The organism is Pseudarthrobacter sp. TE9888, from assembly GCF_056279345.1.
In genome coordinates this window covers 3,628,504-3,685,857 of record NZ_JBWBRD010000002.1, presented here as the reverse complement: position 1 = coordinate 3,685,857, position 57,354 = coordinate 3,628,504, and the positions used below count along the sequence as shown (strand labels likewise).

Sequence of the window (57,354 nt, the reverse complement as noted above, 5' to 3'; positions counted from 1 at the left end):
GCGTTCGCCATGGGTGACGTGGTAGCCCGCTACCTGCGGCAGAAGGGCTTCGACGTCCTGCATCCCATCGGCTGGGACTCCTTTGGCCTGCCTGCGGAGAACGCCGCCATCAAGCGCAACGCCCACCCCAGCGAGTGGACGTACGCCAACATCGACACCCAGGCCGCTTCCTTCAAGCGCTACGCCATCTCCGCCGACTGGTCGCGCCGCCTGCACACTTCCGATCCCGAGTACTACCGCTGGACGCAGTGGCTGTTCAAGCGCTTCTACGAGCGTGGCCTGGCATACCGGAAGAACTCCCCGGTCAACTGGTGCCCCAAGGACCAGACCGTCCTGGCCAACGAGCAGGTGGTCAACGGCGCCTGCGAGCGCTGCGGCACCACCGTCACCAAGAAGTCCCTGAACCAGTGGTACTTCAAGATCACCGACTACGCGGACCGCCTGCTGGATGACATGGACGAGCTCCGCGGCCACTGGCCCGAACGCGTCCTGGCCATGCAGAAGAACTGGATCGGCCGGTCCGAGGGTGCGCACGTAAACTTCGTGATCGAGGCCGACGGCGGCAGGCCCGCCAAGGACGTCACGGTCTTCACCACCCGCCCGGACACCCTGTACGGGGCAACTTTCTTCGTGGTCGCCGCGGACGCGCCGCTCGCCGTCGAACTTGTCACGGACGAACACGCCGCGGCCCTGGACGAATACCGCGAACGGGTCAAGGCACTCTCGGAAATCGAGCGCCAGTCCACGGAGCGCGAGAAGACCGGCGTCTTCACCGGCCGCTACGCCATCAACCCGCTGAACGGGGAGAAGCTGCCCGTGTGGGCAGCCGACTATGTCCTGGCGGATTACGGAACCGGCGCCATCATGGCCGTGCCGGCCCACGACCAGCGCGACCTGGACTTTGCCAAGGCCTTCGACCTGCCGGTCCGCGCGGTCCTGGACACCGGCGAGGAGGACCCGGCCGTAACCGGCACCGCCACGGCGGGGGAGGGGACGCTGATCAATTCCGGCGGACTGGACGGCCTGCCCAAGGGTGAGGCCATCCCCGCCGCCATTGCCATGCTCGAGCAGCAGGGGACCGGCGAGAAGTTCGTGAACTTCCGGCTCCGGGACTGGCTGCTGAGCCGCCAGCGGTTCTGGGGCACACCCATCCCCATCATCCACTGCCCGTCCTGCGGCGAAGTTCCCGTCCCGGATGAGCAGCTGCCGGTAACCCTGCCCGCGGACCTCCGCGGTGAGGACCTGGCCCCCAAGGGCACCTCCCCGCTGGCAGCAGCCGAGTCCTGGGTCAACGTGGAATGCCCCACCTGCAACGGGCCGGCCAAACGGGACACCGACACCATGGACACGTTCGTTGACTCGTCGTGGTACTTCCTGCGCTTCGTTTCGCCGCACTACACCGACGGTCCCTTCGATCCGCAGAAGATCAATGACTGGATGCCGGTGGGCCAGTACGTGGGCGGCGTGGAGCACGCCATCCTCCACCTGCTGTACGCCCGCTTCTTCACCAAGGTCATCCACGACCTCGGCATGATCGATGCCGACGAACCCTTCAGTGCACTGCTGAACCAGGGCCAGGTCCTCAACGGCGGCAAGGCCATGAGCAAATCCCTGGGCAACGGCGTTGACCTCGGCGAACAGCTGGACAAGTTCGGCGTGGACGCTGTCCGCCTGACCATGGTGTTCGCCTCCCCGCCCGAGGACGACGTGGATTGGGCCGACGTGTCGCCGTCGGGCTCAGCCAAGTTCCTGGCCCGGGCCTGGCGCCTGGCGCAGGACGTGGACAGTGCCCCCGGTGCGGACGCGGCCGGAGGCGACCGCGCGCTGCGGTCGGTCACCCACCGCACCATTGCCGATGCCGCCGAGCTGCTGGACGCCAACAAGTTCAACGTGGTGGTGGCCAAGCTCATGGAGCTGGTCAACGCCACCCGCAAGGCGATCGACTCCGGTGCGGGTGCCGCGGACCCTGCAGTCCGGGAAGCCGCGGAAGCGGTGGCCGTGATCCTCAGCCTGTTTGCGCCGTACACGGCCGAGGACATGTGGAACCTGCTGGGGCACCCTGCATCGGTTGCCAACGCGGGCTGGCCCGCCCACGATCCCGCCCTCCTGGTCCAGGACACGGTGACCGCCGTCGTCCAGGTGCAGGGCAAGGTCCGTGACCGGCTGGAAGTGTCCCCGGACGTCTCGGAGGACCAGCTGCGCGAGCTGGCCCTGGCGTCGGAGAACGTCCAGCGGGCCATGGACGGCCGGGGCATCCGGACCGTGATCGTCCGTGCCCCTAAGCTGGTGAACATCGTTCCGGCCTAGTTGCTGTACCCGCAGTAATTTACCGGCCGTCGGAAGCTTTCCGGCGGCCGGTGCCGTTTGAGCCGGACGCCGATTCCAGGAGGCACCTTGCCCGACAGTAATGCCGCAGCCTGGCCGTGGGTCCGTGCTCGGCTGTCGGGCCTGCGTCCGGCCGTCCGGCCCGGGTCCAGGCGGCCCGGCGCAGGCGCTGTGGTGCGCACCGCCGTCGTCACCGACTCAGCCGCTGCCCTTCCGGCGGCCTATGTCCGCGGACTTCCCCTGGACGGGATCCTGACCGTGACTCCGATGCCCGTCATGGTGGGCGCCGAAATCTACGGCGAGGGCGAAGACGACATCCTCGAGACCATTGCCGTGGCGCTGGCTGCCGGGACTTCGGTCAAGACGTCACGGCCTTCGCCGGGACAGTTCGAGCATGCCTACCGGGCCGCTGAACTCCGGAGCTTCGATGGAATTGTCTCGGTCCACATCTCGGGCGAACTCTCCGGCACAGCCGACGCGGCGCGGCTGGCCGCCGGCAGGGTGGGGATTCCCGTGGACGTCGTGGACACGCGCACCGTTGGCATGGCGCAGGGAATGGCGGTGCAGGCAGCGGTGGAAGCAGCGTCAGCCGGCGGCGACCGGTCCGCGGTGGCCGCTGCGGCGGCGGCGCAGGCAGCACGTACCAAGGTCTTCTTCTATGTGCCCACCCTTGAGCAGTTGCGCCGCGGCGGACGGATCGGGGCGGCGGCCTCGCTCCTGGGCACCATGCTCGCCATCAAGCCAATCCTGGCGGTCGACGGCGGCAGGATCGTTCCGCTGGAAAAGGTGCGCTCGGGTGCCAGGGCCGTGGCCAGGCTCGAGGAAATCGTCGTGGCGGAGGCGGAGGCGCATCCCGGAGATTCCGTTGTCCTGGCCGTCCACCACTTCGGCAATCCCGAGGAAGCGGAGAGCCTGGCGGTGCGGCTGGAGGCGGCCCTTCCACAGTGCCCTCCGGCGCAGATCAGTTCGCTTCCTGCCGTCCTGGCAGCGCACGCAGGCCTGGGGGTCCTTGCGGTGATCGTCGGCAGGTCTGCCACGGTTCACGGTGGTCCGCGCCCCAGCTGAGCGGGTTCTCCGGGCTGGCCGCTGCCGGACCAGCTGCAGGTCCTTGGCCTCTGGCGGCTGTTCGCGGGATTCCGTAGCGTCGCCCCATCAGGGACGTCCCAGTCCGGGACGGCAGTCAGAGGCTGGAGGAACTCATGCGTGCTCACGGAGCCCGCGCTCCCTGGACACGGCAAGTGGTCTTGGCCGCACTGGTATTTGGCCTGGCCGGATGCGCACAGGGCGGCAGCCCGTCGTCCCCCAGCCAGTCCAAACCAGCAGGATCAGGAAACCCGGCCTGCGACCTGATCACTCCTGCCATCGCTGCCAAGGTCGATCCCGGGCTGGTCCAAATGGGACAAAACGGAAAGCCGGCGGGAAGTCCGGCCTATCTGTGCAGCTATATGAGCAAGTACCAGCAGGTCCTCACGCTCTCGGTGGCGCTCATTTCGCCCGCATCGGCCGCTGAAATCGCCGAAACGAAAAAAGCACCCGACTGCTCCGTCGTGGATGGCATCGGGGACTTCGCCTGCCTGCAGTGGACGGGGTGGTTCCGCGGCGAGCCCGGCGGGGCATCTGCAAACACCGTACTCAAGGCCGTCAAGGGCAACGAATCCCTTACCCTCAACATGGTGGAATTGCCGCCGATCGCGGCAGGTACCCCCGTGCCGGATGGCAACGCTTCCGCGCACGCCCTCGCCCAGGCAGCCATCGACGGCGGGTGGGGGAACGGGGGCGCGCTGCGTGTTCCCGCCGCGCCGCCCGTGGGCCAACAGACAACATCCAACAACCCGGTCTGTGCCCTGGTCAGCCCGGACGCAGTCAGGAACGCATTCGGTGCCACCACCCAGGCGCAGATACTCCCCGGTGAGGGCAGCTGCCGCTATCTGTTTGGAACGCCGAGTACGCCCGGGCCGGATTCGCTCATGTTCTCCATCGAGCTCCATGAGGGCGGTGCTTCGCTTCTTTCCGGTGTTGCGCCGCCGGACGGCCAAAAAATCCAAGGCGTCGGCGATAGCGCCATCCTTGTTGTCCGGTCCGAACCCGGCGGCGCGAAGGCCCTCAGGCCGGAAAGCAATACCCCGGTCACCTATATGTCGTTGATGGTGGCCCGTGGCCCGAACATGGCCTTCTTCACCGCGCAGATCCTGATTTCCCCCGATGGGCCCAACGAAGCACAGACGCAGGAACAATTCATCACCCTCGTCAAGGGGATCGATTTCTGAACCGGCAAGTCCCACGCGTTGATAATGCATACCTTTCCACATAGCGGCCTTGGCCGGTGCGGCGTGCCGCTGGAGGTTCCTAGGGTGGAACCATGTCACGCCGGGACGCTGGAGCAGCACGTCAGCAGGCAAGGCATGCGAGGGACCGGTTGCATGCGGCACTTGGAGAGGCCGCGCCCGGGCTCCTGGAGGATGGAGACGGCCCCGGTGGTTTCGAGTACCGCGGGGCCGCCGGCGCAGCCGAAGCCGGGAGCGTTACCCAGGGCGGCACGGGCGAAGTGCCGCCGCTCCGGTGGCGGATGGGACTGCGGGTTGCCCTGTTGCTGGGTACCTTGGCCGTGGCGGCCGGAGTTTGGTTTTGGTGGCAGGCAGGTTTGGCATCCCCGGTAGTCCTTCCACTCAGCGGCGCCAGTTCCGCTGGCAGAACCGCGGGGCCGGCTGGCGCCGACCCCGGCAGCAGGCCACCAACGGATCCTGCCGGCGGCCTTGTGGTGGTGCATGTTGCGGGGTCCGTGGCCACGCCCGGCGTCATCAGGCTCCAGCAGGGCAGCCGGGTTAATGACGCCATTGCTGCCGCAGGTGGGGCGGCCCCGGACGCCGACGTGAACCGGCTCAACCTTGCCCTGGTGCTGGCGGACGGGCAGAAGATCTACGTGCCGCGGAGCGGGGAGCTACTGCCGGCCGAACCGGACGCAGCAGGTGCGGAAGATCCTGGTCCAGGCACCACCGGTGCTGCCGGCGGGCAACCCGGGGCACACGGCGGAAAGGTCAACCTCAACACAGCCGACGCTGCGGAGCTGGACACGCTGCCAAAAGTCGGGCCGGTGCTCGCCCAGCGGATCGTGGACTGGCGAAAGGACCATGGACCTTTCAAGAGCGCCGAAGAACTGGATGCGGTGGACGGCGTCGGGCCGAAGATGCTTGAAGCCCTGTTGCCCCTGGTGACGGTCTAGGGCATTCCATGGCTGCGACTACAGGCAGGAGGGAAGGGACCGGGCAAACGAGGCGGGGCGGGTCCACCCGCGGAGAAGGAGCCGGGAGTCCTTGGCGCCGGTTCGTCGAATCCGCCGTTCAAGGCACCGGGCCGGAACAGGAGGGTGGGACCCCCACAGGTACCGTGCAGGCTGCCAAACCAAAGTACCGTTCCGGGGGAGTGCTGCCCCCACCAACCCGGGCACGCCTGAAATCACGGCGCCTGCCCGGACGGCGCCCCCACGTACTGCCAAGGCTCCTGGTAAACGGCACGGCCCGCGTCCGCAAGCTGATGGCGGACCGCAGTGGGGCCGCGGCGGAAAAGGAAGCCGGTTCCGGGCAACCCCTCCGCCGTGTCGACCTCCGGCTCGCACTCCCTGCGGCCTTGGTGTGGGCAGCGTCGCTGGCAGGGCTCTGGCTCCCGCCCGTCGGGCTCGCCACGATGTGCTGCACCCTGGCTGCTGTCGGTGGCCTCGTGCTTGCCCGGGTGGCCACGGGCGGCCGGGCGGGGCGGAACTCCAACATCGCCGGTCGTACCGGAAATCACACGCCCCGGTCGCGGGTTCGGAGCTTCCCGGCCGCTGCGGGCGTCGCCCTGCTGCTGGCCGGCACGGCCGCAGCCCACTCTGCAACATCGTCCAGCCAACGGTTCACCGGACCACTTGCCGAGGCGGTCGCAGCCGGCAAGTCCGCCGTCACCGTCGTCGAGGTAGCAGGAACTCCCCGCCCTGTGGCGGGTCCCGGCGGGTCGGACGGACGTTGGTCAGTGCCGGTATGGACACAGGAAGTGACCACGGGAGGGATCCTGGTGCGGACCCGTGCCCGGCTGGTGGTGATGGGCGGGCAGGGATGGGGCAGCGTGGTGCCGGGCCAGACGCTGCGTGCAGCGGGCAAGCTGCGGCCGGCGGACCCCGGAGGGCCCGAAGCGGGAAACCTGGCAGCGTCCACCGCGCCCGGCCCCGCGGTGGGCGGGTCACTGCTGGAAGGGTCCGCCAGGGAACTCCGGCAGCGTTTCGTTGCCGCCGCAGCCTTCCTGCCGCCCGACGCCCGCGGACTCCTTCCGGGCATGGTTACCGGGGACACCAGCGCGCTGGACGAGGGATTGAACAACGCCATGAAAGCCGTGGGCATGACCCACCTGACCGCTGTCAGCGGGGCAAACTGCAGCCTGGTGCTGGGGGCGCTGCTGCTCCTGTGCCGGCGGCTCCGGCTGCCGCGGGCACCGGCTGCGGCGGCTGCCCTTGCAGGCCTGGCCCTTTTCGTCGTCCTGGTAGGACCCGATGCAAGTGTCCTGCGGGCAGCGCTGATGGGGGCCATCGGGGTGGCCTCCCTGGCCGGTGGACGCCCGGGACGTGGCCTCAGTTTTCTTTGCCTCGCCGTGATGGGGCTCCTGCTGGCCGACCCGGCGCTGGGTTCAAGCATCGGGTTCCTGCTCTCGGTGCTGGCCACGCTCGGAATCATCATCCTGGGCCGGCGGATCATCGGCTGGATTCCCGCGGCAGTCCCACGGTGGGCAGCCGCGGCAGTATCGGTTCCCTTATCCGCCCAGTTGCTGTGCGGACCGGTCATCGTGCTCCTGCAGCCCCAGTTTTCGACCTATTCGCTGGCGGCAAATGTGGCCGCGTCGCCCATGGTGGCTCCGGTCACCCTGTTGGGAACAGCCGCGGTGCCCCTGGTGGCGGTGCTGCCGTGGGCCGCCACGGCGTTGATAGCCGTTGCCGGGGCCTTCAGTGCCGGGGTTGCCGCCACGGCCAGGCTTGGCGCCCGGCTGCCGGGCTCGGCGCTGCCGTGGCCGGAAGGGGTGCCTGGCATGCTGTCCATGGTGTTGCTGTCGGTCCTGTCGCTGGCTGCCGTCTGGGCGGCGGCCCGGCCACGCAGGGTTGTCCGGCGGATCCGCAGGGTGCACGCCGCAACCGTTGTTTTGCTGGTCGGCGTTGAGCGGCGGCTGCACGGGCCCCGGGACCCGGGCAGCTTGGACCGGGGGCACAGACGTGGCAGGCTTGGTTATTGCAATAAAACCTCCGGAAGGAACATTCGATGGCCGCTGCGCAAAAGCGAGCACCCCGCTCCCCGGCATCGAACACAGCCTCCTGGCGGGACGTAACCCCGGCACGGATCGTCCTGGTGAGCGGGCCGGAAGAGTATCTGGGCATCAGGGCCATGGACAGGATCCGCTCGCAGGTCAGGGCGGCAGCGCCGGACGTGGAAGTCAGCCGCATCAATGCGGCCGGTTATGAGGCCGGGAGCCTGACCATGCAGGTGAGCCCGTCGCTGTTCGGCGAGAGCAAGCTGATCGAGGTTGAAGCCGTGGAAGGCATGAATGACGCCTTCCTCGCCGATGCCCTCCAGTATCTTCAGCGCCCGGAGGAGGACGCTGTCGTCGTTCTTCGCCATGCCGGCGGTGTCCGCGGGAAGAAACTCCTTGACGCCGTCAGGAAGGCCGGCTGGCCGGTGGTTGAGTGCCAGCCGCTGAAGAAGGACGCGGACAAAGTCCAGTTCGTTTCCGCGGAGTTCAAGGCAGCCGGACGCCGCATCAACCAGGACGCCGTGCAGGCGCTGGTGAACGCCGTCGGGGCAGCCCTGTCAGAACTCGCTGCCGCGTGCGCCCAGCTGATCGCCGACGCCGGCAGTACGGTCACCACCGACACCGTGGACAAGTATTACGGCGGCCGGGTCGAAGCGACGGCGTTCAAGGTAGCGGACGCCGCCATGGCAGGGAATGCCCCCGTTGCCCTCTCCACGCTGCGCCACGCGCTGGCCACCGGCGCCGATCCCGTTCCGCTGGTGGCCGCCCTCGCGTCGAAGTTGCGGACGGTTGCGCGGGTGGCTGGTGCCTCCGGCTCGTCTGCGCAGATAGCGGCGGAACTGGGCATGCAGCCCTGGCTGGTGGAGCAGGCGCAGCGGGACGTCCGGCGCTGGACCCCCGAGGGCCTGGTGCGGTCCATCCAGGCCACCGCAGAGGCGGACGCGCAGGTCAAAGGTTTGTCCCGCGACCCCGTCTACGCCGTGGAGCACGCCGTCACAGTCATTGCCATGTCCGTCCAGGGAAGATAGCGCCCCACACCCGTTACAGGCGTGGCGTCGCGGCGGCGTCCGACGGCGTGCTGCCGCAGCCAGGGGGCCAGCTTAAAGGCGTGTGGCCGGTACCCGCGGGTACCGGCCACACCATCAGTTCGTGGGAACTGGAAACCTTAGAGTGCGTTGACCTTCTTGGAGATCGCCGACTTGCGGTTCGCTGCGTTGTTCTTGTGCAGAACACCCTTGCTGACAGCCTTGTCCAGCTTACGGCTGGCAGAAACGAGCGCAGTAGTAGCAGCTTCCTTGTCAGCGGACTCAACAGCAGTGTTGACGGCGCGGATGGCCGTCTTCAGCTCAGACTTGACTGCGTTGTTGCGCAGGCGGGCCTTCTCGTTGGTCAGGATGCGCTTCTTCTGGGACTTGATATTCGCCACGTGTGAACTCTCTTTGTAATGCGGAAATGGTCTAGAGGGCTTTCAGGCTGGCCTTGACTGAGCGGCGTGGGGATACCTATGGCGGCCAACCATCAGTGACCGTCGACCTGCACGGACACACAGCAATAAAGACTAGCAGGTCAGCGGCGGCTCTGGCCATTTTGGGGCGGTCACTCCCAGCCGTGTCGCCGCCGGAGTCCGGCTGCCACCTTTTCAAAGCGTGCCTTGTCCAGTACCGCACCCTCGCGCCGGATGGATTCCGCGCGGATCTGCAGGATACGGTCCAGCCGTACTTCGCTGGGCCTGTCCTGCTTGTCCCAGCCGCCGGCGCCCAGATCCACATACTCCGCGGACGACGAACCGGTGGGAACCCGGTCCTTGCTGGTCAGCATCAGCCCCAAAAGGAACGGGCCGTTGTGGCCCACCAGCAGCACCGGCCTGTCCTTCCCCTTCCCGTGATCCTCTTCGTACGGGACCCAGGCCCACACCACCTCGCCCGGATCAGGGTCTCCGTCCGGTTGGGGCGCGTAGCGGACGGAGACCCGGCCGCGGTAATCACCGGGATAGGCGGCAGCCTCGACGGGCACGCCGCCGCCGGCGGACGCGGGGGTGCGGCCGCTGGGGCCATGTTCCCGACCCGTCGGCTGGGTCTTGGGCCGGTTCTGCGGCATGCGCAGGCCGCGGCGGACGGCGTTTCCCAGGGAACGCAGATTCATTGCCATCCGGACAGCCTATCGGCGGAGTTGCGGTACCGGGGGGCCGTGGGCGGGCCGCCAGGATGCGGAGGCCGGGTCCGGGACGTGGGACACTGGAAGTTAAAGATGTGCGGCTGGACCGCGGGCGCCTTTCAGTGTGCCTGGCGGAGGGCTGCAGAAAAGCCAACAGTAAGGACCCTGCGTGTCTCCCATGGCCCGCACCGCACCGGTGCCCGCCGCGACAGATCCGGCAATTATTCGGAACTTTTGCATCATCGCGCATATTGATCACGGCAAGTCCACCCTCGCTGACCGCATGCTGCAGTCAACCGGGGTGGTCCAGGCGCGCGACATGAAGGCCCAGTACCTGGACCGGATGGACATTGAACGCGAACGCGGCATCACCATCAAGTCCCAGGCCGTCCGCATGCCGTGGGAGGTGGACGGCGTCAGTTATGCGCTGAACATGATCGACACCCCCGGTCACGTGGACTTCACCTATGAGGTGTCCAGGTCGCTGGCCGCGTGCGAAGGCGCGATTCTGTTGGTCGATGCGGCCCAGGGCATCGAAGCCCAGACGCTGGCGAACCTGTACCTGGCCATGGAGAACAATCTCGCCATCATCCCGGTCCTGAACAAGATCGACCTGCCGGCGGCGCAGCCTGAAAAGTACGCAGCGGAACTGGCCAGCCTAATCGGCGGCGACCCGGAGGATGTGCTGCGGGTGTCCGGCAAAACCGGCGTTGGCGTGGAGGCGCTCCTGGACAAGATCGTCCGCGACCTGCCGGCGCCGACGGGCGATCCGGACGCGCCGGCCCGGGCCATGATTTTCGACTCGGTCTACGACACCTACCGGGGCGTGGTGACGTACGTGCGCGTGGTGGACGGCATGCTCCACCCCCGTGAACGCATCCAGATGATGTCCACCCGGGCCTCGCACGAGCTCCTCGAAATCGGCGTCAGCTCCCCGGAACCCACACCCTCCAAGGGCCTCGGCGTGGGCGAAGTGGGCTACCTGATCACCGGCGTAAAGGATGTTCGGCAGTCCAAGGTGGGCGACACCGTCACCAACCTTGCCAAGCCGGCGGCCGAGTCCCTGCCCGGCTACGCCGACGCCAAACCCATGGTGTTCTCGGGCCTGTATCCGCTGGACGGCGCCGACTACCCGGTGCTGCGCGACGCCCTCGAAAAGCTCATGCTCAACGATGCAGCACTGGTCTACGAACCGGAGACCTCGGCCGCACTGGGATTCGGCTTCCGAGTCGGCTTCCTCGGCCTGCTGCACCTTGAGATCACCCGCGAACGCCTGGAGCGGGAATACAACCTCGACCTGATCTCCACGGCACCGAACGTGGAATACGAGGTGACTTTGGAGGACAAGAAGGTGGTCCGCGTGACCAACCCCAGCGAGTACCCCACGGGCAAAATCGCCGAGGTCCGCGAACCGATGGTTTCGGCCACCATCCTGGCCCCCAACGAATTCGTCGGGGCCATCATGGAACTGTGCCAGTCCCGCCGCGGCGTCATGGGCGGCATGGACTACCTCTCCGAGGACCGGGTGGAAATCCGGTACCGCCTGCCGCTGGCGGAAATCGTGTTCGACTTCTTCGACATCCTCAAGTCCAAGACCCGTGGCTACGGCTCCCTGGACTGGAAGGCCGACGGCGAGCAGGTCGCCGACCTCGTGAAGGTGGACATCATGCTCCAGGGCGAACAGGTGGACGCCTTCAGCGCCATCACCCACCGCGACAAGGCCTACGCCTACGGCGTGATGATGACCGGCAAGCTCCGCGAACTCATCCCGCGGCAGCAGTTCGAGGTGCCGATCCAGGCGGCCATTGGCTCCAGGATCATTGCCCGCGAAAGCATCCGGGCCATCCGCAAGGACGTGCTGGCCAAATGCTACGGCGGTGACATCTCCCGAAAGCGCAAGCTGCTGGAGAAGCAAAAAGAGGGCAAGAAGCGCATGAAGATGGTGGGCACGGTGGAGGTTCCGCAGGAAGCGTTCATCGCCGCCCTCACCACCGACGAATCGAAGGACAAGGCCAAGAAGAAGTGACCACCGCGCAGCAGGGGACCCGCTGATGCCCAGCGTACTTCCCCTCGGCGACCCGGCGCCGTCGGACGGTCTGCTGCCTGCCCAGGCAGCGGACGGTGCGGCGGCCCGGGCCTTTGGCCTGTATGTCCACATTCCGTTCTGCGCGGTGCGCTGCGGGTACTGCGATTTCAACACCTACACCGCTACGGAACTGGGCGGCGGCGCGTCGCAGGATGCCTACGCGCAAACCGCAGTGTCGGAAGTGTCCTTGGCCGCCCAGGTGATGAGTCGTTCCGGGCTGCCGGAACGCAAGCTCAGCACTGTCTTTTTCGGGGGCGGCACGCCCACCCTGCTTCCGGCCGATGACCTCGCCCTGATCCTTCGCGCCGCCATTGACCGGTGGGGCATCGAGGACGGCGCCGAGGTCACCACGGAAGCCAACCCCGATTCGGTCACCCCCGCATCCCTCGCCATCCTCAAGGAGGCGGGTTTCACGAGGGTCTCCTTCGGCATGCAGTCCGCAGTCCCGCACGTGCTGAAGGTCCTGGACCGCACCCATACGCCCAGCAGGGTTCCGCAGGTGGTGCAGTGGGCGCGGGAGGCCGGGCTGGATGTCAGCCTGGACCTGATTTACGGGACGCCGGGGGAGTCGCTGGCCGACTGGCGCCACTCCCTGGAGACTGCCCTCTCCTACCAGCCGGACCACATCAGCGCCTACGCGCTGATTGTGGAGGACGGCACCAAGCTGGCCGCGCAGATGCGCCGCGGCGAGGTGCTGGGAATTGACGACGACGACCACGCCGACAAGTACGAACTCGCCGACCAGCTCATCACCGACGCCGGGCTCGGCTGGTATGAGGTCAGCAACTGGGCGCGGAGTCCGGAGCACGCGTGCCGCCACAACCTGGCCTACTGGCGTGGCGACGATTGGTGGGGCATCGGCCCCGGCGCGCACTCGCACGTGGGCGGGGTGCGCTGGTGGAACGTGAAGCACCCGTCCGCGTATGCCAACCGCCTGTCCCAGGGGCATTCGCCTGCGGCGGGCCGGGAAACCCTTGACGCCGAAACCAGGAACATGGAGCGGGTGATGCTGGAGGCGCGCCTGCAGTCAGGCCTTGAGGTTTCGGCCCTTAGCGCCGGGGGCAGGCACCAGGTTGCCGGGCTCATTGCTGGCGGCCTGGTGGAGCCGGCCGCCGCTTTCCAGGGCCGCCTTGTCCTTACGCTGAAGGGCAGGCTCCTGGCGGACGCCGTGGTCCGCCGCGTCCTTCCGGACTGACGGCCGCCGGCGCGTCCAAGGGGAGGGCCCGCTCCGCTACTTGATCCAGCGCAGGTTGTACTGGTAGCGGTGCGGCTGGCCCTTGTTGACGTGGATCCCTGCGGCCACGGAGAAACAGGTCAGCGCGACCCAAATCAGGGTTGCGATCACGGCGAAGATGTTGCCCACGTAGGGAATGAACACCAGGATGTTGGCCAGGACGGCGGCGATGGTGGGGGGCAGGCTGAAGTTCAGTGCCTCTTTGGATTCCTGCGCGGTGAACGGCCCGCGGTCGCGGAAGATCAGGTAGATCAGCAGCGAGGGCACGCAGCCAAGGATCCCGCCGAAATGTGCCAGCGTGGCCCATTGGCGGTCCTCGCTGGCCGTGAGCGGCAGGGCATTGGCGGGGACGCCATGGTACTCGGAGCGGCCTTGGCCGTCCCTGTGATCACGTGCGTTTTCTGCCACAGTCTGTTCCTTCGGAGATGCAAGTGGTGCTGACGTCAAATACGGGTGCGGTGTGCAATACCCCTGGGAGAGCCGGCATTGCACTATCAAGAATACTGGCTCCGGGGGCAGTGTCCGCCCTTCAGGGCACGGTGAGGAAGTCGATGACTTCCTCAACCCGCCCCAGCAGCGATGCTTCCAGGTCGGCGTATGTGCGGACGGTACCCAGCAGTTTCTGCCATCCGAGGCCGATGTCTTCCTTGGTGGCGTGCGGCCAGCCGAAGGCTTTCAGGATCCCGGTCTTCCAGTCCTGTCCACGGGGCACGGCAGGCCACTTGTCGATGCCCAGCACCGCCGGCCGGATAGCCTGCCAGACATCAACGTAGGGGTGTCCCACGATCAGGACATTCCCGGCCGCGCCGGGGGAGGCCATAACGGCGTCGGCGATGCGGGACTCCTTCGAATCCGGAACGAGGTGGTCCACGAGGACGCCGAGCCGCCGGCCGGGACCGGGGTTGAAGCCGGCAACCGCCGCGGCGAGATCGTCGATGCCGTGCAGGGGTTCGACGACGATGCCCTCTACCCGAAGGTCGTCGCCCCAGACCTTTTCCACCAGTTCGGCGTCGTGCTTGCCCTCCACCCAGATGCGGCTTGCCTTGGCCACCTGGGCCCGCTGGCCGGCGACCCGGACAGAACCGGAGGCCGTCCTGCCGGCGACCGGACCGCCGGCAGCCGGACGTGGTGCCGGGGGCACGAGCCTGATGGGCCGGCCCTCCAGGAGGAAACCGAAACCCAGCTTGAAGGACCGGGACTTCCCGCGCCGGTCCTCCAGGGCAACCACGTGCATTCCTCCGGATTTTTCCACCCGCGTCACGGCACCCACCCAGCCTGACTGCACGTCCTCCAGCACCATGCCCCGCTCCACCGGCACCTCGGGCAATTCCGCTTTGGCCGGGGCGGATATGCCGCGGGGCCCCCAGTTTTGGTAATCCATGGATTCGATCCGCCTAGCGCTAGGTCCTCCGCACCGGAATTTCGCCCGGAGCGGTACCAATGCTAACAACGGGCCAAGGCATAATAGACTGTTAGCACTTAGGCATGTCGAGTGCTAACAAGGTGGCATCTGGCGGGGCATGGGCCCCGCACCGTGGATGGAGGTGGAGAGTGAGCGAGCCACGCAAACTGGAAGTGCTGCGGGCCATCGTGGAGGATTACGTCCACTCCCGCGAGCCGGTCGGGTCGAAGGCCCTGGTTGAGCGGCACCATCTTGGGGTTTCCAGCGCAACTATCCGGAACGATATGGCGGCCCTTGAGGACGAGGGATTAATCACGGCCCCCCACACCAGTGCAGGGCGGATTCCCACGGACAAGGGCTACCGCCTTTTCGTTGACCAGATCTCGGCGGTCAAGCCGCTCTCTGCAGCCGAACGCCGGGCCATCCAGTCCCTGCTTGAAGGCGCAGACGATCTCGACGACGTCCTGGACCGTACTGTCCGGCTGCTTTCCCAACTGACCAACCAGGTGGCTGTGGTCCAGTATCCGCACCTCAGCAAGGCCCTGGTGCGCCACATCGAATTCGTGCTGCTTGCCCCCCGCAAGGTGTTGGTGGTGCTCATTGCCAACAGCGGCAAGGTGGAGCAGCGGGTCATCGACGTCGGCCAGGACCTGGGCGACGACGCCGTGGCAGCACTCCGCACGCGTTTCCTCGCCGCACTGTCCGGGACGCCGCTGAGCCGGCTTGCCACGGCCCTTCCTTCCGTCGTGGCGGGCACGGCGCAGGCACACCGCCAGGCTGCGCACGCCCTGGCACTTGGCCTCGAGGGGCTGGCGCAAAACACCAGGGAGGACCGGATGGTCATGGCCGGGACAGCCAACCTGGCCCGGTCCAACGTGGACTTCCCCCTCAGCATCGGCCCCGTACTCGAGGCCCTTGAGGAGCAGGTGGTGATGCTGCGGTTGCTGAGCGAGATGGCACAGGACCACCGCGGCGTTGCCGTCAGCATCGGAAGGGAGAACCCCTACGACGGCCTGGCCGAAGCCTCGGTAGTGGCCACCGGCTACGGCCCGGACAGCGCCGCCAAGGTAGGGATCCTCGGCCCGACCAGGATGGACTACCCCACCACCATGGCCGCCGTCCGGGCAGTGGCCCGCTACCTTTCCAGGATTTTGGGGCCCTGACCCGCGCGGCCGGAGCATTCTCCGGCCGGGAACAAAGAGCCGGGCGCCCGACTGAACGCAGTACAACAAGGAAGAGATACGAACTTTGAGCAGCCACTATGACGTCCTTGGAGTCTCACCCGAAGCTACGGGCGAAGAGATCAAAAAGGCCTACCGCAAACTGGCCCGCACCCTCCACCCGGACGTAAACCCCGGTGAGGATGCCTCGGAACGCTTCAAGGCAGTAACTCACGCCTACGAGGTCCTTTCCGACCCCCAGAAGCGCCGGATCTACGACACCACGGGCAACGAGAACGGCACGGACAACGGCTTCGGCGGGGCCGGTTACGCGGGCCAGGGCTTCGCATTCCAGGACATCTTCGACACCTTCTTCGGCGCCGGGGGCACCTCCGGCCCGGCTTCCCGCGTCCGCCGCGGCCAGGACGCCCTCATCAGCGTCCGGATCGACCTTCGCGACGCCGTGTTCGGCGTGAACAAGAAGCTCGAAGTGGACACCGCCGTCGTCTGCCCCACCTGTGAGGGATCCTGCTGCCGGCCCGGCACGCACCCCGAGCGCTGCGACATCTGCGGCGGCAGCGGCCAGGTCCAGCGGGCCGTCCGCTCCATTCTTGGCCAGGTCATGACGGCGGCCCCTTGCGGCACCTGCGAAGGGTTCGGCACCGTCATCAAGGACCCCTGCAACGAATGCAGCGGCCAGGGCCGAATCCGCAGCCGGCGTTCGCTGACCATCAAGGTTCCCGCCGGCGTGGCCACCGGAACCAGGATCCAGCTCTCGGGGCAGGGCGAGGCGGGACCTGCGGGCGGCCCCGCCGGCGACCTGTACGTGGAAATCCGCGTCAACAATGACGCCACCTATGTGAGGGAAGGCGATGACCTTCACGCCACCTTGCACATCCCGATGACTGCCGCCGCCCTGGGCACCGACGTCAACCTGGAAACCTTCGACGGCACCCAGGACATCGACGTCAAGCCCGGAACCCAGTCCGGCGAGATCATCACCCTGCGCGGCCTGGGTGTCACCCACCTGCGCGGCTACGGCCGCGGGGACCTGAAGGTCCACCTCCAGGTGGACACGCCGGCCAAGCTCGACCCGGCGCAGGAGGACCTCCTCCGGCAGCTCGCCAAGCTTCGCGGGGAACAGATCACCGAGGGAAAGCTCGCCGCCAGCGGTGGCATGTTCGCCAAGCTCCGGGACCGGTTCGGTAACCTGTAGCGGTGAGCAATCCCGTCTTCTTCACACCCGCCGGCTCGCTGGCCGGAATGGTCCCTGGCGGCCATTTTGTCCTGGACGGTTCTGAGGCACGCCACGCCGTGACGGTCAAACGGCTGTCGCCGGGAGAGCCGGTGGACATCGTCGACGGCGCCGGCACCCGCATGACCGGAAAAGTCGTCGCAGCTGCCCCTTCCGGTCTCGAAGTGGAATGCAGCGCCGTGGCCACGGATGAAAGGCCGGACGTCCGGCTGGTACTGGTCCAGGCGCTGGCCAAGGGTGACCGCGACGAGCTGGCGATCGAGACGGCCACGGAACTGGGGATCGACGCCGTCGTACCGTGGCAGTCCGAACGGTCGATCGTCCGTTGGAAGGGCGACAGGGCCGCCCGCGCCCATGCGAAGTGGGAATCTGCCGTGGCGGCGGCCGCGAAACAGGCGCGCCGGGCCTGGATTCCCGAAGTCCGGGCTGCGGTTGAAACGGCAGGGCTCTCCGCTGCCGTGGCGGCCGCTGACCTGGCGGTCATCCTCCACGAAGACGCTGTGCGCCCGCTGCGTGCTGTCCTTCAGGAGTGGCAGGGGAGTGCCCCGGCCGGGATCCGGGAAGTCCTGCTGATTGTGGGTCCGGAGGGTGGCATCAGCCCGCGGGAAGTAACGAAACTTTGCGACAAAGGCGCCGTGACTGCCCTGTTGGGGCACCACGTCCTGCGGTCCTCCACAGCCGGTCCGGCCGCCGTCGTGCTGGCAAGCGACATCCTTGGCCGGTGGGCCGCTACCTGACCTTGAAGGACCTCGTGTCCTCATTGCGGTCCGGCTCCCCGCCGGAACCTGCCTGGGCCACCCGGAGCTCGTAGTCGCCCGGTGGCAGGTTGAGTGCCAGCGTGAAGACTCCCGCCTGCCCCTGGGCAGCGGCCGCCGTGGTCTCTCCGGTCAGGAAGGGCGTTTTGCTGCCGCTGTCCCCGGACTGCAGGATTTGCCAGTGCAGCTTTGCCCCCGGCGACGTGCTGCGGCCGGTGATCTTTACGCTGCCACTGGGCACCTCGGTGTTTTCCTGGGGATCGATGATCCAGACCGGTGCCACCAGGCCGGCGGCCCGGGTCATCAGTGCGCCCAGCTGGACTTTTCCGAACGCCACGTAGTCCGTGTGGCCGTCCACCAGGATCCGCACGCGGATCTGCTGCCCGGTATCGATCAGGCCCGAGCTCGCGGCGGCTGCGGTGGCCGTGTAGATCAGCTGCTGGATGGCCCGGGCCGCCATATCAGCGTCGAGGTTGCTGTTGAACGCATCAGCGGAGACGTCAACGGTGATGATGTCCTTGCCCGAAATGGACGTGGCCAGTTTGTCCGGATTCTGCCACGGCGTGAAGAAATCAGGGTCAAGCGGTTTCTCTGACATCATGGCGCGCAGGGCCCGTGTCACCGGGTTTTCCTGCTCCGGGACGTCCCGGAACTCGCGGTAGAGGAAGACGTTCCCGCCCGTGCGGCCGATCCAGTAGACAGGCGCCTTGTTAGAGGACTGGGTGGTTTCCAGCGGGGCGCTGGTGGAGGGTGCGTCCGGCATGGTGCCGCCGGTGGCCGGGACCGAGGCGACGGTCCCCGTAGGGGCTGGTCCGCCTTCGGCAGTGCAGGCAGCGAGCACCGGAACGAGCACCAGGATTCCCGCGAGGACGGCCGGGCGCAGGCGGCCCATGGGTCGTCCTGCCCTTTCGGGCACAGAGGTTTCCGGCACTGTCCTGCCCTTGTCCTTTCATGGCGTGGCGGGCCGATCCCCCTGGCGGCCTGGCGTTCCAGCAGATGCTGCTGGATTTCCAGCATTGCACAGGGGAGGGCCGCCCCAACCGCACTTTTGCCTGCCCGGCCGCAACTGCAACGGGAACGATATGAGGCCGATATGAAGTTGATACCAAACGCTGCTTTTCGTTGCCCGCGGACGGCCCTTCAGGGTGGCGGAGGTGCAGGTCACTGGCCCGCAAGGTATCCGGCCGGGGCATGTGCTGGCGTAAGATAAAGGGATCGCTGGCAGGTGCTCCGTGCAACGGGCACCGGCTGCAGCAAACAACTGATGTCGATCTTCGAGGGGACCACGGGCCTGCGGGCCAGCACCATGACTGAATCAGCAAATGGTAAGCGCCGGCTCAACACGGGTGATGGCAGTCCGGGGGAATTCCCGCACTCCCTTCCCGGCATCCGGACCGAAGTAGTCCTCTTCGAGAACTCAGACCAGATGGTTCAGTCCCTCGGCAGCCATGACGAGGCGCTGCGGTTCATCGAGGAGCAGTTCCCGGACGTCAACTTCCATGCCCGCGGCAACGAACTGTCCATCAGCGGACCGGTCAGCGACGTTCCCCGCATCATGCGGCTCCTTCAGGAGGTCCGCGGCCTTGTGGCCCGCGGCACCGTCATCACCCCCGCGGTGCTGCAGCAGCTGGTGGCGCTCCTGCGCACGCAGTCACTGCAGAATCCCGTGGACGTGCTGACCCACGACATCCTCTCCAGCCGCGGCAGGACCATCCGGCCCAAGACGCTCAACCAGAAGACCTACGTTGACGCCATTGACGCCAACACGGTGATCTTCGGCATCGGTCCGGCCGGTACCGGCAAGACCTACCTGGCCATGGCGAAAGCCGTCCAGGCACTGCAGCAGAAGGAAGTCAGCCGGATTATCCTGACGCGCCCCGCGGTGGAGGCCGGCGAGCGGCTCGGGTTCCTGCCTGGCACGCTCAGCGACAAGATCGATCCCTACCTGCGCCCGCTCTACGACGCCCTGCACGACATGATGGACCCCGAATCCATTCCACGGCTCATGGCTGCCGGCACGATCGAAGTGGCACCCCTCGCCTACATGCGGGGACGTACCCTCAACGACGCCTTCATCATCCTCGACGAGGCCCAGAACACCACGCCGGAACAGATGAAAATGTTCCTCACCCGGCTAGGGTTCGGGTCCAAGATGGTGGTCACCGGAGACGTGACCCAGGTGGACCTTCCCTTTGGGACGCGTTCCGGGCTGCGGATCGTCGAAGAAATCCTCCAAGGCATCGAGGGCGTGAACTTCTCCGTCCTGGACGCCGCCGACGTCGTCAGGCACAGGCTCGTTGGCGACATCGTCAACGCGTACAGCATCTGGGACGAAGCCCAGCGTAACCGGGTCAAGCATTCAGCAAGCCGCGAAAAACGGGGGGAACACGCGTGAGCATCGAGGTCAACAACGAGTCCGGCATCCAGGTGGATGAATCCGCGCTTGTGGCCCTGTCGCGGTACATCTTCGAACAGCTCTACATCCATCCGCAGGCCGAACTTTCCATCCTCCTTGTGGATGAGCCGGCCATGGAGAAGCTGCACATCGAACTGATGGACGAACCGGGCGCCACCGATGTGCTCTCGGTTCCCATGGACGAATTGACCCCCGGAACACCGGGCCGGCCCACGCCCCAGGGCATGCTGGGCGACATCGCCATCTGCCCGCAGGTCGCGAAGGTCCAGGCCAGGAATGCCGGGCACGCGCTGCAGGACGAAATGCTGCTGCTGACCACGCACGGCATCCTTCACCTGCTGGGCTACGACCATGCCGAGCCGGAAGAGAAGGCGGAGATGTTCGGGCTCCAGCGGGAACTCCTGTCCGGCTTCACCGGCAAAGAAGCACCTGCCGAGACCACCCAGTGACACAACTGCTGCTGGTTGCGGTGGCACTCGTTTTCCTTGCCGTCGCGGCCCTGCTGACCGCGGCCGAGGCTGCCTTCAGCTTCCTTCCCCGGCACGACGCCGAAGAGGCACTGCACAGGAGCCGCGGCACCGCGATGCGCCGCATCCTGGCTGAACCGGTCGCCCACACCCGGGCGCTTCGCTTCTGGCGCGTCTGGTTCGAGATGGCCTCCGCGGTGGCCGTCGCCGTCCTGATCGCAAGCCTGCTCGACAACGTCTGGCTCGCGGGACTGGTGGCCACCGGCATCATGGCCCTCCTGGGGTTCGTGATCGTCGGGGTCTCGCCGCGCCAGCTTGGCAGGCTGCACTCCTCCGCGGTGGTCCGCTTCACCGCCCCAATGGTCCGCTTCCTCACCAGCGTGCTGGGCCCCATCCCGGGCTGGCTGGTGGCCTTGGGAAGTTCGGCAGCCCCGGGCGCCCCCGGCGGCGACGACGCGTTCTTCAGCGAGCAGGAGTTCCGGGAACTCGTTGACCGCGCCAGCGAGTCGGACATGATCGAGGACACCGAGGCCGAAATGATCCAGTCGGTTTTCGACTTCGGGGACACCCTGGTGCGGGCCGTCATGGTTCCCAGGACGGACATCGTCAGCATCGACGCCGGCTCCACCCTTCACCAGGCGATGTCGCTGTTCCTGCGCTCGGGATATTCGCGGATCCCGGTCATCAACGAGAACACGGACCACATCCTGGGCATCGTCTACCTCAAGGACGTGGCCGCAGTCATCCACCAGCTGGGCGCTGGCCAGGAGCCGCCCCTGGTGGAATCGCTGGCCCGCGAGGTTCGCTATGTGCCCGAGTCGAAGCCGGTCAGCGACCTCCTGCGCGAACTGCAGAAAGAGTCCACGCATGTGGCCATCGTGATCGACGAGTACGGCGGCACCGCCGGGCTGGTGACCCTCGAGGACCTGATCGAGGAGATCGTGGGCGAGATCGTGGACGAATACGATACCGAGAGCGCTGAAGCCGTGGCGCTGGGTGACGGCTCCTACCGGGTCAGCGCCCGCATGGGCATCGACGACCTCGGCGAGCTTTTCGACCTCGAGATTGACGACGACGAGGTGGACACGGTGGGCGGCCTCCTCGCGAAGGCGCTCGGCCGGGTCCCCATCGTGGGCAGCAGCGTTGACGTGCAGGGCGTCTCGCTGCGGGCGGACCGGCTGGAGGGCCGGCGGAACCGGGTCAGCCATATCATTGCGGCGCCCGTACCAAGAGTAGAGACTGACCTTGAAGGCCTCCTGGAAGAGGCCGAAGCAACCCAGCAGGGAGTTCCACGTGAGCAAGAAAAATAAGGCTGCCGAACAGGACGACTTCGGCGGTTTCCGCGCCGGGTTTTCCGTCCTGGTTGGCAGGCCCAACGCGGGCAAGTCCACCCTGACCAACGCATTGGTGGGGAAGAAGGTGGCCATCACCTCCGCCAAGCCGCAGACTACCCGGCACACCATCCGGGGCATCGTGCACCGCGATGACGCCCAGCTGATCCTGGTGGACACGCCCGGGCTGCACCGTCCCCGCACCCTCCTCGGCAAGCGCCTCAACGACCTGGTGGCCGACACCCTCGCCGAAGTGGACGCCATCGGCTTCTGCCTGCCGGCCAACGAAAAGATCGGGCCCGGCGACAAGTTCATCGCCGCCCAGCTTGCAGCCGTGGGCCGCAAGCCCGTGATCGCCATCGTCACCAAGGCCGACCTCGTGGACAAGCAGGCGCTGACGGAACAGCTCCTCGCCGTGGCCGCCCTGGGCCGCGAGGTGATGGGCGAGGACGGCTGGAAGGACATCGTTCCCGTCTCCGCCGCCGACGGTTTCCAGGTGGGAACAGTGGCCGATGTGCTCATCAGCCACATGCCGCCGTCGCCCCCGCTGTACCCGGACGGGGAACTGACCGACGAACCCGAAGCTGTCATGGTGGCGGAACTGATCCGCGAGGCAGCCCTGGAGGGGGTCCGGGACGAGCTTCCACACTCCCTGGCCGTCGTAGTGGAGGAAATCGTTCCCCGGGAGGACCGGCCGGAAGACAACCCCCTGCTGGATGTGCGCGTGAACCTCTACGTTGAACGCCCCTCGCAGAAGGCCATCATCATCGGCAAGGGCGGCGCCCGCCTGCGGGAAGTGGGTACCAACGCGCGCAAAGGCATCGAAGCCCTCCTTGGCACCCGCATCTACCTTGACCTTCATGTCAAGGTGGCAAAAGACTGGCAGCGCGACCCGAAACAGCTGGTCAAACTCGGTTTCTGACCCGCATTCGGGCCGTTCGCGGGCGCGTGCCAGGCATGTTCACCAGACTGGACCACTAAAATGGACCGGATTTCGTTTTTAGAGGAAGGTTCACCACGTGGGTCGAGGCCGCGACAATCGCGACAACGAGGCTGACCTGTCAGCCGGACCGGGACCGGTATCCCGTCACGCGGACAGCCACACCGTGGGCGCCGCACGGCACCTCGGTCCCCTGCGGAGCATGCCCCTGTGGCTGAAAGCCGTCACGGGGGTGGTCGCGCTGGTCCTGGTGGCGGCTGCAGCGTTCGCAGGATTTTGGTTCTTCCGGCTCCAGAACAACATCTCCAAGGCGCCGTTGAACGCCGGCGGGGAGACCACCGAGTCCCCGGGGAACGACGCCACGGGACGGTTGCAGATCCTGATCCTTGGCTCGGACACGCGCGATGGCAAGAACTCGGAGTATGGGTCTGCCGATGATTCCACGGGCTACGGCAAGTCCGATGTGATGATGCTGATGGACATCTCCGAGGACAACAAGCGCGTCAACGTCATCAGCTTTCCGCGCGACCTGCTGGTGGACATCCCGGACTGCAAGGATACGAAGACCAAGAAGGACTACCCGGCCCGCACCGGAGTCATGATCAATGAGGCCATGAGCGAAGCCGGCATCGGCTGCGCCGTGGACACGGTCAACAAGCTCACGGGCATGCAGGTGGACCACTTCATGATGGCGGACTTCAACGCCGTGAAGGAGCTGTCCAATGCCGTCGGCGGCGTGGACGTCTGCATCAGCGACGCCGTGTACGATCCTGATTCCAGGCTGCGGTTGCCGGCCGGAACGTCGTCCGTGCAGGGCGAGCAGGCACTTGCGTTCCTCCGCACCCGCCATGCCTTTGCCGACGGCGGTGACCTGGGCCGCATCAAGGCGCAGCAGGGATTCCTCTCCTCGCTGACGCGGAAGATCAAGGATGAAGGCACCCTGTCGGACCCCGCGAAGATGCTGAAGATCGCCGACGTCGTAACCCAGAACCTGACGGTGGATGACGGGCTCGCGTCTGTTCCCACACTGCTGACCATCGGGAACCGGCTCAAGAACATCGACATCAGCAAGGTGGCGTTCGTGGCAGTGCCCACGACGCCGGCGCCCGTGGACCCGAACAGGCTGGTCATTGCCGAACCCGCAGGGGCCCAGCTGTTTTCGGCACTGCGGAAAAACGTGGACCTGACCGATCCCACCGCGCCCACCACGCCGTCACCTACCGAGTCGGCGTCGCCGTCGGCAACACCCACGGAGACAACTCCGCCGGCGCCGCCGTATAACAAGGCCATCCAGCCCGTTACAGTCGCCAATGGAAGCGGCGTCAACGGCCGCGCCCAGGAGCTGGTCCAGGCGCTGGTGGCCGGCGGCTTCACCCAAACCGGCCAGTTCCTCGCCCAGCCGGTTGCCAAGTCGGCGGTCTACTACGGCAATGGCTTCGCCGACGTGGCCGCCGATGTGGCCGCCCTGCTGGGAATCCCTGCCACGCTCATGATTCCCGCCCCGGGGGTGTCCGGCGTTCAGGTGTATGTCGGCAGCGACTTCACCACCGGCACGGCCTACGGGGCGGCAGGCGGCGGAACTGCCGCTGCCTTGCCCCAGGACATCGTTAATCAGACCGCAGGCGACAAGGTCTGCCAGCAGGCCAATCCCGAGCTGATCGTCAGGTAGCAACAGCCGTTCCTGCGGCGCGCAAACGCCAGCTGCAAGAAAATGGGCCCTGCCGGACACGGCGGGGCCCATTTTCTTGCGCTCCGGTTACCAGATGCTGACCCGATCGGCGGCCGGCATCCACATGCCATCGTCCTCGGTGACATCGAATGCCTCGTGGAACGAATCCAGGTTTTTCGCGATGGCGTTGGTCCTGAACTCGTTCGGTGAGTGGGGATCGGTTGCAAGCCGGCGGATGGCCTCCTCCTGCCGGATGACCTGGCGCCAGCCCGCTGCCCAGGACGCGAAGAAACGCTGCTGACCGGTCAGGCCGTCTAGGACCTCTGGTTCCTTGCCGTCGAGGCTGATCAGGTATGCCTTGTAAGCGATGGTCAGCCCTGCAAGGTCGCCGATGTTCTCGCCGAGGGTGAGCCGGCCGTTGACGTGGTGCCCTGGCGCGGCGGTGGGGGAGAGCGCGTCGTACTGCGCGACCAGCCGCGCCGTCAGCGCGTCAAAAGCCTGCCGGTCCTGGTCGGTCCACCAGTTCCGCAAGGCCCCGCCGCCGTCGAACTGTGAGCCCTGGTCATCAAAACCGTGCCCGATCTCATGGCCGATCACAGCCCCGATGCCGCCGTAGTTGACGGCGTCGTCGGCATCGGCGGTGAAGAACGGCGGCTGCAGGATGGCCGCAGGGAACACGATCTCGTTCATCATCGGGTGGTAGTACGCGTTGACCGTCTGCGGTGTCATCAGCCACTTGTTCCGGTCCACGGGCTTGCCCACCTCATCAAGGTGCCTGTCGACATCCGCGTTGTGGGCGCGTTCCACGTTGCCCAGCAGGTCCTGGGGGTCGATCTCCACGGCCGAATAATCGATCCACTCGTCCGGGTAGCCAATCTTCGCCCTGAACGCCTCCAGCTTGCGCAGGGCTTCGGCTTTGGTGTCTTCGCCCATCCAGCTGACGTCATTGATGCTTCGGCGGTAGGCCTCGATCAGGTTAGCCACCAAAGTCTGCATCCGCGCCTTGTGGGACTCGGGGAAATGGCGTGCCACGTAGATCTGGCCGACAGCCTCACCAAGGCCGGCTTCGACTACCGCGACGCCGCGCTTCCACCGGTCCTTGTTACGGGGCGTGCCGCTGATGGTGGTGCCGTAGAAAGCGAAGTTGGCGTCCACGAACCCTGAGGACAGGTAGGGCGCGGCCGCGCTGACGACGCGCATGGCCAGCCACTCCTGCCACGTGCTTACCGGGACTTCGTCCAGGAGGCCGGCAGCGCCGGCGAAGAAGTCGGGTGTGCTGACCACGATTTCAGCGCGCTTGTCCGCATCGATTCCGGCGGCGTCAAACCAGGTGGCAAGGAGGGGGAAGAGCTCGGCGGCTTCATCCGCTGTCTTCAGGTTGTAGGTCTTCTGCGGATCCCGGAGGGTGACGTTGTCCCAATGGTGGGACGCGAGCTTTGTCTCCAGCCCGACCACGCGTGCTGCTGCACCCTTCGGGTCGGCAACACCGGCCAGTTCGAACATCTTCTCCACGTGCGCCGTGTATGCGGCAACGATCGGTTCGAACTTCGCGTCCCGGTAATAGGACTCATCGGGAAGGCCCAGGCCGCCCTGGCCGGTGTACAGCAGGACCCGGTCGGGGTTGCCCGCATCCGGGGCGGGGTAGATGTAAAACAAGCCGCCCACGTCCTTGCGGAACAGTCGTCCCGCCAGAGCCATGAGGTCCCGCACCGACGCTGTGGCAAATACTTCCGCGAGTCGCCCGCGGATGGGTTCCATGCCCTTGCCCTCGACGGTGGCTTCGTCCATGAAGCTGTTGTACAGCCCGCCGATCTTCCGCTCGATCCCGGTGGCGTCGCCGCCCTTTGCTGCGGCCTCCTCGATGATGTCCCGGACGGCAATTTCGGACCCGTCCCGCAGGGCGGTGAAGGTGCCCTCCAGGGGACGGTCATCCGGAATTTCGGTGGCCTTCAGCCATGCTCCGTTGACGTGCTGGTAGAGGTCGTCCTGCGGCCGGACTGTGTGATCAATGGTGGATAGATCGATCCCCGAAATGGGCACTGCAACTCCTTTGCTGGGACGCCGCTGCCGGGCGGAACACCGCAGCGCGTCTGCATGCTGGACTTTACGGACGGTAGTGCCCTTTCATCTTACGCACCCGTGTTACCCTCAAAGTGTGCGTGCAGAGCTCCTTCTCCTTAGCTGCCGCGGCGAGGCCACAGACGCTATCTAGCGCACGGCCCACCCTCGCTGCGGAGTTTGTGTTGCCCGGCCACCCTTTCACTGAAGATCGATAGAAAAGGCCACGAACATCATGCGTAACGCACAGAAGCCCTCAGGAATGCCCGCCCACCGGTACATGCCGTTCCAGGACCAGATCAAGGTTGAACTGCCAGACCGCACCTGGCCGGACAAGATCATCACCAAGGCCCCGCGCTGGTGCGCAGTTGACCTGCGCGACGGCAACCAGGCGCTCATCGATCCCATGAGCCCGGCCCGCAAGATGAAGATGTTCGACCTGCTGGTCCGGATGGGCTACAAGGAAATCGAGGTCGGGTTCCCGTCCGCGTCGCAGACGGACTTCGACTTTGTCCGCCAGCTCATCGAAGGCAACCACATCCCGGATGACGTCACCATCCAGGTCCTCACGCAGGCCCGGGAACACCTGATCGAACGGACCTACGAGTCCCTGGTGGGCGCCAAGCAGGCCATCGTCCACCTCTACAACTCCACGTCCGTGCTGCAGCGGCGCGTGGTCTTCAACCAGGACGAGGACGGCATCCTGGACATCGCCCTGCAGGGGGCCCGGCTGTGCCGGAAGTACGAGGAAACCCTCGCTGACACGCACGTAACGTACGAGTACTCGCCGGAGTCCTTCACCGGCACGGAACTCGAGTACGCCGTCCGGGTGTGCAACGCCATCGCCGATGTCTTCGAGGCCTCCGCCGACCGCCAGGTGATCATCAACCTGCCCGCCACTGTCGAAATGGCCACCCCCAACGTCTACGCCGATTCCATCGAGTGGATGAGCCGGCACCTGCACCCCCGCGAAGGCATCATCCTCTCGCTGCACCCGCACAACGACCGCGGAACCGGGGTGGCTGCCGCCGAACTGGGCTACATGGCCGGCGCCGACCGCATCGAAGGCTGCCTGTTCGGAAACGGCGAACGGACCGGCAACGTGGACCTGGTGACCCTGGGCCTGAACATGTTCGTCCAGGGCATCGACCCGATGATCGACTTCTCCAACATCGACGACGTCCGCCGGACCGTGGAGTACTGCAACCAGCTGCCGGTTCCGGAGCGTTCACCGTACGGTGGCGACCTGGTGTTCACCGCTTTCTCCGGCTCGCACCAGGATGCGATCAAGAAGGGCTTCGAAGCACTGGAGCGCGACGCCGCCGCGGCCGGCAAGGCCGTGGACGACTTCACCTGGCAGGTTCCCTACCTGCCGGTGGACCCCAAGGACCTGGGCCGCAGCTACGAGGCCGTCATCCGCGTGAACTCCCAGTCCGGCAAGGGCGGCGTGGCCTACCTGCTGAAGAACGAGCACAGCCTGGACCTGCCGCGCCGTGCGCAGATTGAGTTCTCCGGCGTCATCCAGCGCCGCACCGACACCGTGGGCGGCGAGGTCAGCGGAGCCCAGTTGTGGCAGACCTTCCAGGACGAGTACCTGCCGTCCGGCCAGGCCGAGGGGCAGTGGGGACGCTACTCGCTGGGCGGGGTCAAGACGGAAACGGATGCCGACGGCGGCATGACGCTTCACGCCGCACTCACCATCGATGGTGCCCAGGTCAACCGGACCGGAACGGGTAACGGACCTATCGCAGCCCTGCTGAACATCCTCCACGACGACGGCGTGGACGTCCGGGTGCTGGACTACAGCGAGCACGCCCTGTCCGAGGGCGGCAACGCCGCGGCGGCCGCCTATGTCGAATGCGCCGTGGGGGAGCGGGTCCTGTGGGGCGTCGGCATCGATGCGAACACCAGCATGTCCTCCCTCAAGGCCGTCATTTCGGCGGTCAACCGCGCCATCCGGGACGCCCGGGCCTGACACCTGAAGGGGCGCCGCCGGTTCCAGCCGGCGGCGCCGCCGCGGCCTGTCGGCATGCTGCCGGGCAGGATGGGAAGATAGAGCGTGGTTCAACAGTCTTTTGCCTCCCGGGCGTACCGGGACGACGCCGTGGTACTCCGTACCCACAAGTTGGGTGAGGCGGACCGCATCATCACGCTCCTGACCAAGCACCACGGCCAGGTCCGCGCCGTCGCCAAGGGCGTGCGCCGCACCAGCAGCCGGTTTGGTGCCCGGCTGGAACCCTTCATGGTGGCAGACCTGCAACTGGTGTCCGGCCGCACGCTGGACATCGTCACGCAGGCAGTTGCCAAGGGTGCGTACGGCGGCAGTATCGCCGCGGATTACGGCAGGTACACGGTTGCCGCCGCCATGACGGAGACCGCGGAGAAACTGACCGACGTGGACGGTGAAGCCGGAACCGCCCAGTACAACCTGCTGGTGGGCGCCCTCGCTGCACTGAGCCGCGACGACCACGCCGCAGGCCTCATCCTGGACTCGTACCTGCTCCGTGCCCTGGCCACGGGCGGTTGGGCCCCCAGCTTTACGGATTGTTCCCGGTGCGGAATGCCCGGCCCGCATACCGCGTTCTCCGCGCCACTGGGCGGCATGGTCTGCGCACAGTGCAGGCCGCCCGGGTCACCCGCGCCGGCATCCGAAACCGTTGTCCTGCTGGCGGCCCTGCTGACCGGTGACTGGGCCACGGCGGATGCGTCGTTGCCGCAGCACCGCAAGGAGGCCGCCGGCCTGGTGGCGGCGTACCTGCAGTGGCATCTTGAACGAGTACTGAAATCCCTCAAACATGTGGAGCGCAGCTGACAGTGGCCTTGGGAAAAAAGAACAATGCACCCCGCAAGCGCACCCATCCCGTGGTGGCCCCCTACCCGCATCCTTCCGGCGCGGTGGCCCCCTCCATCCCTGCTGAATTCATTCCCCGGCACGTGGCCATCGTCATGGACGGCAACGGCCGGTGGGCCAACCAGCGCGGCCTGCCCCGGATCGAGGGCCACAAGGCGGGAGAGCCGGCCCTGCTTGATGTGATGGCCGGTGCCATCGAGCTGGGGATTGAGTATGTCAGCGTGTACGCCTTCTCCACCGAGAATTGGCGCCGTTCCCCGGAAGAGGTCCGCTTCCTGATGGGATTTAACAAGGACGTGCTTCGACGGCAGCGGAATCAATTGGACGACTGGGGCGTCCGCGTGCGCTGGGCAGGACGCCGGCCGCGCCTCTGGGGTTCCGTGATCCGGGAACTGGAGGATGCAGAGGAGTTCACCGCGGCCAACACCACCTGTAATTTGACCATGTGTGTTAATTACGGCGGCCGCGCTGAGATAACCGACGCTGTCTCCGCTATAGCCGCGGACGTTGCAGCAGGCAGGCTGAAGCCGGGCGCCATCACCGAGCGGACCATCCAGAAGTACCTGGATGAGCCCGACCTCCCCGACGTGGACCTCTTCCTGCGCAGCTCAGGGGAGCAGCGGCTCTCCAACTTCCTGCTCTGGCAGTCCGCGTATGCGGAGTTCGTCTTCATGGACACGCTGTGGCCCGATGTTGACAGGCGGACCCTTTGGACCGCCGTCGAGGAATATGCCAGGCGCGACCGCCGCTACGGCGGGGCCGTCGATGCCGCCGCTGCGACGGCGGATCCCCAGGCGGACTAGCTTTCGCCGTAGGCCCGCAGCCAGCGGGCCAGGCGGGAATAGGCATCGGACCGGACCGGGCCGGGGGAGAGGAAGACGTCATGCAGGGCACCGTCAATCCGCTCGATGGTCACGGTACGGCCCAGGGTCAGTGCCCGGGTGCTGATGATGTTCACATCCAGGACGGCGTCAGTCCGCCGCATCTCCTCGGACCAGAGCAGGCCGTTGGCACTTCCCTTGGACAGCAGGACCAGGATTGGTGCCTCGATATCCAGGCCGCGGGCCACGCGGGCATGCCCGGCAAGGACTGCCCGCAGCCACCCTGCCCGGACAGGAAATGCCAGGCGGGGACGGTAGCGCTCATCAACGGGCCACTCGCCGTCGGCCGCGTCACTGATGGTCCGCCAATAGTGGCCGCGCTCCGGAAGGCGGAGGACCGCCTGGGGGCGGAAGCGGGCCACCGGACGCACCATGCTGGAGGCTGCCCGCCGGACCAGGGAACTTCCGTGCATTTCCAGCCAGGGACTGTTCAGGATCAGCAGGGAGACGGCCTCCGGATGCCGGCTGGTCCACAGGGCCGCCACCAGTCCGCCGGTCGAATGGCCCATCAAAGCCAGCGGTCCGGGTACGCCCTCCTGGCGGATGACACGGGTGGCTTCTTCGATTTCGGCGTCGTAAGCGGCCAGGTCCGCCACGTAGCCCCCGGGTGACTCCGGGCGCAGGCTCCGGCCGTGATTATGCATGTCCAGCGCGTAGAACTCATAGCCGGCGGCAGCCCAGAACCGGGCAAGGTCAACGTTGAAAAAGTAGTCGCTCCAGCCGTGCAGGAAGAGCACAGCCCGGCGCCGGCCGCCGGCGGCCGCGGTGTCCGCGCCCAGCCTGAGCCGCACCAGGGTTGCTGTCCGGTCTACCCCGTCAGGTCCGGCCGCCGTAAAGGTGTGGGACTCGAAATCAGCCCCCAGGATGTCCTGCTGCCACTGCATGCCCTCATGCTAGACCGGGCCGCCGCGGTCCGCCGGTCCGTTCGGCGGCTTCACCGTTTTGGTGTGGCGCCCCCGGAGACGTGAAACTAAAGGCATGCGCGTTTATCCCACTTTCTTCAGGCTGGCCTTTTCATGGATGGACGCCGAGCGCGCCCACAAGATCGGATTCAAGGGCATCCGGCTCGCGCATGCGTCGGGAGCAGGGAGGGTCTTGCAGAAGCTGACTGCTCCGGCAGCGTCGCTGCAAACGACCGCCTTCGGCGTGACTTTTCCTTCGCCGTTCGGGCTCGCTGCGGGTTTTGACAAGGAAGGCCACGGGATCGAGGCCCTGTCGGACCTTGGATTCGGGCACATTGAAGTTGGCACCATCACCGGACAGGCGCAGCCGGGCAATGAGAAGCCGAGGCTCTTCCGCCTGGTGGAGGACCGGGCCGTCATCAACCGGATGGGATTCAACAACGACGGCGCGTCTGCCGTTGCGCCGCGGTTGAAGGCAGCGCGTGCCGCGCTCCAGCGCCGCTACCCGTCAGTGCGTCCGGTCATCGGCGTCAACATCGGCAAAACCAAAGTGGTGGAACTTGCCGACGCCGTGGAGGACTACCTGGTAAGCGCCCGCAGCCTGGCGCCTGCTGCCGACTACCTGGTGGTGAATGTCAGTTCCCCCAACACCCCCGGACTGCGGCTGCTCCAGGACGTGGAAACACTTCGTCCGCTGCTGACCGCCGTAGGACAGGAAGCCGACCGCGCCGCCGGACGGCACGTACCCCTGCTGGTGAAGATCGCACCGGACCTCAGCGACGAGGACATCGACGACGTGGCGCGACTTGCCCTTGACCTGAAGCTGGACGGCATCATTGCCACCAACACCACAATCGCCAGGGAAGGGTTGGCATCGCCGGCGGAATCGGTGCAGAACTGCGGCGCCGGGGGATTGTCCGGAGCTCCCCTGAAGCAGCGTTCCCTTGAGGTGCTGAAGCGGCTCAAGCACGCCACCGGAGACGCCCTGAGCCTGGTGTCGGTTGGCGGCGTGGAGTCGGCGCAGGATGTCCAGGAAAGGCTCGACGCCGGAGCCACCCTGGTGCAGGGCTACACGGCTTTCCTCTACGAGGGACCCTTCTGGGCGGCACGGATCAACAAGCAGCTGGCAAAGAACCGCCGCTCCTGACCCCTAAATCCCATGGCGCCTGTGACTGCGGCTCCTACCAAAAACGGGCACCCCGGCGGATTTCCGCCGGGGTGCCCGTGGTTAGGAGGTTTATGGATGGTCAGGCGGGGTACTGGCCGCGCTGGACCTGGGGCTTGGGCAGCCGCAGTTTCCGGAACTGGAGGGACCGCATGGAGCCGTACCAGACCGTACCGCGCTCCACCTCGCCGAACTTTTCCGTCAGCCGCTTGCGGAGCTTGCGGGACAGGATGAACACGTCCACGAAGACCGCCAGGAACATCACCCAGAAAGCTCCCAGGACGTAGATCATCATGTCGCTGGAGGCGGGAACCACCAACGACACCAGTACGAAGACCAGGGCGCCGAACATCAGGTACTCGCCGAGGTTGAACCGGGCATCCACAAAGTCGCGGGCAAAACGTTTCTGCGGACCCTTGTCGCGAAGCGGCAGGAATTTCTCATCGCCGGTATCCAGGGCACGGCGCATCTTGAGGCGCTGGTCCTGCACGGCCTGGCGTTCGGCGGCCTTGGATGCCTTGCGGTCCTCAGGTACCAACGGCCGTTTGCGGGCGGCTTCCTGGGCCCTCCGCGTTGGGGTGGGTGCGCCCTTGCCCGCCACGCTTCCTTGCCGTGCCGCCGCCTCCGCTGCCTGCTGGTCTATGGTCTCCTGCGCCGAAGGCGCTTCTTTTCTACGTCCGAACACCTGACCAGAATACCTTGCAGCGGCCCGCCTCCCGCCTGCGGCGGCAGGTCCGCTGACCGCCGGCCAAAAGTGACGGGGGTAATGTTTTGGCCATGACTTCATCACCCGCGGCAACCCCGCGCAGCACGACTACCACGACAGGACCGGGCCCGGAGGCCAGCGGCGGGACGGAAGACCTTCGTTCGGCTGTAGACCGGTCCTTCGACCAGACCCTGGACCGGCTCATGGAGTTGGTTGCCATCCCGGGGATTGCCTGGCCCAGCTTCGAGCGCACCCCCCTGGAGCGAAGCGCCGACGCCGTCGCGGAGCTTCTTCGAGCCGCGGGGCTTGGGGACGTCGAGGTGCTGTCCGTTAATAAGGCCGACGGGACGCCCGGCGGCCCGGCCGTCGTCGCCCGCCGCCCTGCTGCCGCAGGGAAGCCGACAGTCCTCCTCTACGCCCACCACGACGTCCAGCCCGTGGGCGATGAGTCGCTGTGGGAAACCGAGCCCTTTACCGCCGTCGAGAAGGACGGACGGCTGTATGGACGCGGCGCCGCCGACGATAAAGCCGGCATTATGGTGCACATTGCCGCTTTTGCAGCTGCGGCCGAGGTCCTTGGCGGCGCCCTGGGCCTCGGCGTGACATTTTTTATCGAGGGCGAGGAAGAAGCAGGATCGCCCACGTTCCGGACCTTCCTGGAAGCGAACCGTGAACTGCTCCGGGCCGACGTCATTGTGGTGGCCGACTCCAGCAACTGGAAGGTCGGCACGCCTGCCCTCACCACCAGCCTCCGCGGCCTGGTCGACGGCACTATCGAGGTACAGGTCCTTGACCACGCGGTGCACTCCGGCATGTTCGGTGGACCGGTCCTGGACGCCCCCACCCTGCTAGCCCGGCTGATTGCCACGCTTCACGACGCCGACGGAAATGTCGCCATCGAAGGGCTGGTGGCCACCGATACGGCTGTCGTAGAGATGCCCGAGGCCGACTACCGCGCCGACGCGTCCGTGCTTGACGGCGTCCGCCTGGCCGGGTCGGGAAGCATCGCCTCGAGGCTGTGGACCAAGCCCGCCCTTTCCATCATCGGTTTCGACGCTCCCGCCGTCGACGTCGCTTCCAACACGCTGCTTCCGCGGGCCAGGGCAAAGTTCAGCCTGCGGCTGGCGCCCGGCCAGGTCCCCGCCGAGGCCATGGACGCAGTGCGCCGGCACGTGGAAGCCAACGCGCCCTTCGGGGCAAAGGTGGTCTTCACTCCGGGCGAGGCAGGCAACCCCTTCCAGACCGACACATCATCCGCCGCCGCAACGGTAGCGATGTGGGCACTGGGGGAGGCCTGGGGGGTTCAGGCCGTCGAAACGGGCATCGGCGGGTCCATCCCCTTCATTGCCGACCTTACTGAGTTGTATCCCGAGTCCCAGATCCTGGTGACCGGGGTGGAAGATCCAGATTCGCGTGCGCACAGTGCCAACGAGTCCCTGCACATTGGCGACTTCCGCAATGCCATCCTGGCCGAAGCGCTCATGCTCAGCCGGCTGAACAACGAAGGCCTCACCACAGGGAAACGATGACCGTTCGGCACGCCGGCACCTGTCCTTCGTCCAGGGAACAACCTGAGTTCTTTGACGGTTACGCCAGGAGTTAGAGCTACAGGACTGCCGCGCGTAGCATGTAGCTATAGCCCATACCGTATTTGTAGGGGCAGGCGCCGTTACGGCGACGCCGCCAGACCGTCCTAAGAAGGTAGGCCAATGAGCACCTCAACCAACGAAAACAGCACCGCCACCACCGTGGCCAGCGACGAACTGCCCGTTCACGAGGTCAACCTGACCGACGTCGCCGCCGGCAAGGTGCGCAGCCTCCTCGAGCAGGAAGGCCGCACCGACCTGCGCCTGCGCGTTGCCGTGCAGCCCGGTGGCTGCTCAGGGTTGATTTACCAGCTCTACTTCGACGAACGGCTCCTTGAGGGTGACGCTGTCCGCGACTATGACGGAGTGGAGGTCGTCGTCGACAAGATGAGCGTGCCGTACCTCAGCGGTGCAAGCATCGACTTCGAGGACACCATCTCGAAGCAGGGTTTCACCATCGACAATCCGAACGCCGGCGGCTCCTGCGCCTGCGGCGATTCATTCCACTAAGCCGGTTCTTTCGCCTGATGTCGGCGCCGGGCTCCCAGCCGTTTAAAACGGCACGGGGGCTCGGCGCCGACATGTGGGCGAAACGCCCGGCGGAGCGGTAAGCTCTACATCGAGTAGTAAAACTTTTTTGTGCCCGGAGCGCCGATGGGCTGCCCGGACAACAGCAACAAGTAGGAAGGGCCGTCTGTGAGTTCGCAGAACCGAACCGGCAGCCGACGCAAAACGATCACCACGATCTCAAGCTTGGCTATAGCCGGCGCGTTGGTTTTGACCGGATGTTCGCCAGAGGTAGAGAAAGGCTGGATGCCCACTGAACGGGGCACCACCAGCAACACCGACCGCATCATGGACCTCTGGGTCAACTCATGGATTGCTGCGCTCGTGGTTGGCACCATCACATGGGGCCTGATCATCTGGTGTATTGTCGCCTACCGCCGCCGCAAGGGAACCGTCGGATTCCCGCGGCAGACCAGCTTCAACCTTCCGCTCGAAGTCTTCTACCTCACCATCCCCATCTTCATGGTCCTGGTGTTCTTCTACTTCACGGACCGTGACCAGCAGGCGATCGATGACCGTTCACAGCCTGCCGACGTCGTCGTCGACGTCCGCGGCAAACAGTGGGCCTGGGACTTCAACTACAAGTCCGGCCAGGTGATCCAGGAAGACCTCCACGAGGCAGGCGTCCAGGCACACCTCACCGGCAACACCATCGACATGGAAAAGCTCCCCACCCTGTACCTGCCGGTCAACAAGTCTGTTGACCTCGAGCTCAATTCCCGCGATGTCATCCACTCCTTCTGGGTTCCCGCCTTCCTGCAGAAGCGCGACATGATTCCCGGCAAGACCAACTACATCCGGTTCACCCCCACTAAAGAGGGCACCTACGACGGTAAGTGTGCCGAACTCTGCGGCGAGTACCACTCCGAAATGCTGTTCCGCGTGAAGGTGGTGTCGGAATCCGAATTCCAGGCCCACATGGACCAGCTCAAGGCTGCCGGCAACACCGGCCTGCTCGGTGTTGAGTACGACCGCAACCCGAACCTGAACGAAACCAAGTAAGGGGAGCGACGTGGCTACGTACACCCAATCCGCACCTGCGGGAGTCCTGTCGGCTCCCGTGGTACCCAAATCCAAGGGGCGCATCGTCGTCAACTGGATCACCTCCACGGACCACAAGACCATCGGGTACATGTACCTGATCGCGTCCTTCGTGTTCTTCTGCCTCGGCGGCGTGATGGCGCTGCTGATCCGCGCCGAACTCTTTGAGCCCGGCATGCAGATCCTGCAGACCAAGGAACAGTACAACCAGCTGTTCACCATGCACGGCACCGTCATGCTGCTGATGTTCGCCACCCCGCTGTTCGCAGGGTTCGCCAACGTGATCATGCCGCTGCAGATCGGTGCCCCCGATGTGGCGTTCCCGCGCCTGAACGCGCTGGCTTTCTGGTTCTTCCTGTTCGGTTCCACCATCGCCGTGTCCGGCTTCATCACCCCGCAGGGCGCGGCGTCCTTTGGCTGGTTTGCCTACGCGCCACTGTCCAACACCACGTTCACGCCGGGCATCGGTGGCGACCTGTGGGTCTTCGGCCTGGCACTGTCCGGCTTCGGCACCATCCTCGGCGCCGTCAACTTCATCACCACCATCATCTGCATGCGCGCCCCGGGCATGACCATGTGGCGGATGCCGATCTTCACCTGGAACACCCTGATCACCGCCATCCTGGTGCTCATGGCATTCCCCCCGCTGGCCGCGGCGCTGTTCGCCCTCGGCGCGGACCGGAAGTTCGGTGCCCACATCTTCGATCCCGCCAACGGCGGCGCCATCCTGTGGCAGCACCTGTTCTGGTTCTTCGGACACCCTGAGGTGTACATCATCGCGCTGCCGTTCTTCGGCATCGTCTCGGAGATCTTCCCGGTGTTCAGCCGCAAGCCGATCTTCGGTTACAAGGGCCTCGTGTATGCCACCATCGCCATCGCGGCCCTCTCGGTCACCGTCTGGGCCCACCACATGTACGTCACCGGCGCGGTCCTGCTTCCGTTCTTCTCCTTCATGACCATGCTGATCGCGGTGCCCACCGGCGTGAAGTTCTTCAACTGGATCGGCACCATGTGGCGGGGGTCCCTGACCTTCGAAACCCCCATGCTGTGGAGCCTCGGCTTCCTCATCACCTTCCTGTTCGGCGGCCTCACCGGCATCATCCTGGCTTCCCCGCCGCTGGACTTCCATGTTTCGGACTCCTACTTCGTGGTGGCGCACTTCCACTACGTGGTATTCGGCACGGTCGTGTTTGCCATGTTCGCCGGCTTCTACTTCTGGTGGCCGAAGTGGACCGGCAAGATGCTCAACGAGCGGCTCGGCAAGATCCACTTCTGGCTGCTGTTCCTGGGCTTCCACGGCACCTTCCTGATCCAGCACTGGCTCGGCGTCATGGGCATGCCCCGCCGCTACGCGGACTACCTGCCGGAGGACAACTTCACCTGGATGAACCAGTTCTCCACCATCGCCTCGTTCGTGCTGGGCGCGTCCCTGATCCCGTTCTTCTGGAACGTGTACATCACCTGGCGCAAGGCTGAGAAAGTCCAGGTAGACGATCCCTGGGGCTTCGGCGCCTCGCTGGAATGGGCCACCTCCTGCCCGCCGCCGCGGCACAACTTCACCTCCCTGCCCCGGATCCGTTCGGAGCGTCCCGCCCTGGACCTGCACCACCCGGAACTCCGCCAGGTCCACACCGCCGATTCGCCCGCCCCCGCGGCCGCAGTTCTCGGTAACGCCGACCAGAAGGACACTGCACAGTGAAAATCGAATCCTGGATTTTTGGCTCCGGAGTTTTCTTCTTCGTACCCGTCGCCCTGGTCTACGGCTTTTTGACCAGCTGGGGCGAGTGGGTCGGCATCCTTGGCATCCTCCTCGTGGGCGGTCTCGCCGGCATGATCGGTGCGTACCTGGGATTCACAGGCAAGCGTGTTGGACTGCGGCCCGAGGACCGCAGCGATGCTGAGATCCACGAGGGCGCCGGCGAGCAGGGCCACTTCAGCCCCTGGAGCTGGTGGCCCCTGGTGCTCGGCATCGCCTGCGCTACCGGCTTCCTGGGCCTGGCAGTCGGCCCTTGGATCATCTTCATCGCCGGCGGCATCGCCGTCGTAGCCCTCGTGGGCTGGGTGTACGAGTACAGCCGCGGAGACCACGCACACTAAGCAACAAAAAGAATAACGACGGCGGGCCCCACCAATCCGGTGGGGCCCGCCGTCGTTAAATGCCTTCCAGGGCCTTTAGGCCGCCCCCTGCGACTCCAAAAGATCGCGCAGCTCACGCAGGGCCGCCTCCGCCCTTCCAAGCCACTGGGCGTCGCCCAGCGGAGGTTCACTCACTGACAGTTCCACCTCACAGCCCTGCGCGAAGTCAGCGCCCATCACCTGGAGCAGCGACCGGGCATCTACCTCCGCGGCGCCGGCCTTGCTGATGGTGACGGGAAGCCCGGTGTCCGTGACGGCCCGGACAAATACCGCGGCGGAGCGTGCATGCAGGCCTGCCGGCGCTGCCACCACAGCCTTCTCTATTGGCAAAGGGACTCCTTTTCGAGAGACGGCCCCCTCCGTCTTTTTGGTGAATTTCCAGACCAAATATAGCGGTCACCGCATTGTGGCCGCCAAAGACGGACGATGTCCCGCGGCTGGTCTAGACCGTCCTAAAATTGAGTGAACCCACCGGCAGGAGAAAAATCATGGCAGCTGGCGCCGCCGCAATCACGGGCGACATCGACCGCACCAGCGGGACGGCGATTTACGTCCAGCTTCGTGAGATCCTTCGCGCGTACATCGCCCAGTCGTGCCCGCCGGGATCTGCGCTGCCATCCGAACGGGACCTGGCAGAGCGGTTCGGCCTGGCACGGATGACGGTGCGCCAGGCTATTGATGCCTTGGTAGGGGAGGAGGTCATCGAGCGTGTCGTGGGCCTCGGGACGTTCGTCCGGCGACCGAAGCTGGATCTCCAGGTAAAGCTCACCTCCTACAGCGAAGAGATGCAGCGGCGCGGAATGGTGCCCGCAGCCAAAGTGCTGAGCTTCGAGCAGATCGGCGCCAGCGCGTTCCTGGCGCGCGAGCTCCAGCTCGATGAGGGTACACCGCTGGTCCGCTTCCGCAGGCTGCTGCTGGCCGATGGGGAGCCGATGAGTGTGGATGAGAACTTCATTCCGGCGCACCGGGTCCCCGGCCTGCTGGATGGCGAACCGCCCACGTCCCTGTACAACGTCCTGAGCGAGCAGTTCGGGCTCGTGATGGAGTGGGGTGAGGACATGATCGAGGCTACGGCCGCATCGCCGTCCACCGCCCGGCTCCTGAATGTAGAGGTAGGCGCGCCCTTGCTGAAGATCCAGCGGCATGCCTTCGTGGCCCGGGCGATGGTCGACTACTCCGTCTCCTACTACCGGGCGGACCGGTACAAGCTGTGGGTGCCCCTCCAACGGCCCGGAGCCCGCCGGGCACGCAACCACTGACAGATTCACGACTGCCGCCTGTGTGCGGACGCAGGCAGGAACCTCGGCGCCCAACGGCCTTGCAGTGGTAACGGGCGGGATTAAACAATGAAGGCCCGATCCATAAGGATCGGGCCTTCAGTGTTGGAACACAGAGCCTAGTGCGTCAGGCTCTTGGATCCTTCAGCCGCTTCGACTGCCTCGTGGCCATGGCCATGGGCTGCTTCGAGCTCTGCGGGCGTAGCGGGAGCAACCCGGTCCTCGAAGAACCAGCGGGAGAGGAACGCGCGGCGCTTCTCCTTGCGGGTCACGACGCCGTGCTCGTTCGGTACAGCCGGCAGCACCTGGGGTGACTCAAAACCAACCAGCTTGTACCGCTTGTACTCGTCCAGCGGCGCGTGGACCTCGATGAACTCACCGTGCGGGAGCCTGACAATTCGTCCGGTCTCGCGGCCGTGGAGGGCGATCTCCCGGTCCTTGCGCTGCAGCGCCAGTGCGACGCGCTTGGCGACAATGAAGCCGATGACCGGTCCGACGAAGAACAGGGCCCGGAGCCAGTAGGTGACGTCGTTGAGGGACACGTGGAAGTGCGTGGCAATGAGGTCCGAACCTGCAGCTGCCCACATCACGCAGTACCAGATGAATCCAGCAACACCGATGCCCGTACGGGTCGGGGCATTGCGCGGACGGTCCAGCACGTGGTGCTCGCGGTCATCCTTGGTGATCCAGCGTTCGATCCACGGGTAGGTGAACATCACCGTGAACAGGATTCCAGCGGGGACCAGTGCCGGGAGCAGCACGTTGAACGTGAACACGTGTCCGAAGAAGATCTGCTCCACATGCCAGTTGCCGAGCGTGCCGGGCATGAGGCGGAGTGCACCATCGACGAAACCGATGTACCAGTCAGGCTGCGTACCGGCCGACACGGGGGAGGGGTCGTACGGACCGTAGTTCCAGATCGGGTTGATGGTGAAGAATGCCGCCATCAGCGCGATGACACCGAAGACGATGAAGAAGAATCCACCGGCCTTCGCTGCGTAGACAGGACCCAGGGGGTAGCCGACAACGTTATTGTCGTTGCGGCCGGGACCGGGGTACTGGGTGTGCTTGTGGACGACCACCATGAACAGGTGCAGGACGATCATCAGCAGGATCAAAGCCGGCACCAGCAGGATGTGGAGCATGTACAGGCGGCTGATGATGGCCGTGCCCGGGAACTCGCCGCCGAACAGGAAGAACGAGATGTACGTTCCGATGACCGGGATGGACTTGATGACGCCGTCGATGATGCGCAGGCCGTTGCCGGACAACAGGTCGTCGGGGAGCGAGTAGCCGGTGAAGCCGGCAGCCATGGCCAGGATCAGCAGGACGCTGCCCACAACCCAGTTCATTTCGCGGGGCCGGCGGAACGCACCGGTGAAGAAGACCCTCAGCATGTGGACTGCGATGGAGGCCACGAACAGCAGTGCCGCCCAGTGGTGCACCTGGCGCATGAAGAGTCCGCCACGGATGTCAAAGGAGATGTTGAGCGAGGAGCTGTACGCCACCGACATTTCCACTCCCTTGAGGGGAATGTAGCCGCCGTCGTAATGCGTCTCCGCCATGGACGGATCGAAGAAGAACGTCAGGAAGGTTCCGGACAGCAGAAGGATGACGAAGGAGTACAGCGCCACTTCACCGAACATGAAGGACCAGTGGTCGGGGAAGACTTTACGGCCGAACTCGCGAAGGATTCCGGAGCCGCCAACACGCGAGTCGACGAAGTCGGTGATCCTGCCTGTCTTGGTTTTGGCGACGAAAGCCGGCTCAGCTGTTGATGCTGCGCTCATGCGAATCACGCTCCCAGTAACTTGGTCCTACGGGTTCATGGAAGTCGCTGGTAGCGACGAGGTAGCCCTCGTCATCAACTGCGATGGGCAGCTGGGGGAGAGGACGGCTGGCGGGGCCGAAGATCACCTTGCACTCTTGCGTGAGGTCGAAGGTGGACTGGTGGCACGGGCACAGCAGGTGGTGCGTCTGCTGCTCGTACAGAGCAACCGGGCAGCCAACGTGGGTGCAGATCTTGGAGTAGGCAACGATGCCGTTGTAACCCCACTCTTCGCGGCCCTTTGAGGGGTTCAGCGATGCGGGATCAAGGCGCATCAGCAGCACAACGGACTTTGCCTTCTCGTTGAGCTTGCCTTCCTGCAGTTCATTCAGGCCTTCCGGGATGACGTGGAAGGCTGAACCGATAGTGACGTCCGAGGCCTTGATGGGAGTGCCATCGGGGTCGCGGGTGAGGCGCTTGCGCTTCCCGTCCTGCGGAGCCCACATGGTGTGCGCGAGCTTGTCGTCAGGGCGGGGACCGAGGTCACCGAAGATGGCGACGGCGGGGAGCGGGGCCAGTGCGACAGCACCCAGGAGGGTGTTGCGGATCAGCGGGCGGCGCTTGATGCCGGTCTCTTCCACAATGTCGTCGACGATGCGCACCGCGGCCTGGCGGTCCTCTTCGTAACGGATGGCGTGGCGTTCTTCGGAGACTTCGTGGTCGGGCATCAGGGCCTTGGCCCAGTGCACGATGCCGGTACCGATACCCAGCATTGCAAAGGCAGTGCCAATGCCGAGCAGGGCATTCTGGAGCCGGATGGTGGCAATGCTGGAGTCATCACCCAGATCAATGGCGAAGTACGCCACCAGGAAGATCAGGGTTCCAACAACAGAAATGCCAAATAGTAAGGCGACCTGCCGTTCTGCCCGCTTTGCGGCCTTCGGGTCCGTGTCAGCCAGGCGCAAACGATGCGGGGGAATTCCAGGATCCTGGAACTTCTCCACCTCATTCTGACCAGCCGTAGCTACGGTGCCCGAGTGGTTCGGACTGCCGTCACTATGGTTGCCCATAATTCGCCTCATCCTTCTCTCGTCCCGGCAGTTACCGGGTTAGTTTCTAATTTCAAGCTGCTGACTTGGCAGCAGAAGTTGTGGGTTCCTGCGAAAAGTCAGGACGTCCTGGACGTAAGCCAGATGGTGAAGGCAATGATGACGCCAAGGCCGGCTACCCAAACGAACAGGCCTTCGGCAACCGGACCGAGCGAGCCGAGGTCGGCTCCACCCGGCGAGCCGGAGGATTCGATCTGCTTCAGGAAGGTGATGATGTCCTTCTTGCCTTCAGGAGTGATGTTGGCATCGTTGAACACCGGCATGTTCTGCGGGCCCGTGACCATGGCCTCGTAGATGTGCTTGCCGGAAACGTCGGCCAGGGCAGGCGCGAACTTGCCGCGGGTCAGTGCACCACCGGCAGCGGCGGCGTTGTGGCACATGGCGCAGTTGGTGCGGAAGAGCTCACCGCCGGCAGCTGCATCGCCGCCACCGTTTGTCAGGTCTTCTGCAGGAACTGCCGGGCCGGCTCCCAGGGAGGCAACGTAGGCTGCAAGCTGGTGGGTCTGCTCGTCGTTGAACTGCACGGGCTTCTTCATGGCCTGCGGGCCGTTCATCTGCATCGGCATGCGGCCGGTGCCTACCTGGAAATCAACAGCGGCTGCACCGACACCCACCAGCGACGGGCCATCCTTGGAACCACTGGCACCCATGCCGTGGCAGGTGGCGCAGTTGGCGGCGAAGAGCTTGCCGCCTTCTTCCGTGTCGCTTGCACTGAACGTGGTGGTGGAAGCCTTGGCCTGGTTGACGGTGGTTGCCACGGCGTACAGCCCACCCGTGATGAGGAGCCCCATCAGAAGCAGCGCTATTGCTGCAAGTGGGTGACGCCGCTTTTGTGAGAGTGCCTTCACGTGGTGGTTCCTTTATTCGATCCTGCGCCGGCTCCGGGAGCCGCTACCTGAAATTCTGCCTCTTGTAGAAAAAGAATCAAAGCTGGCTACTTGAGTACGTAGATGACCAGGAAGAGGCCGATCCACACGACGTCAACGAAGTGCCAGTAGTAAGAGGTGACGATCGCGGACGTTGCTTCGAAATGTCCGAACTTCTTCGCGGCGAACGACCGGCCCATGATGAGCAGGAAGGCGATGAGGCCGCCGATCACGTGGAGGCCGTGGAAGCCCGTGGTCATGTAGAAGGCCGAGCCGTATGCGTTGGAGGAGAGCGAGACGTGCTCGGATACCAGCATGGCGTACTCGGTGGTCTGCCCGGCAACGAAGAACGCACCCATGAGGAACGTCAGGGTGAACCATTCGTTCATTCCCCAGCGGGCAAACTGCAGGGCGCCGCCGGTGCGCCGTGGCTGCAGCCGCTCTGCGGCGAAGACGCCCATCTGGCAAGTGAAGGAACTGGCCACGAGGACGATCGTGTTAACGAGCGCAAAGGGGAAGTTGAGCTTGGCCGTCTCTTCCGCCCACATCTGTCCGCTCGTGGAGCGCAGAGTGAAGTACATGGCAAAGAGACCGGCGAAGAACATCAACTCGCTGGACAGCCACACAACGGTTCCTACAGAAACCATATTGGGGCGGTTCAGCGTGGGGTGCGCCGGGGTACTGGGGGCATGGGTCGCAGATGTCACATAGACATTATGTCTGTAAAAGTCCGTGCTGCCCAACGCAAACCGCCTTTTCGGAGGACTTTTTCTACAAAGACGCGAAATTGCCCGGAAAAGTTCCCGCGACGGTTCACATTGGTCACTGGCCGCCATCGGTCGATAGCATCAGCACGTGACTTCTCAGGCAACTAAAGCGTCCGGCAACACCTGGCCCCGGTTGATCTCGGCGCTCATCAAGGGCAACGACCTCACTGCGGAGAGCACCTCCTGGGCCATGGACACCATCATGTCCGGGGAAGCAACGCCGGCCCAGATCGCCGGATTCCTTGTAGCCCTCAGCGCCAAGGGCGAGACAGTGGATGAGCTCTCCGGCCTCGTGGAGGCGATGCTTGCCCACGCCAACCCCGTGACCATCAGCGGGGAAAAACTCGACATTGTCGGCACCGGTGGTGACCAACTTAACACCATCAACATCTCCACCATGGCAGCCCTGGTCTCAGCCGGGGCCGGCGCCAAGGTGGTCAAGCACGGGAACCGTGCGTCGTCGTCGTCGTCCGGATCCGCTGACGTACTGGAAGCGCTCGGCGTCCGCCTGGACCTGCCCATTGCCCAGGTGGCACGGAACGCGGAGGAGGCAGGCATCACGTTCTGCTTTGCGCAGGTATTCCACCCGTCCTTCCGGCACACTGCCGTCCCGCGGCGGGAACTGGCTGTACCCACGGCCTTCAATTTCCTTGGACCGCTCACCAACCCAGCCAATGTGCAGGCGTCAGCGGTGGGCGTCGCCAATGCGCGGATGGCACCGCTCGTGGCCGGCGTCCTGGCGCGCCGGGGGAGCCGGGGACTGGTCTTCCGCGGCAATGACGGACTGGACGAGCTGACCACGACCGGGCCTTCCACCGTTTGGGAGATCCGGGATGGTGCCGTCAGTGAACTGCGTTTCTCGCCGGAGGACCTTGGCATCAGCCTGGCTACTGTTGAACAACTCCGTGGCGGTAATGCGGCGGCCAACGCGGGAGTTGTCCGGGATGTGCTGGCCGGCAGTGAGGGCCCTGCAAGGGACGCGGTGCTGGTCAACGCCGCGGCGGGCCTGGTTGCGTTCGACCGGGACGCCGAGGGCCCGTTCCTTGACCGCATGAAGGACGCCTTCGCGCGAGCGGCGGACTCGATCGACTCCGGCGCCGCCGCCGCCGTCCTGGACCGCTGGGTGTCCCTCTCGAGGGCCTAACCGGCGGTTATTGTTCGAAGCCCAGGGAGAAAGCAGCGTCAAGGTCGTGCTGCGAGTATGCCCTGAACGCGATGTGGGTTGTGGTGTGGACCACTGCGGGAACCTTTGAAAGCCGGTCCGCGATGACGTCTGCGAGGTCTTCGTGCCTGCGGACCCGCGCTACCGCGATAAGGTCCCATTCTCCGGTGACCGAATACACCTCGCTGATGCCTTCGATCGCTGAAATCTCTTCAGCCGTCTCCGGGATACGGGCGGCGTCAGTCTTGATCAGAACAAATGCGGTAACCACGCTTGAACCCCTTCAATCGGTGCCGCCGCGATGACGCACGGCAGGCTTTTCTCTCCAGCCAGCCTATTACACGGGCGCCGGACCCGGCTGACACACTGCCACCCGGATTCCGCTGCCGCTACCTGCCCGATCGTTGGCGGAAGCGGACCACACCCGCCAAGAGGAGGCGATAGCCCACCAGAAACACGGCGAGGGCCAGCGTGGCAACGATGATGAAGGGAAGGACCACCGTCTGCCCGGTCAGGGCCCGGAGCAGCATTCCGCCAACCAGGGTGGCCAGCCAGACGGGAACGCCTGCCCGGGCAATGGCGAATGGACTGCGCCATACCCTGGCAATCGCCCATCCCGCTGCTGCACCGGCAAGGAACGGCCAGGCGGTCAGCAGCACGCCGAGGATGGGCTCCTCGCGGTGGTGCGCATCCCGGCCTATCGCGGCGAAAACAAGGATCAGCACGACGTCGGCCGCTGCTGCAGCCACCGCTGTCCGTGGTGAGGCAGGTGCAGGCTTGGTTTTCAGGGAACTCATGTTTCGAGCTTAGCTGCCGGCAGGAGGCGCGGTGGTTCCGTAGCCGGCGTCGCACTTTCCGTCATGGATCACGCCCCGGCCGGATGCCACAGGGTAACCGTCCGTGGGGTCGAAGATGGCGGTACTTATCCCCGTTACCTTCCGCGCGCAGCTTCGGACGAACGACTGCGCTTCACCCTTACCCCCGATCCACATGTCGATCCACAGCTTTGCGTGGCCGTATTTTTCGGCCCCTGTATGGCAGGGCCCATCCTCAGGAGCCGGGCCGTCCCCGCAGGTGTCTTCCACAATGAAATAGCGGCGGACGTCCGGCAGGTAGATCCGCGTCCCTGCAGGGATGTCGAGCACGTCATCACCCGTCTCGCGGGAATGCCCGACGGCGATGGTCACCGGATCGGCGTATGTTCCGGTACCGCCCGCCGCTTTGTGCAGGATCGGGTGGCTGATAGCCGTAGAGCCGGGCGGGGTGTTGTCGAACCAGGTGTAGGCCGTGACGAAGACTTCCTTCCGGGTCTCCGCGTCCTGGACAGGCTGGGGCGTCCCGACGCATCCATTGGCGACGAGCGCAATACCGCAGGCAACTGCCGCAGCCATGCCGCTATTGCACGCTCGTCCCCCTCTGGTCATGCGAGCCATCCGGTGGCCGCCCCGCTTCGATCCCGCCCCGGCACAATACTCAACTGCCGCCCGTGAAGCCTTTGCCAAGCGCTCCGGCAAAGGCTCCCGCGTCCTGGCTGACGCCGCTGCAGCCACTCGACGGCCGCTCCGGGTTGTCCAGGGCCGGCCGGGGGCAATACGTATCCCGGTTGATGGACCAGAAGGAAAGCCTGCCTACGCCACGTTCAGCGGCGAATGCGTTGAGTCCGGCAGCGTCCTTCAATGAGAACGTGTTGCCCTCCACATCGTTGTTACCGATCATGGGCGTGAGCCCAAGGCTCCGCCACAACGCTGCAGCGTCCGGGGATCCGCCGGCCCTGAAAGGCAACTGCTCCAGATATTGGTGGGTTGCCTCCGCCGCGCCCGTGGATGCGCTGAGCATGGTTTCGCCCTCTCCAAGGCGGCCGAAGTTCATGGTCATCAGGTTGACTCCTTCCAGCGCGACTCCCGCCGCGAGCATCGTCTCGATGCTCCGTTTACCGCCTTCATCCAGTCCATCCCTCCTTACGGGGAGCGTCAACCAGATCCTGAGGGGGCGGTCCTTTGGACGCCGTTCCTGAAGCCTGGCCATGGCCTCGGCGCGAAGCTGGTCCGCGGCCGGTTCAGCGGCCTGTCCCTCTATGTCCAGGTCCACCACATCAAGTCCATACCGGTTGATGACAGTGCCGTAGGCCTCTGCCAAGGCGCCGGGATCGCCGCATGTGGTTGCGAGTTCCCGGCCTCGCTGTCCGCCGAACGAAACGGCAATGTTGCTTCCGGCCGCACGGGCCTGCCGTATCTGCATGTCGAGCTGGAGCTGATTGCCGGCCGCTTCCAGGCCGAGCGTTCCGCCCCAGGCTGGAATACAGGGCTGGGAAGGATCCGCGGTGATAAAGGCCAGTACCATGGTGGACCCCGCGGAAGCCTCATGCTGCAAGGCGGGATTCGGCGGCAGCGTAACGTCCAGGTACCCGCCGAACCAGCCGGCGGCTCTTCGGGCCGGAATTGGTTGAACTGGAGATCCCGCATCCTGTGTTGGTGAAGTACTGCAGCCTGCCAGGGCGATCGCGGCGCTGAAAAGGACGGGACCCCAGTGGCTAGTGCGAAGTGCCTTCATCGTCGGCGTGGTCAGGCGGACGTGGGGGAGAGGTGGCGCGAGGCAGCGGCGGGAGAGGGCAACGAAGCGCTGTTGGTCCTCTGGGGTTTGTACCACCCGACGGCGGAACCCCTCAGCGCCCGGATCACCGAGCCAAAAACGACGTAGGCCCGCAGCGGTTCGTAGATAAGCCGGTAGATCGGCACGATGAGCAGGTGCAGCGGGCTCTCGCGCACCATGACCACCGCCACCACGGAGACCACCATGTGGGTGGTGGCAACGAACGCGGAGAACAGGGCAATGGCCTGCCATTCACCGCGTGCAAGGCTGAGCATGGCCACGCCCAAAGCCAACGGCATGAAGATCAGCGGCACCAGGACTGAGATCAGCGCGTATGGCATGGTCAGCATCCCGAGCGCTCCGAACTTCGGGTTGAAAAGCATGGAGCGGTGCTTGTACAGCGTCTGGATATTGCCATAAGTCCAGCGGAGCCGCTGCTTGAAGAGTCCTTTGAGGGTCAGCGGCGCCTCCGTCCAGGCCACCGCATTGTTCTCCTGCATAATGCTGTAGCCCATCTTTTGCAGGGAGAGGGTCAGGTCCGCATCCTCTGCGAGCGTCTCGTCCGAATAACCGCCGGCCGCGACCAGGGCATCCCTGCGCCACGCTGCGCAGGCACCGGGACAGATTGAGATTGCCCCCATCAGGCCTTCCGCCATCCGGGTGACACAGATGCCGGAGAGGTACTCCAGGCTTTGCCAGCCGGCCACCAGGTTCCGCCGGTTGCCCACCTTCACATGTCCGGCGACTGCGCCTACCTGCTTGGATCCTGCGTCAGCCACAAAATGCCGTGCCAGCATCCGGATGGTCTGCGGTTCGAACAGGGTGTCACCGTCCAGGGTCACCACGATTTCGCCCCTGGACTGGAAGATTCCTTTGTTGCTCGCCGCCGGCTTGCCCGCATTGGACTGGGAGTAGACGCGCAGTTGCGGCCAGTCGCCGGCATACTTTTCAAGGACTTCAAGGGTGGCGTCCGTGGATCCGTCGTCGACCGCCACGACTTCGAAGTTGGGGTAGTCGCTCGCCTTCAGGGCATCGAGTGTCTTGGTGACCACGGGTTCCTCGTTGAAGACGGGCAGGACGACGCTGACCTGCGGCCAGTCGCCGGCGCCGGCCACGTCCCATTTGCGCTTGCGCTGCCGGGCATTGTTGATGAGGGCCAGGACAACGAACAGGAACGTCAGGATGGTCAATGATCCGACGCCGAACCAAAACAGCCAGTTCATCACCACGTTGGGGGTGACCAGGTAGGCCGTGAGGGCTCCGAAGGTCAGGTTGTCCTGGAACCCTGCCATGACGCTGCGCTGGGGGGTGAACCCGGCCGGCAGCATGGGCTCCAGGGTGGTGAACCGATAGCCCTGTGCCTTGGCTTTGGGAATGAAGTCCTTCAGCATTTCGATGGTCGCCGTCCGGTCCCCGCCGCCGTCGTGGACCAACATAACGTGCCCGAGTCCGTCGAGTTCAGGAGTGGGGACCTGGGTGCCGGGCTTGTACTCCCAGTCGCGGGTGTCCAGGTCCATGTTGACGTGAAGGTACCCCAGCTGCTGCGACTGCAAAAGCGCCAGCGTGTTGTTCTCCGGATTGCCGGTGGGAATCCGGAAGAGCCTTGAGGCGTAGCTGTCCACCGCGCGCAGCACCCGGTCTTCACCAATGATTTCCTGGCGGTTATAGGCGTCGTCATGCGCCCAGAAGTCGATGTGGCTCATGGTGTGGTTCCCCACCATGTGGCCTTCCCGCACCATCCGCCGGAAGATATCTGGGTTTTCCACCACCTGCTCCCCGATAACGAAAAAGGTTGCGGGGACGCCTTCACGCGAGAGCAGATCGAGGATTTGCGGGGTGAAGGTGGGATCCGGGCCGTCGTCGAATGTCAGCATCAATGTGTGGTCAGGAGGGAGGCCGTAGGCTTCAACGGCATAGGGCTTGTCGCCAATAGCCGCAGCCTCCTCGGCCGTGGCTTCGCGAAGCACTTCGTTGCTGAACGGGTCAGTGAGGTAATCGATGCCGTCGCGCCTCTCCACCAGGTCGATCCGGTGGAAAATTTCGTTCCCCTGCTCGTAGCCGACGCGGGGAATGTCTCTTACGTCCTGCTGTGCAAGCAGTTGTCGCGGATAGCCGGCTGCCTGATTGAGCTGGCCAGGGCGCAGGGGAGCGGTGGCCGCGGGCAGCACGGCGCACAGGGTCAGCACGATGGACAGCACTGCAGCCAGGAGGCCGTTCAGGATCCGATACCAGCGGGTGCCGCTGGTATCGAAAAAAACGGGCTGGTGAACAGTGCTGCTGGTAGAGGAAACGTCTGTCATTGGGTCCCCTGCGTGGAAACCTGCAAAAGCAACGGCGAGAACCCCCAGACGGGGAGGACCGCCACTTCCGGGCGGCTGCAAGGATCCGTCCTGAGGACGAGACTAGGTTTGGGTGTGCCGGTCGGCACGCGTAAGCGGTACGTCATTGAAGATTTGGGGGCTACTTACCTACGGTGCCTGCGTATCCCGCAACAATCCCCACCAGGCGGTCCGCGTGGCCCCCAGTCAGCCCGGGCTTCGGCGGACGAGCCAGCTTGCTTCCCACCGGAGGTGGTAGAAGGAGTCTTCAGTCCACTCCACAAGGACATCGGTTACCGTGTAGGCGACCGCACGGCCCTGGATCGAGCGGACTTTAACCGCTGCCGGGTGAAGGAGGACAACGGGCCTGCCGGGCGCCTGCCGCAGCGCTTCCTCCCGGAATTGTGTCCGGCAAAGGGTGCATGGAGTTGAGCAGTTTGCGCAGGCGTTGAGGCGGGGGAGTTCACGCATGGGGCGTCCTAGGGGGAAGCAGGGAAACCGGGCGCCGCCGCCGTCTGCATGAACAAAGGAGGTGTCGTTGAAGGCTTACCTCCGTCGCGTGCCCGCGGCGGCCCTTGCGGGCCTGCCGCCTTCACCAACACACTAGGATCCTCCACGTGGCCGCGCACGGACGGAACCTACCCAACTTCGGGGCGGACCTCCCCGTTGTTGGGCGCGTAGGGGATGGGGATGCAGTAATCTCGCTGCAGTAGGTGAGGCCCCCTAACCATGACGGAGACACCGTGAATAAAGCCCTATGGATCTGCAGCCTGGTGGGCGCCGCTGTGGGGATCAGCCTGGGCCTGGCGATCTTCCACACGCCCTTTTGGGGGTTCGCGTTGGGCCTCGGCCTGGGCGCGGTGGTGGGGGCCTCGATGCGGCGGCGACACTAGCGGCTGCCAGATAGCCTGCGTTGGCTTGTGCCGCAGGACGGCATCCTGAAGGCTGAACGAGGGAGTGCCAGTTCTGCGTTAGTTGACATAATGTAGATTATCGGCGTTTTAGGCAGGGCTGGAAGCGGGGCATGGGACACCCGCCGTCCGGGCCTTCACCCGCCCAGCAAAACCATGCACTGGGCGCCGTTCCAAACCGTCCGGCCGACGCGGCCCATTGTCTTTATCCAACCGCACGTCAAGAATGACGTGATGACGGTTTACGTGCGTTCACTTGAAACTGCAGTTCCGGCGACAAAACTGATCCAGTCCGAAGCCCGTGATGTCTTCGCCGCCCAGCCGGGACTTTCCCGGCTCGCATCCCGCCTGGTCAGCACCTGTTTCGACGGCGCAGCGATCGACACGAGGTTCACTGCCGTCCAGGAACTCACCAACACGTCACGCTCGGAGAACCCCCAGTTCTACGACCCCGACACCGGGCTCCTGCTGAACCCCAGTACCAAAGTCCGCAACGATATTTTTGCCCGGGAGGCCACCAAACTGTTCGTAGAGGCGGCCCGGGCTGCCGTACAGGCTGCCCCGGAGCTTGAGTTACTTGACATAACTCATCTCATCACGGTGTCGTGTACGGGCTTTTTCAATCCTGGCCCGGACTACAAGGTGGTCCGCGAGCTCGGGCTTAGTCCTTCCGTGCAGCGTTACCACCTGGGCTTCATGGGCTGCTACGCGGCTTTTCCTGCCCTCCGGGCGGCCAAGCTGTTCTGTGAATCCGACCCGAATGCGGTTGTCCTGGTGGTTTGCGCCGAACTCTGCTCACTGCACGTCCGCACGTCCAATGATCCGGACACGATCATGGGTTCGGCCCTGTTCGCCGATGGCGCTGCTGCCGCCGTCGTCACTGCACGCCCCGGCGCCGAGGAAGCCGCGCTGTTGAAGCTCGACCAGTTCGAAACAGTCCTCACCCCCGTTGGTGAGGACTCGATGGCCTGGAACATCGGCGATCATGGGTTCGAGATGGTCCTGGGCAACTATGTGCCGCACATCATCGATGACCACATCGTAGGTGCCTTGCAGCCGCTGCTGGCAAAAGACCCGGAATTGGCGGCACTCCCCTACACCGCAATCCCCCACTGGGCGATCCACCCCGGCGGGCGCAGCATCCTTGACAAGGTCCAGTCCCGGCTTGGCCTCAGCGATGTGCAGCTGGTTCCCGCCAGGGACATCCTCAGGAATTACGGCAACATGAGCAGCGCCACAGTCCTGTTCGTCCTCAAGCACATCCTGGAACAACCGCTGCACCCGGCTGGACCCCACGAAGGAGAGGCCATCTGTTCCATGGCTTTTGGCCCAGGGCTCACGGTGGAGACGGGACTGTTCACCAAACTCCGGCAGGCCGCGGCAAAGACCCGGGACGACCCCGGACTGGGGGAATCCGCTCCGGCAGGCTCCCTGAAGCCGGGCCAGGACCGGATGCCGGCAGAGATGGCCTGACAGGGTTCGCGTGGGGATCCTGCTGCGAACGCGCGCTGCCGGAGAGGTGGAGCAGATGGACCGCGCGGACTGCGATGCCCGGCTCCTGGACAATACGTACCGGCAGTTCTGGGTCATTAACCGGGTGCTGTCCGGTTGGCGGCGGCTGTACCGGACGGAGCTGCGAACCGTCGCCGCAGCGCAGCAGCGCCCACTGACCGTGCTGGACATCGGCTCCGGTGGCGGCGACCTCGCCGTCATGCTGGCGCGCTGGTCAAAGCGGGACGGCCGGCCAATCCATGTCACTGGCATCGATCCGGACCCCCGCGCCGCCGCATTTGCGCGCCGTCGTCCGCCAACCCCGGGGGTCGACTTCCGGCAGGCGCACAGCGGCGACCTGGTCGGGGAAGGCGCCCGGTTCGACGTCGTGATTTCCAACCACGTGTTGCACCACCTTGAGGCCACGGAACTCCGGCAACTGCTGGCGGACTCAGAAATCCTGGCCACCAGGAAGTCGCTTCACAATGACCTGATCCGCAGCCCCGCCGCCTTTGGCCTCTTCAGTGTGGCCGCGCTGCCGTTCAGGAAGTCCTACATCCGCGAGGACGGGCTCACTTCCATCCGGCGCAGCTATACGCCCGCGGAGCTGGCCGCTTCCGCTCCCCCGGGCTGGTCAGTGGAACGCCCGTCGGCCTTCCACCAGGTCCTGGTCTGCCGGAAGGACTGACATGGACGCCGATGTCCTGATCGCCGGCGGCGGTCCCGTGGGCCTGTACCTGGCGGCGGCGCTGCTGCAGGAAGGGGTAACGGTGAAAGTCTTTGAGCAGCGGCAGGCCCTGAACAGGCATACCCGGGCCATCGGCATCCACCCGCCGGCCCTGCAGGCCCTGGCCGGGGTGCAGGTGGCGTCCAGCATGGTTCACGAAGGCGTCCGCATTCGTGCCGGAATGGCGGTCAGCGGCGGGAGGACGGTGGGAACGATGGAGTTCGGCCAGGTGTCCAGTGCCTTTCCATTCGTGCTGGCACTCCCCCAGTTCAGGACCGAGCAGATTTTGGAAGAGCGGGTCCTCGCCCTTGATCCGGGCGCGATTGTGAGGGGCGCCCGGATCACGGGGGTTACGGACGACGGCGGCAGGGTCACCGCTGCGGTGGAGACCGGCCCGGGTGCCACGCATCCCTGCGGCAGTGCCACTGGAGCGTTGCTCGTTGCGGCCGACGGTGCCCGGTCAGCGCTGCGGGGGCGGCTCGGCGTCCCCGTTGTCCGCAGGACGTATCCGGACCACTACCTCATGGGCGATTTCGAGGACGGCACGGAGTACGGAGACAAGGCCGTCCTGTTCCTTGAGCCCGACGGAATCGTTGAGTCGTTCCCGCTGCCGGGAGGTGTCCGGCGCTGGGTGGTGCGGCTGGACTCGCCCGCCGGAGCGGATGCAGGGCCACATGTCCTTGCGGAGCTGGTACGCCGCCGGACCGGGAATCAACCGGATCCAGCGTCGAACTCCATGCTGAGCGCCTTCAGCGTGCGGTCCGGAATTGCGCAGCGGACGGTCGCCGGACGCGCAGTGCTGCTGGGTGACGCCGCCCATGAAATCAGCCCCATCGGTGGGCAAGGCATGAACCTGGGCTGGCTGGGCGCCCGGGACCTGGCGCCGTTGGTCTGCGCCGCCCTGGCGGGTGAAGCCGTAGGCCCCCGGCTTCGGAAATTCGAGCGGGACCGCCGCCGGGCGGCCAACGTGGCCCGCCGGCAGGCGGAAATCAACATGATGCTGGGCAGGCCGCTGCCGCAGCCGCTCATGCGGTTCCGGGTTGCCGGCATTGGTGCGGCCGCCGCAATACCCGCGGTGAACCGGTGGGCCGCCACACGCTTCACCATGCAATAGAAGCTCCGGGCCGCGGCGCGGGGGCTACCGGAAATAGCAGTCGTAGCTGTCCTGGCTAACGATCACACCGTCGCTGACCTCAAAGACGGACGACGTCCTGGCCCGGATCGTCTCGCCGAGGTCCCAATACCGCAGGTCCATCAGCACCGTGGCGGACCAGTCAGCCTCCACCACCACCCGGCCGCCCTCGCACGTGGTGCGCCGGACAGTGAACTGCTGGTCCTTGACCACGTCCCGGCTTTGGTCGGCGCCGGCCAGCACCGCCGCCAGCGTCCGCGTGGAACCTTCCGGTGCCAACAAGTGCGGGGCCTCCATCAGCACGAACTGCTCAGAGAGGAACGGCCGGATGTCCGCCGCACCGCCACCCGCTTCGAGGACCCGGATGAATGCCAGGACGTGTTCCAGCGGGGACTGTGCAGGAAGGGAATCTTCAGCCATGAAGTAGACCCTAGCCGACCGTTCCTCCGCACCGTCCGCCAGTAGGCTGTCCCCATGACCCAGACTGTTCCCACGACCACCGCCGGCGCCGCCCAGATCCGCGAGATCGTTGAGCAGGTCCTCTCTGCCGGATCCCTGCCGCCCATCGTCCAGGCCGGGCACCCGGCGCTCCGCCAGCGTGCCGCGGATTTGGATGGACAGCTGTCAGATGACCAGTTGGGCCGACTGATCGGAGTCATGCGCCAGGTCATGCATGAAGCTCCCGGGGTGGGCCTGGCCGCGCCTCAGCTGGGCATCCCGCTGCGGCTGGCCGTCCTGGAGGACCAGTACGACATCGACCCGGCGGCCGCCGCCCTGCGCAACCGGAGCCCGCTGGATTTCCTGGCCATCCTCAACCCCCGCTACACGCCGCTTGGGCGCGAACATGCGTCGTTCTACGAGGGCTGTCTTTCCCTCAACGGGCTGCAGGCTGTGGTGGCGCGTCCGGAGGCCGTGCTGCTGGAGTACGTAACGCCCGACGGCGCGGCGGAGCGGCGGGAGTTCTCCGGCTGGCAGGCGCGCATCGTGCAGCACGAGACGGACCACCTCGACGGCATCCTGTACATAGACCGCGCCCAGCTTCGGTCGTTAAGCAGCAACGCCGAATACGCAGCGCACTGGGCGGAGTCGGGCATTGCCAAGGCACGGGAAGGGCTGGGCTTCGACGACGGGCCCGCCGGGATCTCCCTCGGCTGATAACGACCGCCTCCCCCGCGTGCCGGGCAGGCAGGGCGGAAAGCCGAGCCCGCCCTAAACTGGTTCCCATGCCTTCTGCGGACCTTCCCCTCCTGTGCCCCGTCTGCTCACGTCCGCTTGAATACCTGCCTGCGCAGGCCACGCGCCAGCCCCGCCTGTCCTGCCCGGAGGGGCACAACTTCGATGCCGCCCGGCAGGGCTACTTCAACCTGCTGGTGGGCAAGGGCACACCTTTTGAACCGGACAGCGCCGCGATGGTGGCCTCTCGGTTCGCCTTCCTGGGGAACGGCCATTACGCGCCGCTGGCACACGCCCTGGCCTCCGCCGTCGTACCCCTGCTGCGGGAGGAAGGCGCCGTGGTCCTGGACTCCGGAACAGGGACCGGCCATTACCTGCGGGAGATCCTCGACGCTGCAGCCACCGCAGGGCGGCCGGCCTCCGCGATCGGCCTGGACATCTCGAAGTTCGCCCTTCGCCGGGCCGCGCGCCTCAACCCGGAGGCCGCCAACCTGGTCTGGGACATCTGGCGGCCGCTTCCGGTGGCGGACAATTCGGTGGATGCGGTCACCGTGGTCTTCGCTCCGCGGAACCCCGCCGAGTTCGCCCGGGTCCTGCGCCCAGGGGGTGTCCTGGCAGTGGTGACTCCCCGGCCCGGACATTTGGCAGATATCGCGGCCATAACCGGAATGCTCGGCATTGAAGAGGGCAAGGATGAGCGGCTTGCGGAGGCGATGGCCGGGCACTTCGAGCCCGACACATCCCTTGAGGTGGACATACCCCTCAAGTTGGGCCGTACGGCCGCCGCAGACCTGGCGTTCATGGGACCGGCCGGCCACCACCTGGACCGGGGCCAGATCGCGGCCCGGCTGGAAAGCTCGCCGGAACCGGTGCGGGCCGACGCAAGGTTCCGGATTTCAGTGTTCCGGCCCCGGGCCCAGGGCGCCCCGTAACGACTTGGCCACTATCCCCCGGCGCCCGCTGTGAACCGGCCCACGGGCCGGGTCCGCGGACTACGATGAAAAGACAGTTACTGGCGTGTACGCGTAAACCGCGGCGCCGTGACGAAGGGGGAAACAGGAATGTTCGAGTGGCTTGGGGAAAACTGGTGGGCGTTGTGGCTCACGGCTTTCCTGGCGTTTGCAGTGGTCGAGATGATCACCCTTGACCTGTTTTTCATCATGCTTGGCGGAGGATCACTTGCCGCCCTGGTCGCCGATTTTGCCGGCGCCGAGCCTTGGCTCCAGGTAGTCATCTTCTGCATCGTGTCCCTGCTCATGGTCGCCTTCGTCCGGCCTGTGGCACTCTCGCACCTGAAGAAGGGACCCTCCGAACAGCGGACCAACGTGGACCGGCTGATCGGTGAACCGGCCGTGGTGATGGAAGCCGTGACGTCTGACGGCGGCCTGGTGAAAATCGGCGGCGATATCTGGAGTGCGCGCTCCGCTGCGGGAGTGCTCCCCGCGGGACAGACGGTGGTCGTCGCGGCCATCGACGGCGCAACAGCAGTGGTTTCGGTACCGCCGGCGGCGGCCACCGGACCCGATACAGCCTGACAATTGGGGAACAAGGAGTTGTATGGAAAACGCAGGCGGAACCGCGCTGGCCATTGTGCTGGTGGTTCTGATCGTCTTTGTCATCATAGTTTTAGTCCGGTCCGTCCGGATTATTCCGCAGGCCCGCGCGGGCGTCGTTGAACGGCTGGGTAAATACCAGCGCACCCTGAATCCGGG

The 57,354-nt window shown here is 65.5% G+C and carries 55 protein-coding genes (2 of these 55 cut by a window edge); 35 read left to right on the top strand and 20 right to left on the bottom strand.

The genetic code is table 11. From position 1 onward, the window contains the following. The 6 genes from leuS to holA form a co-directional block, all read left to right on the top strand. Positions 1-2,307: the 3' portion of a leucine--tRNA ligase gene (gene leuS, locus ACZ9J7_RS17550; RefSeq protein ID WP_476211202.1), read on the top strand. The gene continues 219 nt to the left of window position 1, outside the view; only the last 2,307 of its 2,526 coding nucleotides appear in the window; the start codon falls outside the window, past its left edge; it ends in the stop codon at positions 2,305-2,307. 87 nt (positions 2,308-2,394) lie between these two features. Beyond that, positions 2,395-3,390 carry a DegV family protein gene (locus tag ACZ9J7_RS17545; RefSeq protein ID WP_476211200.1) on the top strand — a complete coding sequence of 332 codons (996 nt, stop codon included), beginning with the start codon at positions 2,395-2,397 and terminating at the stop codon, positions 3,388-3,390. A gap of 134 nt (positions 3,391-3,524) precedes the next feature. Next, positions 3,525-4,592 carry a hypothetical protein gene (locus tag ACZ9J7_RS17540; RefSeq protein WP_476211199.1) on the top strand — a complete coding sequence of 356 codons (1,068 nt, stop codon included), beginning with the start codon at positions 3,525-3,527 and terminating at the stop codon, positions 4,590-4,592. A gap of 92 nt (positions 4,593-4,684) precedes the next feature. Further along, entirely contained in the window at positions 4,685-5,545 is an 861-nt protein-coding gene (locus tag ACZ9J7_RS17535) for a ComEA family DNA-binding protein (protein WP_476211198.1), read from the top strand. Positions 5,546-5,709: 164 nt separating this feature from the next. Beyond that, entirely contained in the window at positions 5,710-7,668 is a 1,959-nt protein-coding gene (locus ACZ9J7_RS17530; RefSeq protein ID WP_476211196.1) for a ComEC/Rec2 family competence protein, read from the top strand. Continuing rightward, positions 7,602-8,618 (top strand): DNA polymerase III subunit delta, encoded by a 1,017-nt coding sequence (gene holA, locus ACZ9J7_RS17525; RefSeq protein ID WP_476211195.1) that lies wholly within the window; start codon positions 7,602-7,604, stop codon positions 8,616-8,618. The genes ACZ9J7_RS17530 and holA overlap by 67 nt, the downstream gene beginning before the upstream one ends. A gap of 137 nt (positions 8,619-8,755) precedes the next feature. Here holA and rpsT read toward each other — a convergent pair whose 3' ends face one another. Together rpsT and ACZ9J7_RS17515 are read right to left on the bottom strand one after the other, a co-directional pair. Then, the gene (gene rpsT, locus ACZ9J7_RS17520; protein ID WP_018761400.1) at positions 8,756-9,016 is read right to left on the bottom strand and encodes a 30S ribosomal protein S20; all 261 of its coding nucleotides are present in this window, start codon (positions 9,014-9,016) and stop codon (positions 8,756-8,758) included. 170 nt (positions 9,017-9,186) lie between these two features. After that, the gene (locus ACZ9J7_RS17515) at positions 9,187-9,738 is read right to left on the bottom strand and encodes a type II toxin-antitoxin system PemK/MazF family toxin (protein ID WP_476211193.1); all 552 of its coding nucleotides are present in this window, start codon (positions 9,736-9,738) and stop codon (positions 9,187-9,189) included. A 175-nt stretch (positions 9,739-9,913) separates the two neighbouring features. Here ACZ9J7_RS17515 and lepA point away from each other — a divergent pair, with 175 nt between their 5' ends. Together lepA and hemW are read left to right on the top strand one after the other, a co-directional pair. Next, complete coding sequence (gene lepA / locus ACZ9J7_RS17510) at positions 9,914-11,770, top strand: translation elongation factor 4 (RefSeq protein ID WP_476211192.1); 1,857 nt, start codon at positions 9,914-9,916, stop codon at positions 11,768-11,770. A gap of 25 nt (positions 11,771-11,795) precedes the next feature. Continuing rightward, on the top strand, positions 11,796-13,025 hold the full coding sequence (gene hemW / locus ACZ9J7_RS17505) for a radical SAM family heme chaperone HemW (RefSeq protein WP_476211190.1): 1,230 nt from the start codon (positions 11,796-11,798) through the stop codon (positions 13,023-13,025). A 36-nt stretch (positions 13,026-13,061) separates the two neighbouring features. Here hemW and ACZ9J7_RS17500 read toward each other — a convergent pair whose 3' ends face one another. Continuing rightward, complete coding sequence (locus ACZ9J7_RS17500) at positions 13,062-13,472, bottom strand: DUF4870 domain-containing protein (protein ID WP_141941485.1); 411 nt, start codon at positions 13,470-13,472, stop codon at positions 13,062-13,064. Positions 13,473-13,593: 121 nt separating this feature from the next. Then, positions 13,594-14,445 (bottom strand): DUF3097 domain-containing protein, encoded by an 852-nt coding sequence (locus ACZ9J7_RS17495; protein ID WP_476211188.1) that lies wholly within the window; start codon positions 14,443-14,445, stop codon positions 13,594-13,596. Positions 14,446-14,615: 170 nt separating this feature from the next. Between ACZ9J7_RS17495 and hrcA the strand changes: the two genes are divergently transcribed. The 3 genes from hrcA (at position 14,616) to ACZ9J7_RS17480 (ending at position 17,618) form a co-directional block, all read left to right on the top strand. After that, complete coding sequence (hrcA, locus tag ACZ9J7_RS17490; RefSeq protein ID WP_476211187.1) at positions 14,616-15,629, top strand: heat-inducible transcriptional repressor HrcA; 1,014 nt, start codon at positions 14,616-14,618, stop codon at positions 15,627-15,629. 85 nt (positions 15,630-15,714) lie between these two features. Further along, complete coding sequence (gene dnaJ / locus ACZ9J7_RS17485; RefSeq protein ID WP_476211185.1) at positions 15,715-16,842, top strand: molecular chaperone DnaJ; 1,128 nt, start codon at positions 15,715-15,717, stop codon at positions 16,840-16,842. A 2-nt stretch (positions 16,843-16,844) separates the two neighbouring features. Then, positions 16,845-17,618, top strand: coding sequence for a 16S rRNA (uracil(1498)-N(3))-methyltransferase (locus tag ACZ9J7_RS17480; protein ID WP_476211183.1), 774 nt, complete (start codon positions 16,845-16,847; stop codon positions 17,616-17,618). Here the strand turns inward: ACZ9J7_RS17480 and ACZ9J7_RS17475 are convergent. After that, entirely contained in the window at positions 17,611-18,528 is a 918-nt protein-coding gene (locus ACZ9J7_RS17475; RefSeq protein WP_476211182.1) for a GerMN domain-containing protein, read from the bottom strand. The two genes, ACZ9J7_RS17480 and ACZ9J7_RS17475, sit on opposite strands and share 8 nt — an antisense overlap. Positions 18,529-18,942: 414 nt before the next feature. Here ACZ9J7_RS17475 and ACZ9J7_RS17470 point away from each other — a divergent pair, with 414 nt between their 5' ends. The 5 genes from ACZ9J7_RS17470 (at position 18,943) to ACZ9J7_RS17450 (ending at position 24,459) form a co-directional block, all read left to right on the top strand. Beyond that, complete coding sequence (locus tag ACZ9J7_RS17470; RefSeq protein WP_476211890.1) at positions 18,943-20,031, top strand: PhoH family protein; 1,089 nt, start codon at positions 18,943-18,945, stop codon at positions 20,029-20,031. Further along, positions 20,028-20,501 (top strand): rRNA maturation RNase YbeY, encoded by a 474-nt coding sequence (gene ybeY / locus ACZ9J7_RS17465; protein ID WP_476211181.1) that lies wholly within the window; start codon positions 20,028-20,030, stop codon positions 20,499-20,501. The genes ACZ9J7_RS17470 and ybeY overlap by 4 nt, the downstream gene beginning before the upstream one ends. After that, positions 20,498-21,829, top strand: coding sequence for a hemolysin family protein (locus tag ACZ9J7_RS17460; RefSeq protein ID WP_476211180.1), 1,332 nt, complete (start codon positions 20,498-20,500; stop codon positions 21,827-21,829). The genes ybeY and ACZ9J7_RS17460 overlap by 4 nt, the downstream gene beginning before the upstream one ends. After that, positions 21,813-22,772, top strand: coding sequence for a GTPase Era (era, locus tag ACZ9J7_RS17455; protein ID WP_476211178.1), 960 nt, complete (start codon positions 21,813-21,815; stop codon positions 22,770-22,772). The genes ACZ9J7_RS17460 and era overlap by 17 nt, the downstream gene beginning before the upstream one ends. 97 nt (positions 22,773-22,869) lie before the next feature. After that, positions 22,870-24,459, top strand: coding sequence for an LCP family protein (locus ACZ9J7_RS17450; protein WP_476211176.1), 1,590 nt, complete (start codon positions 22,870-22,872; stop codon positions 24,457-24,459). Between the two features lie 87 nt (positions 24,460-24,546). Here ACZ9J7_RS17450 and ACZ9J7_RS17445 read toward each other — a convergent pair whose 3' ends face one another. After that, positions 24,547-26,499, bottom strand: a complete 1,953-nt coding sequence (locus ACZ9J7_RS17445) for a M13 family metallopeptidase (RefSeq protein WP_476211174.1) — start codon at positions 26,497-26,499, stop codon at positions 24,547-24,549. Positions 26,500-26,752: 253 nt separating this feature from the next. Between ACZ9J7_RS17445 and leuA the strand changes: the two genes are divergently transcribed. The 3 genes from leuA to ACZ9J7_RS17430 all read left to right on the top strand — a co-directional run bounded on the left by leuA (position 26,753) and on the right by ACZ9J7_RS17430 (position 30,171). Continuing rightward, positions 26,753-28,492, top strand: coding sequence for a 2-isopropylmalate synthase (gene leuA / locus ACZ9J7_RS17440; protein ID WP_476211172.1), 1,740 nt, complete (start codon positions 26,753-26,755; stop codon positions 28,490-28,492). Between the two features lie 84 nt (positions 28,493-28,576). Continuing rightward, positions 28,577-29,329, top strand: a complete 753-nt coding sequence (gene recO, locus ACZ9J7_RS17435) for a DNA repair protein RecO (protein WP_141160392.1) — start codon at positions 28,577-28,579, stop codon at positions 29,327-29,329. A gap of 2 nt (positions 29,330-29,331) precedes the next feature. Beyond that, on the top strand, positions 29,332-30,171 hold the full coding sequence (locus tag ACZ9J7_RS17430; RefSeq protein ID WP_476211171.1) for an isoprenyl transferase: 840 nt from the start codon (positions 29,332-29,334) through the stop codon (positions 30,169-30,171). Here the strand turns inward: ACZ9J7_RS17430 and ACZ9J7_RS17425 are convergent. Beyond that, entirely contained in the window at positions 30,168-31,133 is a 966-nt protein-coding gene (locus ACZ9J7_RS17425) for an alpha/beta hydrolase (RefSeq protein WP_476211170.1), read from the bottom strand. The two genes, ACZ9J7_RS17430 and ACZ9J7_RS17425, sit on opposite strands and share 4 nt — an antisense overlap. A 94-nt stretch (positions 31,134-31,227) precedes the next feature. On the opposite strand from ACZ9J7_RS17425, the gene ACZ9J7_RS17420 reads away from it, so the two are divergent. After that, on the top strand, positions 31,228-32,298 hold the full coding sequence (locus ACZ9J7_RS17420) for a quinone-dependent dihydroorotate dehydrogenase (RefSeq protein WP_476211169.1): 1,071 nt from the start codon (positions 31,228-31,230) through the stop codon (positions 32,296-32,298). A gap of 100 nt (positions 32,299-32,398) precedes the next feature. Here ACZ9J7_RS17420 and ACZ9J7_RS17415 read toward each other — a convergent pair whose 3' ends face one another. Next, a complete protein-coding gene (locus ACZ9J7_RS17415) occupies positions 32,399-33,001 on the bottom strand; it encodes a DUF3043 domain-containing protein (RefSeq protein WP_476211167.1) in 603 nt (200 codons plus the stop codon). Positions 33,002-33,093: 92 nt separating this feature from the next. On the opposite strand from ACZ9J7_RS17415, the gene ACZ9J7_RS17410 reads away from it, so the two are divergent. Both ACZ9J7_RS17410 and ACZ9J7_RS17405 read left to right on the top strand, forming a co-directional pair. Then, on the top strand, positions 33,094-34,551 hold the full coding sequence (locus ACZ9J7_RS17410) for a M20/M25/M40 family metallo-hydrolase (protein ID WP_476211166.1): 1,458 nt from the start codon (positions 33,094-33,096) through the stop codon (positions 34,549-34,551). 180 nt (positions 34,552-34,731) lie between these two features. Further along, positions 34,732-35,118 carry a HesB/IscA family protein gene (locus ACZ9J7_RS17405; RefSeq protein WP_476211165.1) on the top strand — a complete coding sequence of 129 codons (387 nt, stop codon included), beginning with the start codon at positions 34,732-34,734 and terminating at the stop codon, positions 35,116-35,118. Between the two features lie 104 nt (positions 35,119-35,222). Here ACZ9J7_RS17405 and ACZ9J7_RS17400 read toward each other — a convergent pair whose 3' ends face one another. Further along, complete coding sequence (locus ACZ9J7_RS17400) at positions 35,223-35,429, bottom strand: hypothetical protein (RefSeq protein WP_476211916.1); 207 nt, start codon at positions 35,427-35,429, stop codon at positions 35,223-35,225. On the opposite strand from ACZ9J7_RS17400, the gene ctaC reads away from it, so the two are divergent. Genes ctaC through ACZ9J7_RS17385 form a run of 3 tightly spaced genes read left to right on the top strand, consistent with a single transcriptional unit; the run spans position 35,362 to position 38,313 of the window. Further along, positions 35,362-36,177 carry an aa3-type cytochrome oxidase subunit II gene (gene ctaC / locus ACZ9J7_RS17395; protein WP_476211164.1) on the top strand — a complete coding sequence of 272 codons (816 nt, stop codon included), beginning with the start codon at positions 35,362-35,364 and terminating at the stop codon, positions 36,175-36,177. The two genes, ACZ9J7_RS17400 and ctaC, sit on opposite strands and share 68 nt — an antisense overlap. Positions 36,178-36,187: 10 nt before the next feature. Then, on the top strand, positions 36,188-37,915 hold the full coding sequence (gene ctaD / locus ACZ9J7_RS17390) for an aa3-type cytochrome oxidase subunit I (protein ID WP_476211162.1): 1,728 nt from the start codon (positions 36,188-36,190) through the stop codon (positions 37,913-37,915). Then, positions 37,912-38,313, top strand: a complete 402-nt coding sequence (locus tag ACZ9J7_RS17385) for a cytochrome c oxidase subunit 4 (RefSeq protein WP_476211160.1) — start codon at positions 37,912-37,914, stop codon at positions 38,311-38,313. The genes ctaD and ACZ9J7_RS17385 overlap by 4 nt, the downstream gene beginning before the upstream one ends. Before the next feature lie 75 nt (positions 38,314-38,388). On the opposite strand, the gene ACZ9J7_RS17380 is transcribed toward ACZ9J7_RS17385, so the two are convergent. Continuing rightward, complete coding sequence (locus ACZ9J7_RS17380; RefSeq protein ID WP_476211159.1) at positions 38,389-38,682, bottom strand: HPr family phosphocarrier protein; 294 nt, start codon at positions 38,680-38,682, stop codon at positions 38,389-38,391. A 158-nt stretch (positions 38,683-38,840) separates the two neighbouring features. Here ACZ9J7_RS17380 and ACZ9J7_RS17375 point away from each other — a divergent pair, with 158 nt between their 5' ends. Next, positions 38,841-39,611 (top strand): GntR family transcriptional regulator, encoded by a 771-nt coding sequence (locus ACZ9J7_RS17375; RefSeq protein ID WP_387565368.1) that lies wholly within the window; start codon positions 38,841-38,843, stop codon positions 39,609-39,611. Between the two features lie 137 nt (positions 39,612-39,748). On the opposite strand, the gene qcrB is transcribed toward ACZ9J7_RS17375, so the two are convergent. The 4 genes from qcrB to ctaE form a co-directional block, all read right to left on the bottom strand. Further along, positions 39,749-41,419, bottom strand: a complete 1,671-nt coding sequence (qcrB, locus tag ACZ9J7_RS17370) for a cytochrome bc1 complex cytochrome b subunit (RefSeq protein WP_141181611.1) — start codon at positions 41,417-41,419, stop codon at positions 39,749-39,751. Next, complete coding sequence (qcrA, locus tag ACZ9J7_RS17365) at positions 41,397-42,467, bottom strand: cytochrome bc1 complex Rieske iron-sulfur subunit (RefSeq protein WP_141181610.1); 1,071 nt, start codon at positions 42,465-42,467, stop codon at positions 41,397-41,399. Before qcrA ends, qcrB begins: the two co-directional genes overlap by 23 nt. A gap of 98 nt (positions 42,468-42,565) precedes the next feature. Then, complete coding sequence (qcrC, locus tag ACZ9J7_RS17360; protein WP_476211157.1) at positions 42,566-43,354, bottom strand: cytochrome bc1 complex diheme cytochrome c subunit; 789 nt, start codon at positions 43,352-43,354, stop codon at positions 42,566-42,568. Between the two features lie 86 nt (positions 43,355-43,440). Next, on the bottom strand, positions 43,441-44,079 hold the full coding sequence (ctaE, locus tag ACZ9J7_RS17355; RefSeq protein WP_175318541.1) for an aa3-type cytochrome oxidase subunit III: 639 nt from the start codon (positions 44,077-44,079) through the stop codon (positions 43,441-43,443). 148 nt (positions 44,080-44,227) lie between these two features. Between ctaE and trpD the strand changes: the two genes are divergently transcribed. Then, positions 44,228-45,283: an anthranilate phosphoribosyltransferase gene (gene trpD / locus ACZ9J7_RS17350; protein WP_476211156.1), complete on the top strand. Its 1,056-nt coding sequence runs from the start codon at positions 44,228-44,230 to the stop codon at positions 45,281-45,283. A 7-nt stretch (positions 45,284-45,290) separates the two neighbouring features. Here trpD and ACZ9J7_RS17345 read toward each other — a convergent pair whose 3' ends face one another. The 5 genes from ACZ9J7_RS17345 to ACZ9J7_RS17325 form a co-directional block, all read right to left on the bottom strand. Continuing rightward, on the bottom strand, positions 45,291-45,572 hold the full coding sequence (locus ACZ9J7_RS17345) for an Lrp/AsnC family transcriptional regulator (RefSeq protein WP_141160402.1): 282 nt from the start codon (positions 45,570-45,572) through the stop codon (positions 45,291-45,293). Positions 45,573-45,690: 118 nt separating this feature from the next. Continuing rightward, positions 45,691-46,098, bottom strand: coding sequence for a DUF3054 domain-containing protein (locus ACZ9J7_RS17340; protein ID WP_476211153.1), 408 nt, complete (start codon positions 46,096-46,098; stop codon positions 45,691-45,693). A gap of 9 nt (positions 46,099-46,107) precedes the next feature. Further along, positions 46,108-46,692 (bottom strand): hypothetical protein, encoded by a 585-nt coding sequence (locus ACZ9J7_RS17335; protein WP_476211151.1) that lies wholly within the window; start codon positions 46,690-46,692, stop codon positions 46,108-46,110. Between the two features lie 82 nt (positions 46,693-46,774). Next, the gene (locus ACZ9J7_RS17330) at positions 46,775-47,671 is read right to left on the bottom strand and encodes a chitinase (protein WP_476211149.1); all 897 of its coding nucleotides are present in this window, start codon (positions 47,669-47,671) and stop codon (positions 46,775-46,777) included. Positions 47,672-47,862: 191 nt separating this feature from the next. Beyond that, complete coding sequence (locus ACZ9J7_RS17325) at positions 47,863-50,190, bottom strand: bifunctional polysaccharide deacetylase/glycosyltransferase family 2 protein (RefSeq protein WP_476211147.1); 2,328 nt, start codon at positions 50,188-50,190, stop codon at positions 47,863-47,865. Between the two features lie 761 nt (positions 50,191-50,951). On the opposite strand from ACZ9J7_RS17325, the gene ACZ9J7_RS17320 reads away from it, so the two are divergent. The 4 genes from ACZ9J7_RS17320 (at position 50,952) to ACZ9J7_RS17305 (ending at position 54,451) form a co-directional block, all read left to right on the top strand. Then, positions 50,952-51,101 carry a hypothetical protein gene (locus tag ACZ9J7_RS17320; RefSeq protein WP_476211146.1) on the top strand — a complete coding sequence of 50 codons (150 nt, stop codon included), beginning with the start codon at positions 50,952-50,954 and terminating at the stop codon, positions 51,099-51,101. A 252-nt stretch (positions 51,102-51,353) separates the two neighbouring features. Then, entirely contained in the window at positions 51,354-52,592 is a 1,239-nt protein-coding gene (locus tag ACZ9J7_RS17315) for a type III polyketide synthase (protein ID WP_476211145.1), read from the top strand. 55 nt (positions 52,593-52,647) lie between these two features. After that, a complete protein-coding gene (locus tag ACZ9J7_RS17310; protein WP_476211143.1) occupies positions 52,648-53,298 on the top strand; it encodes a methyltransferase domain-containing protein in 651 nt (216 codons plus the stop codon). Between the two features lies 1 nt (position 53,299). Further along, positions 53,300-54,451 carry an FAD-dependent oxidoreductase gene (locus ACZ9J7_RS17305; protein ID WP_476211141.1) on the top strand — a complete coding sequence of 384 codons (1,152 nt, stop codon included), beginning with the start codon at positions 53,300-53,302 and terminating at the stop codon, positions 54,449-54,451. Positions 54,452-54,475: 24 nt separating this feature from the next. Here ACZ9J7_RS17305 and ACZ9J7_RS17300 read toward each other — a convergent pair whose 3' ends face one another. Further along, positions 54,476-54,889: a nuclear transport factor 2 family protein gene (locus ACZ9J7_RS17300; RefSeq protein WP_476211139.1), complete on the bottom strand. Its 414-nt coding sequence runs from the start codon at positions 54,887-54,889 to the stop codon at positions 54,476-54,478. Between the two features lie 54 nt (positions 54,890-54,943). On the opposite strand from ACZ9J7_RS17300, the gene ACZ9J7_RS17295 reads away from it, so the two are divergent. The 4 genes from ACZ9J7_RS17295 to ACZ9J7_RS17280 form a co-directional block, all read left to right on the top strand. Then, on the top strand, positions 54,944-55,624 hold the full coding sequence (locus ACZ9J7_RS17295) for a peptide deformylase (protein ID WP_476211137.1): 681 nt from the start codon (positions 54,944-54,946) through the stop codon (positions 55,622-55,624). A 68-nt stretch (positions 55,625-55,692) separates the two neighbouring features. Continuing rightward, positions 55,693-56,574 carry a methyltransferase domain-containing protein gene (locus tag ACZ9J7_RS17290; RefSeq protein WP_476211135.1) on the top strand — a complete coding sequence of 294 codons (882 nt, stop codon included), beginning with the start codon at positions 55,693-55,695 and terminating at the stop codon, positions 56,572-56,574. A 129-nt stretch (positions 56,575-56,703) separates the two neighbouring features. Then, complete coding sequence (locus ACZ9J7_RS17285) at positions 56,704-57,177, top strand: NfeD family protein (protein WP_476211133.1); 474 nt, start codon at positions 56,704-56,706, stop codon at positions 57,175-57,177. 22 nt (positions 57,178-57,199) lie between these two features. After that, positions 57,200-57,354, top strand: the beginning of a protein-coding gene (locus tag ACZ9J7_RS17280; RefSeq protein WP_476211131.1) for an SPFH domain-containing protein. The gene runs 793 nt beyond the window's last position; only the first 155 of its 948 coding nucleotides appear in the window; it begins with the start codon at positions 57,200-57,202; its stop codon lies beyond the right edge, outside the window.

Coding starts and splice junctions, on each gene's coding strand:
- ACZ9J7_RS17315 (WP_476211145.1), top strand. CDS start 51,354: ATGACGGTTTACGTGCGTTCACTTGAAACTGCAGTTCCGGCGACAAAA.
- qcrB (WP_141181611.1), bottom strand. CDS start 41,419: ATGAGCGCAGCATCAACAGCTGAGCCGGCTTTCGTCGCCAAAACCAAG.
- ACZ9J7_RS17420 (WP_476211169.1), top strand. CDS start 31,228: ATGCGCGTTTATCCCACTTTCTTCAGGCTGGCCTTTTCATGGATGGAC.
- ACZ9J7_RS17295 (WP_476211137.1), top strand. CDS start 54,944: ATGACCCAGACTGTTCCCACGACCACCGCCGGCGCCGCCCAGATCCGC.
- ACZ9J7_RS17475 (WP_476211182.1), bottom strand. CDS start 18,528: ATGGGCCGCCTGCGCCCGGCCGTCCTCGCGGGAATCCTGGTGCTCGTT.
- ACZ9J7_RS17405 (WP_476211165.1), top strand. CDS start 34,732: ATGAGCACCTCAACCAACGAAAACAGCACCGCCACCACCGTGGCCAGC.
- qcrA (WP_141181610.1), bottom strand. CDS start 42,467: ATGGGCAACCATAGTGACGGCAGTCCGAACCACTCGGGCACCGTAGCT.
- ACZ9J7_RS17425 (WP_476211170.1), bottom strand. CDS start 31,133: ATGCAGTGGCAGCAGGACATCCTGGGGGCTGATTTCGAGTCCCACACC.
- ACZ9J7_RS17470 (WP_476211890.1), top strand. CDS start 18,943: ATGACTGAATCAGCAAATGGTAAGCGCCGGCTCAACACGGGTGATGGC.
- ACZ9J7_RS17325 (WP_476211147.1), bottom strand. CDS start 50,190: ATGACAGACGTTTCCTCTACCAGCAGCACTGTTCACCAGCCCGTTTTT.
- ACZ9J7_RS17285 (WP_476211133.1), top strand. CDS start 56,704: ATGTTCGAGTGGCTTGGGGAAAACTGGTGGGCGTTGTGGCTCACGGCT.
- ACZ9J7_RS17515 (WP_476211193.1), bottom strand. CDS start 9,738: ATGGCAATGAATCTGCGTTCCCTGGGAAACGCCGTCCGCCGCGGCCTG.
- ACZ9J7_RS17375 (WP_387565368.1), top strand. CDS start 38,841: ATGGCAGCTGGCGCCGCCGCAATCACGGGCGACATCGACCGCACCAGC.
- leuA (WP_476211172.1), top strand. CDS start 26,753: ATGCGTAACGCACAGAAGCCCTCAGGAATGCCCGCCCACCGGTACATG.
- ACZ9J7_RS17540 (WP_476211199.1), top strand. CDS start 3,525: ATGCGTGCTCACGGAGCCCGCGCTCCCTGGACACGGCAAGTGGTCTTG.
- ACZ9J7_RS17300 (WP_476211139.1), bottom strand. CDS start 54,889: ATGGCTGAAGATTCCCTTCCTGCACAGTCCCCGCTGGAACACGTCCTG.
- ACZ9J7_RS17340 (WP_476211153.1), bottom strand. CDS start 46,098: ATGAGTTCCCTGAAAACCAAGCCTGCACCTGCCTCACCACGGACAGCG.
- ACZ9J7_RS17290 (WP_476211135.1), top strand. CDS start 55,693: ATGCCTTCTGCGGACCTTCCCCTCCTGTGCCCCGTCTGCTCACGTCCG.
- ACZ9J7_RS17410 (WP_476211166.1), top strand. CDS start 33,094: ATGACTTCATCACCCGCGGCAACCCCGCGCAGCACGACTACCACGACA.
- ACZ9J7_RS17310 (WP_476211143.1), top strand. CDS start 52,648: ATGGACCGCGCGGACTGCGATGCCCGGCTCCTGGACAATACGTACCGG.
- holA (WP_476211195.1), top strand. CDS start 7,602: ATGGCCGCTGCGCAAAAGCGAGCACCCCGCTCCCCGGCATCGAACACA.
- ACZ9J7_RS17495 (WP_476211188.1), bottom strand. CDS start 14,445: ATGGATTACCAAAACTGGGGGCCCCGCGGCATATCCGCCCCGGCCAAA.
- hemW (WP_476211190.1), top strand. CDS start 11,796: ATGCCCAGCGTACTTCCCCTCGGCGACCCGGCGCCGTCGGACGGTCTG.
- ACZ9J7_RS17535 (WP_476211198.1), top strand. CDS start 4,685: ATGTCACGCCGGGACGCTGGAGCAGCACGTCAGCAGGCAAGGCATGCG.
- ACZ9J7_RS17305 (WP_476211141.1), top strand. CDS start 53,300: ATGGACGCCGATGTCCTGATCGCCGGCGGCGGTCCCGTGGGCCTGTAC.
- ACZ9J7_RS17335 (WP_476211151.1), bottom strand. CDS start 46,692: ATGGCTGCGGCAGTTGCCTGCGGTATTGCGCTCGTCGCCAATGGATGC.